At 45.9% G+C, this 54616-nt stretch carries 43 protein-coding genes and 2 tRNA genes; 26 read left to right on the top strand and 19 right to left on the bottom strand.

The window, feature by feature from the left end; translation table 11 throughout:
- Positions 1-99: 99 nt before the first annotated feature.
- A tRNA-Glu gene (locus CLV42_RS33155) sits at positions 100-174 on the bottom strand.
- A 100-nt stretch (positions 175-274) separates the two neighbouring features.
- On the opposite strand from CLV42_RS33155, the gene CLV42_RS33150 reads away from it, so the two are divergent.
- Together CLV42_RS33150 and CLV42_RS33145 are read left to right on the top strand one after the other, a co-directional pair.
- Entirely contained in the window at positions 275-661 is a 387-nt protein-coding gene (locus CLV42_RS33150; protein WP_106606249.1) for a response regulator, read from the top strand.
- A 514-nt stretch (positions 662-1175) separates the two neighbouring features.
- On the top strand, positions 1176-2474 hold the full coding sequence (locus CLV42_RS33145) for a hypothetical protein (protein WP_106606248.1): 1299 nt from the start codon (positions 1176-1178) through the stop codon (positions 2472-2474).
- A gap of 78 nt (positions 2475-2552) precedes the next feature.
- Here the strand turns inward: CLV42_RS33145 and CLV42_RS33140 are convergent, their stop codons facing one another.
- Entirely contained in the window at positions 2553-3395 is an 843-nt protein-coding gene (locus CLV42_RS33140; protein WP_106606247.1) for a dienelactone hydrolase family protein, read from the bottom strand.
- A gap of 152 nt (positions 3396-3547) precedes the next feature.
- Between CLV42_RS33140 and CLV42_RS33135 the strand changes: the two genes are divergently transcribed.
- Complete coding sequence (locus tag CLV42_RS33135; protein WP_106606246.1) at positions 3548-5155, top strand: PAS domain S-box protein; 1608 nt, start codon at positions 3548-3550, stop codon at positions 5153-5155.
- A 4-nt stretch (positions 5156-5159) separates the two neighbouring features.
- Here the strand turns inward: CLV42_RS33135 and CLV42_RS33130 are convergent, their stop codons facing one another.
- Positions 5160-5564: a response regulator gene (locus CLV42_RS33130; RefSeq protein WP_106606245.1), complete on the bottom strand. Its 405-nt coding sequence runs from the start codon at positions 5562-5564 to the stop codon at positions 5160-5162.
- Between the two features lie 93 nt (positions 5565-5657).
- Between CLV42_RS33130 and CLV42_RS33125 the strand changes: the two genes are divergently transcribed.
- Entirely contained in the window at positions 5658-5912 is a 255-nt protein-coding gene (locus CLV42_RS33125; RefSeq protein ID WP_146154553.1) for a hypothetical protein, read from the top strand.
- A 12-nt stretch (positions 5913-5924) separates the two neighbouring features.
- On the opposite strand, the gene CLV42_RS33120 is transcribed toward CLV42_RS33125, so the two are convergent.
- The 3 genes from CLV42_RS33120 to CLV42_RS33110 all read right to left on the bottom strand — a co-directional run bounded on the left by CLV42_RS33120 (position 5925) and on the right by CLV42_RS33110 (position 8367).
- On the bottom strand, positions 5925-6716 hold the full coding sequence (locus tag CLV42_RS33120; protein WP_106606243.1) for a DUF5995 family protein: 792 nt from the start codon (positions 6714-6716) through the stop codon (positions 5925-5927).
- A gap of 114 nt (positions 6717-6830) precedes the next feature.
- The gene (locus CLV42_RS33115) at positions 6831-7604 is read right to left on the bottom strand and encodes a glycoside hydrolase family 16 protein (RefSeq protein WP_106606242.1); all 774 of its coding nucleotides are present in this window, start codon (positions 7602-7604) and stop codon (positions 6831-6833) included.
- A 199-nt stretch (positions 7605-7803) separates the two neighbouring features.
- Positions 7804-8367 (bottom strand): Crp/Fnr family transcriptional regulator, encoded by a 564-nt coding sequence (locus CLV42_RS33110; RefSeq protein ID WP_106606241.1) that lies wholly within the window; start codon positions 8365-8367, stop codon positions 7804-7806.
- 127 nt (positions 8368-8494) lie between these two features.
- On the opposite strand from CLV42_RS33110, the gene CLV42_RS33105 reads away from it, so the two are divergent.
- Both CLV42_RS33105 and CLV42_RS33100 read left to right on the top strand, forming a co-directional pair.
- Entirely contained in the window at positions 8495-9271 is a 777-nt protein-coding gene (locus CLV42_RS33105) for a type 1 glutamine amidotransferase domain-containing protein (protein WP_106606240.1), read from the top strand.
- Between the two features lie 130 nt (positions 9272-9401).
- Positions 9402-10997 carry an RICIN domain-containing protein gene (locus CLV42_RS33100; protein ID WP_245901800.1) on the top strand — a complete coding sequence of 532 codons (1596 nt, stop codon included), beginning with the start codon at positions 9402-9404 and terminating at the stop codon, positions 10995-10997.
- Here CLV42_RS33100 and CLV42_RS33095 read toward each other — a convergent pair whose 3' ends face one another.
- Together CLV42_RS33095 and CLV42_RS33090 are read right to left on the bottom strand one after the other, a co-directional pair.
- Positions 10998-11498, bottom strand: coding sequence for a hypothetical protein (locus tag CLV42_RS33095; RefSeq protein ID WP_146154552.1), 501 nt, complete (start codon positions 11496-11498; stop codon positions 10998-11000).
- Positions 11499-11567: 69 nt separating this feature from the next.
- Positions 11568-12713, bottom strand: coding sequence for a papain-like cysteine protease family protein (locus CLV42_RS33090; protein WP_106606237.1), 1146 nt, complete (start codon positions 12711-12713; stop codon positions 11568-11570).
- A 252-nt stretch (positions 12714-12965) separates the two neighbouring features.
- Between CLV42_RS33090 and CLV42_RS33085 the strand changes: the two genes are divergently transcribed.
- The 3 genes from CLV42_RS33085 to CLV42_RS33075 all read left to right on the top strand — a co-directional run bounded on the left by CLV42_RS33085 (position 12966) and on the right by CLV42_RS33075 (position 18436).
- Entirely contained in the window at positions 12966-15065 is a 2100-nt protein-coding gene (locus CLV42_RS33085) for an exonuclease/endonuclease/phosphatase family protein (protein ID WP_146154551.1), read from the top strand.
- Positions 15066-15170: 105 nt separating this feature from the next.
- Positions 15171-17474 (top strand): hypothetical protein, encoded by a 2304-nt coding sequence (locus tag CLV42_RS33080; RefSeq protein WP_106606235.1) that lies wholly within the window; start codon positions 15171-15173, stop codon positions 17472-17474.
- Positions 17475-17563: 89 nt separating this feature from the next.
- Positions 17564-18436 carry a hypothetical protein gene (locus CLV42_RS33075; protein ID WP_146154550.1) on the top strand — a complete coding sequence of 291 codons (873 nt, stop codon included), beginning with the start codon at positions 17564-17566 and terminating at the stop codon, positions 18434-18436.
- 98 nt (positions 18437-18534) lie between these two features.
- Here the strand turns inward: CLV42_RS33075 and CLV42_RS33070 are convergent, their stop codons facing one another.
- The 3 genes from CLV42_RS33070 to CLV42_RS33060 all read right to left on the bottom strand — a co-directional run bounded on the left by CLV42_RS33070 (position 18535) and on the right by CLV42_RS33060 (position 19850).
- The gene (locus CLV42_RS33070; protein ID WP_106606233.1) at positions 18535-18906 is read right to left on the bottom strand and encodes a hypothetical protein; all 372 of its coding nucleotides are present in this window, start codon (positions 18904-18906) and stop codon (positions 18535-18537) included.
- A 172-nt stretch (positions 18907-19078) separates the two neighbouring features.
- Entirely contained in the window at positions 19079-19678 is a 600-nt protein-coding gene (locus CLV42_RS33065) for a hypothetical protein (protein ID WP_106606232.1), read from the bottom strand.
- 97 nt (positions 19679-19775) lie between these two features.
- Positions 19776-19850: transfer RNA gene (locus CLV42_RS33060), tRNA-Glu, on the bottom strand.
- Positions 19851-20017: 167 nt separating this feature from the next.
- Between CLV42_RS33060 and gap the strand changes: the two genes are divergently transcribed.
- The 4 genes from gap (at position 20018) to CLV42_RS33040 (ending at position 26857) form a co-directional block, all read left to right on the top strand.
- Positions 20018-21034, top strand: a complete 1017-nt coding sequence (gene gap, locus CLV42_RS33055) for a type I glyceraldehyde-3-phosphate dehydrogenase (RefSeq protein WP_106606231.1) — start codon at positions 20018-20020, stop codon at positions 21032-21034.
- A gap of 116 nt (positions 21035-21150) precedes the next feature.
- Positions 21151-22347, top strand: a complete 1197-nt coding sequence (locus tag CLV42_RS33050) for a phosphoglycerate kinase (RefSeq protein WP_106606230.1) — start codon at positions 21151-21153, stop codon at positions 22345-22347.
- A gap of 81 nt (positions 22348-22428) precedes the next feature.
- A complete protein-coding gene (dctA, locus tag CLV42_RS33045) occupies positions 22429-23691 on the top strand; it encodes a C4-dicarboxylate transporter DctA (RefSeq protein ID WP_106606229.1) in 1263 nt (420 codons plus the stop codon).
- Positions 23692-23704: 13 nt separating this feature from the next.
- On the top strand, positions 23705-26857 hold the full coding sequence (locus CLV42_RS33040; RefSeq protein ID WP_170117742.1) for a sensor histidine kinase: 3153 nt from the start codon (positions 23705-23707) through the stop codon (positions 26855-26857).
- Positions 26858-26917: 60 nt separating this feature from the next.
- On the opposite strand, the gene CLV42_RS33035 is transcribed toward CLV42_RS33040, so the two are convergent.
- The 3 genes from CLV42_RS33035 to CLV42_RS33025 are packed head-to-tail and all read right to left on the bottom strand — an operon-like array spanning position 26918 to position 28805.
- Complete coding sequence (locus CLV42_RS33035) at positions 26918-27706, bottom strand: TPM domain-containing protein (protein ID WP_245901799.1); 789 nt, start codon at positions 27704-27706, stop codon at positions 26918-26920.
- Between the two features lie 40 nt (positions 27707-27746).
- Complete coding sequence (locus tag CLV42_RS33030) at positions 27747-28202, bottom strand: TPM domain-containing protein (RefSeq protein ID WP_106606226.1); 456 nt, start codon at positions 28200-28202, stop codon at positions 27747-27749.
- Positions 28203-28214: 12 nt separating this feature from the next.
- Positions 28215-28805 (bottom strand): LemA family protein, encoded by a 591-nt coding sequence (locus CLV42_RS33025; protein WP_106606225.1) that lies wholly within the window; start codon positions 28803-28805, stop codon positions 28215-28217.
- A gap of 430 nt (positions 28806-29235) precedes the next feature.
- On the opposite strand from CLV42_RS33025, the gene CLV42_RS33020 reads away from it, so the two are divergent.
- Positions 29236-29700, top strand: a complete 465-nt coding sequence (locus CLV42_RS33020) for a response regulator (protein ID WP_106606224.1) — start codon at positions 29236-29238, stop codon at positions 29698-29700.
- An 11-nt stretch (positions 29701-29711) separates the two neighbouring features.
- Here the strand turns inward: CLV42_RS33020 and CLV42_RS33015 are convergent, their stop codons facing one another.
- Positions 29712-30947: a FecR family protein gene (locus tag CLV42_RS33015; protein ID WP_106606223.1), complete on the bottom strand. Its 1236-nt coding sequence runs from the start codon at positions 30945-30947 to the stop codon at positions 29712-29714.
- Positions 30948-31003: 56 nt separating this feature from the next.
- Positions 31004-31354: a sigma-70 family RNA polymerase sigma factor gene (locus CLV42_RS33010; RefSeq protein WP_106606222.1), complete on the bottom strand. Its 351-nt coding sequence runs from the start codon at positions 31352-31354 to the stop codon at positions 31004-31006.
- A gap of 176 nt (positions 31355-31530) precedes the next feature.
- Between CLV42_RS33010 and CLV42_RS33005 the strand changes: the two genes are divergently transcribed.
- The 4 genes from CLV42_RS33005 to CLV42_RS32990 all read left to right on the top strand — a co-directional run bounded on the left by CLV42_RS33005 (position 31531) and on the right by CLV42_RS32990 (position 37251).
- Positions 31531-32901: a dipeptidase gene (locus tag CLV42_RS33005; RefSeq protein WP_106606221.1), complete on the top strand. Its 1371-nt coding sequence runs from the start codon at positions 31531-31533 to the stop codon at positions 32899-32901.
- Between the two features lie 75 nt (positions 32902-32976).
- Positions 32977-33375: an RNA-binding S4 domain-containing protein gene (locus tag CLV42_RS33000; RefSeq protein WP_106606220.1), complete on the top strand. Its 399-nt coding sequence runs from the start codon at positions 32977-32979 to the stop codon at positions 33373-33375.
- Between the two features lie 99 nt (positions 33376-33474).
- Positions 33475-34695, top strand: a complete 1221-nt coding sequence (gene lysA / locus CLV42_RS32995; RefSeq protein WP_106606219.1) for a diaminopimelate decarboxylase — start codon at positions 33475-33477, stop codon at positions 34693-34695.
- 219 nt (positions 34696-34914) lie between these two features.
- Positions 34915-37251, top strand: coding sequence for a GAF domain-containing protein (locus CLV42_RS32990; protein ID WP_106606218.1), 2337 nt, complete (start codon positions 34915-34917; stop codon positions 37249-37251).
- Positions 37252-37325: 74 nt separating this feature from the next.
- Here the strand turns inward: CLV42_RS32990 and CLV42_RS32985 are convergent, their stop codons facing one another.
- Together CLV42_RS32985 and CLV42_RS32980 are read right to left on the bottom strand one after the other, a co-directional pair.
- On the bottom strand, positions 37326-40997 hold the full coding sequence (locus CLV42_RS32985; protein WP_106606217.1) for a BamA/TamA family outer membrane protein: 3672 nt from the start codon (positions 40995-40997) through the stop codon (positions 37326-37328).
- A gap of 10 nt (positions 40998-41007) precedes the next feature.
- The gene (locus CLV42_RS32980) at positions 41008-41847 is read right to left on the bottom strand and encodes an SdiA-regulated domain-containing protein (protein ID WP_106606216.1); all 840 of its coding nucleotides are present in this window, start codon (positions 41845-41847) and stop codon (positions 41008-41010) included.
- Positions 41848-41986: 139 nt separating this feature from the next.
- On the opposite strand from CLV42_RS32980, the gene CLV42_RS32975 reads away from it, so the two are divergent.
- From CLV42_RS32975 to CLV42_RS32955, 5 genes are read left to right on the top strand one after another with little or no spacing between them, the layout of a single operon-like run.
- A complete protein-coding gene (locus tag CLV42_RS32975; RefSeq protein ID WP_106606215.1) occupies positions 41987-43267 on the top strand; it encodes a Pycsar system effector family protein in 1281 nt (426 codons plus the stop codon).
- Positions 43268-43269: 2 nt separating this feature from the next.
- Positions 43270-45354: a polyphosphate kinase 1 gene (gene ppk1 / locus CLV42_RS32970; RefSeq protein ID WP_106606214.1), complete on the top strand. Its 2085-nt coding sequence runs from the start codon at positions 43270-43272 to the stop codon at positions 45352-45354.
- Between the two features lie 16 nt (positions 45355-45370).
- Entirely contained in the window at positions 45371-45883 is a 513-nt protein-coding gene (locus CLV42_RS32965) for a thioredoxin family protein (protein WP_106606213.1), read from the top strand.
- 10 nt (positions 45884-45893) lie between these two features.
- On the top strand, positions 45894-46397 hold the full coding sequence (locus CLV42_RS32960) for a DUF4442 domain-containing protein (RefSeq protein ID WP_106606212.1): 504 nt from the start codon (positions 45894-45896) through the stop codon (positions 46395-46397).
- Between the two features lie 42 nt (positions 46398-46439).
- Positions 46440-47843 carry an MBL fold metallo-hydrolase gene (locus CLV42_RS32955; RefSeq protein ID WP_106606211.1) on the top strand — a complete coding sequence of 468 codons (1404 nt, stop codon included), beginning with the start codon at positions 46440-46442 and terminating at the stop codon, positions 47841-47843.
- A gap of 298 nt (positions 47844-48141) precedes the next feature.
- Here the strand turns inward: CLV42_RS32955 and CLV42_RS32950 are convergent, their stop codons facing one another.
- The gene (locus CLV42_RS32950; RefSeq protein ID WP_106606210.1) at positions 48142-50679 is read right to left on the bottom strand and encodes a M1 family metallopeptidase; all 2538 of its coding nucleotides are present in this window, start codon (positions 50677-50679) and stop codon (positions 48142-48144) included.
- 178 nt (positions 50680-50857) lie between these two features.
- Between CLV42_RS32950 and CLV42_RS32945 the strand changes: the two genes are divergently transcribed.
- From CLV42_RS32945 to truA, 3 genes are all read left to right on the top strand, one after another.
- Positions 50858-51358: a biotin/lipoyl-containing protein gene (locus tag CLV42_RS32945; protein ID WP_106606209.1), complete on the top strand. Its 501-nt coding sequence runs from the start codon at positions 50858-50860 to the stop codon at positions 51356-51358.
- Positions 51359-51439: 81 nt separating this feature from the next.
- Positions 51440-53257, top strand: coding sequence for a DUF4476 domain-containing protein (locus CLV42_RS32940; RefSeq protein WP_170117741.1), 1818 nt, complete (start codon positions 51440-51442; stop codon positions 53255-53257).
- 104 nt (positions 53258-53361) lie between these two features.
- Positions 53362-54114: a tRNA pseudouridine(38-40) synthase TruA gene (gene truA, locus CLV42_RS32935; RefSeq protein ID WP_106606207.1), complete on the top strand. Its 753-nt coding sequence runs from the start codon at positions 53362-53364 to the stop codon at positions 54112-54114.
- Positions 54115-54616: the final 502 nt, after the last annotated feature.

Here is a 54616-nt window from a genome sequence, read left to right as displayed (position 1 = left end):
CTAATGAATATGAATATTACTAAAAATATATAGCCCACCGTGGCGAGCTATATATTTTTAATTTTTGTTGAAATCTGACCTTTTTAGTCAGCCCCACTTTGGTACCGCGTACGGGAGTCGAACCCGTCATTCCTCCGTGAAAGGGAGGCGTCTTAGCCGATTGACCAACGCGGCCTTTCCCGTTTGGGATTGCAAAGGTAGCGAAATACTTTATTCCGCAAAATTTTTTTTAAATATTTTCAAAAAGGAGAGAATACCCCACCTTTGTACTACTATGGGAAAACTAAACATACTTATAGCAGAAAATGACGCAAATGGTAAGGTCCTGATACAGGAATCATTTGTTGATACGGGACTATTTAACGTAGTCGCGGTAGCAGAAGATGGAAAGATCCTGAAAGATATCATGGAGGAATCCGATATCCTGTTCCCGGATGTGATCCTGTCAGCCGCAGGACATGGTTATGATGTACTCTATTACATTAAAAGAAGTGATGCTTTCCGGGAAATTCCGGTGGTAACCTATTCCGCCTCTGATAGTGGCAGTGAGGAACAGAAGTGCCAGCAAATGGGCGCTTTAAAACACTTCATCAAGCCTGACAATGCTCCCGGCTACCAGAAAATGGCCAAAGAACTGTATGACCTCTTGCTCGGGGAATAAATTATCCCGCCTGCCACGCCACTAACCAACCCTCCAGGTTGGTCAGTAATACTTTATATACTAACTGTATTTAGCCATGACGATCAGTCATGGCTTTTTTATGTCCGCATCAAAACGGGGTGTCAACCCAGTGAATTATCTACCATAACTCATATACAAACCATCCTCCAGCCATATATAACCCATATATAACCCATACTTTTTAAATATGGGTTATATATGGGTTGTATATGGCTTATATATGGGTTATATATGGGTTATCTCAGGGAATGCACTGGAATAGCGGCCTTACAAAGCTATAAGAGAAAGTATATTATATTATGTATTAATTAAGAGATGTTTGCAGAGTAATTAATAATGATATATGAATAAGTTGCCTGAAGATAAATCCTTATATGAGCCATTTGAAAAACAATGCTTCTCGGGATAATGCAATGGCACTTCATGTAAATCCGGGTCGAACAATTGAGAAAGTTATGTAATTTGGCCCGCCGCAGTCAACAAACGACTACTTATGAATAGGAAGAACCTATTTCTGCTTCTTTTAGCTCTTTTTATATTCCGGGTGATTTATGGATTGTGCTCGGAGTTCTGGTTCCCCGATGAATTACAAATCTACCTGATAGGATTAAAGTCCTTTACCACCGGTACCTGGCCAACCTACGGCCCGGATGTCGTGTATACCAATACACAGATCCCCGGTGCTTTACAGGGATTGCTGGTCAGTGCTGGTTTTTATATTGCGAAGCTGCCAGAGATGCCTACCCTCATCCTCAACATTTTATCTTTTGCCAGCCTGTCATTACTGGCATACTATATCACCCGCCGGATAAAGGGCATTCCCGCCTGGATGATCTGGGTGTTGTGTATGACCACGCCATGGGCCATGTACTATCCCACCAGGGTCGTGAAACCTTCCTATACAATGGCGCTGGCTATTCCTTTCTTTATCTGCCTGCTGGAGGTATTGCCTATGAGCAAGGACAAGTTTATCCCTCCCGGACTGGCTTTCTTTGTAATGGGGCTCGCCACCACCATGATCATGCAGTTACATCTGTCCTGGGTTCTATTGCTGCCATATGCCGGAGTAGCATTCCTGTTCTCTTACCGGCTGGCAGGAATAAAAAGTACTTCCGTACGTGTGATGGTCTACCTTGCGGGATTGATCCTCGGAGCGCAGACGCTGATCCCGACCTGGCTGCACCCCGATCCGGAAGCAGGTAAGGTGGGGGCTAATGTTGTATTCAACTGGGAGAATATTAAAAATATCGTAACCATCCTGACAAGGTACTGGTCGTTCGCTTCTTTTGAGGTCCCTTACGTAATAGGCAATTCTGAGGAAAAGTGGCAGCTGATGAAAGAACAGATGTGGGTGACTCCATTCCTGTTTTTCCTGCTGATAGTCGGGTTCGCACAGGTGGGATTGTTCATTCTTTCTTATTTCATCAAAACAGACAATGAGGAGTGGAAGAAAATGAGATGGCTGAACCTGTTCACGTTCCTGCTGGTGTTTGCCAGCTTCTTTTTCTCGATCAAGGGACCGTCTTCACATACCTTCTGTATGTTGTTGCCTTTGCCCATGATCTATTCTTTCTATTGTTATGAATGGCTGGTGTCAAAGAAGGCGTTCGTTCTGAAATTGCTGCGCATTATTATCATCAGTGGTATCTTCTTCCATATCGGCCTGGGGATCTTTAATTTCCAGCACAGATCACTGTACAAAGACAGGGCTAAGGTGGTGGAAGCACTGGACAAAATGGACTATAAGATATTGGGAGAAAGACGTTCTGACGACTTAGGTTACGGTTATTAAGCCGCCTGATCAGACAGGCATATAAAATAAAAGGAGCGTCCCGGTTCAGAGACGCTCCTTTTATTTTATGCTTACATATTACTTGAATATTACACCGAAGAAAGCGCGCATATCGTTCCAGGAAGCAGTATCCGCTGCCGGGTTGTATGCAATAGGCAGGTTGAACTTTTTGCCGTTTGCAGTAGAGGCTGGATTTGTGAAGGCATGGGTTGCGCCTGCATATTCCTTGAAGGTATAAGGAATGTTCAGGGAGTCCAGCTGTTTTCTGAAAGTAGCCACGTCCTGTGCGGGCACAAACGGATCGGCCCCACCCTGGCAAACCAGGATCTGTGCTTTTGTCAGGCCTTTTACAGGAGGTACACCCTGTAGTCCACCGTGGAAACTTACCACGCCATTTACAGGAAGCCCTAGTTTAGCGCCGTTCAGCACCATGGAGCCACCAAAGCAGTAACCGATCGCTGCAATGCGGGTAGTATCGGCCTGCGGATAGGTTTTGGCTTTTGCCAGCGCTGCCTGCAGTCTGCTGAATCCAAGCTGTGGATTAGTGTAGAATGGTGTGGCATATGCTTTTGCCTGGTCAGGATTATCAGCATGTTTGCTTCCACCGTACATGTCTATACCAATAGCCAGGTAACCCAGTTCTGCAAACTGTTTGGCCCTGCCTTTTATGTAGTCGTCCAGTCCCCACCATTCAGGAACGATCAGTACGATTGGCTTTTTAGCAGTGGTGTCATCGCTGAAAGCCACGATACTGTTCATTGTTACGCTATCCGCCTGAATAGCAACAGTTTCTTCTGTAATGGTCGGTTGTGTGGCCGTGCTGTCGGCAGCGTGCTCAGATGTTGAATGCTGGTTGTTGCAGGCTGTCATGCAGAGTGCTACGACCGCCGGCGCGATAATTGTTGCAATGTTGAATTTCATGTGATAGTTATTGAGTTAGTTATAATTGGATAGATATTAAAAAAAGGAAATAAAGGTAGACATTATACAGATTAAGCCGCTAGCCGTTTATCAAAAAATACACTCGCTATAAATCACATTAAATTTAACTTACTATTATCTAATTTCAAGGAATGGATCGTGGATTTAATACAACCATATCAAACGCTTTTCTTACTGATGCAGGAATATCACAACTGGATCTCCTGCAATTATTACCCATGGCAGCCTGTATATATAATGCCAGTGGAAAGATGATATTTTATAATGAAGCTGCTGCCAGGTTATGGGGAAGGAATCCCACATTAAGGCAGGCAAATGATATTTATGATGCTGCTTTACCGTGTTACACGGCGGAAGATCTCTATTTATCACACGATGCCGCTATGCTTAGTGCATTGATAAAAGAAGGGGCGCCCTGCGATGACTGGCAGGTTGTGATGGAACGCCCGGACAAATCGAAGGTGCTACTGAAAGGCACGCTGCTTCCTTTGAAAGATAAAAATGGGGTGACGACAGCTGTGCTGCATTGCTTTCAGGAAATTACAGTGACCACTGCTGCGCTGCAGGAAATTGATGAGCATATTGCCCGTTATACGCACCTGAACGAGGAATTGAAGAGGAGCGAAGAGCGCTATCATAAAATGATCGAAGAGGTAGAAGATTATGCCATCCTGATGCTTGACAAATCAGGTATTATCCAGAACTGGAATAAGGGTGCAGAAAAGATCAAAGGATATCTTGAGTCCGAGATCGTCGGAAAACATTTCAGCATCTTTTATCTGCAGGAAGACAGGGCAAGACATCTTCCTGAAAGGTTGATCACAGAAGCAAGAGAAACGGGGAAAGCCGTACAGGAAGGCTGGCGCGTACGTAAAAATGGTAGCCGCTTCTGGGGAAGTATTGTTATAACGGCCCTGCATGACGCAGAACAGCATGTTATTGGCTTCTCCAAAGTAACACGTGATCTGACAGAGAAGAAACTGGCGGAAGACAAGATCAGGCAGTATGCCAATGAGCTGGAGTTTCAGAATAAAGAACTGGAACAATTTGCCTACGCCGCTGCACACGATATGAAAGAGCCATTGCGGAAGATCCAGTTTTATAATAATTACATTTTCGACAATTCCGGTCTGCTGCTGCCGGAAAAAGCCAGGGAATATTTAATGCGGTCCATCAGCGCAGCATCCAGGATGCGTGGACTCATTGACGATCTGCTGACTTATTCCCAGGCATCTTCCTTCTCACAGGAAATGGTGGAGACTGACCTGAATGAGGTGATCAGGGAAGTCATCTCCTCTCATCATGACATCATTGAGAAAAATAATGTGATCATTGAAGCAGATCAATTTCCCGTTATGCGTGTGATCCCCTTCCAGTTTGCCCAGCTGTTTGATAACCTACTGGGAAATGCGCTGAAATACCGGCATCCTGAACGTCAGCCACATATTACTATCCGTGCTGAGAAAACAGCAGAGCCTCCTGATGTCAGGAATACAGACTTTGCTGATCTCTGTTATTACAGGTTCTCAATAGCTGATAATGGTATTGGTTTTGAGCCTGATTATGCAGATAAATTGTTTGAACTTTTCCAGCGATTACACAGTCAACCCGGTATTACAGGTTCAGGAATTGGGCTTGCTATCTGCAAGAAGATCGTACTGAATCACCATGGCGTCATTAAGGCATACGGTAATCCTGGACAGGGCGCCAGGTTTGATATCTATATTCCCTGTGAATAAGGGCTCAGCCCTTACCCGCTTCCAGCATTTGCCTGGCGATATTGTCTAATTCATCTATTTTGGTAGGCTTCACAAAATACTGAAGAGCGCCTTTTTCCATACAGCTCCTGACGTGCTCGGGCTGATTGGACGTGCTCCATACTACCTTGGGAATGGCTTTCAGACGGGGAATTTCCCGGATTTTCTCCAATACCTCTATTGCGTTGTAGATGGGCATTTTATAGTCAAAAATGAGCAGTTCCGGCAAACTGGCCTCGGGACAATTCAGAAGGTATTCAACGGCTTGCAGCCCATTCACCACAGAATAAATGTCTGCTGTTGGCTCTAGTCTTAAAATTGCGTCTTTCAGAATTTCCTGGTCTTCAGGATCATCATCTGCTAAAAAGATAATTTTAGCCTTGCTCTCCATATGTTTTATCTCAGTTTTCGATGCTTAAATTATGTATTCTTTTTAAAAAAAAAGCTTTTCCCCCGCAGATTGTTTTGCCGGTATGCCCTGACAATGAATGCGCTACGCCTGTGCTGGATGGCTGCAGTACTTTACAGCAGACCTTTATTGCCTGTAATAAAGGATGATGATGGTAATCGGCCGGAAGGTACAGAAAAGAGAACAATCACAACGAGAAATGTGTTCAATTCCATCGTGTTGGCAGAGCCTGTCACCTGTTGGATAGCAGCCTTCATTCCCATGATCGTAAAGACCAGCGTGCAATACATCTCTGGGGTAGCCTTCCGGTATTGTGAAGGGCATAAGTAATAGTCCGAAGATTTATGCCGGTTGAACGGAGACGCGTATATATGTCTTCTTTGATTTATAAAGTGTCTCTATGATCCTCCGTGGATTTTTCCATTCAAACAGATGAATGATCCATACGGTGAATTGGATCAGTTTTCCGGCAGGGCGTAATAAGCCTTCTGCCAACTTACGGATGCTGGTATCTCTTGCCGTAATACAGGCGGTATAGTCCGCGCCCTTCTTGCCATATAATTCTTCTGCGAAGCTCCAGGCGCCATCGCGGGCGTTAGTGATACTGAACTGGATCAGGATAGACTGGTCGTTGTTAGCGTTCAACCCTAAGAGTGACATAAAGGGAGAGATGCGGTTGATCTCTGTAATGACTTCCCCGGTCAGGGAACCAAGGATGTTGTTAATAGCATTGAAATCTTTACGGGTAAGCTGAATGTCCTGGTTGCCGGCAACTTCAACCGCGGCAATACCCAGGTCCAGGTTGATATGGGCATTCATGCCCAGGAGGAGTTGCTGCAGTACCAGTACAGATGATCGCTTTGTGCCTTCAAAAGCGATGGCCCAGGAGCCGGTAGGGCGCTGACCGTTTTTATATTGTGTTACGGCTTCCAGGTAGCGGTTGGCGAAGATGACGTCCAGCTTTTCCATACGGGAGCCGTTTTCAAATTCATTATTGCTGATGCCTTCTTTTACCCTGACGGTAACTTTATGGTAGAGGGCTGCGAAGTAGCCAATCCGGTCGCCGGTATCTGAAGCGGAGTTAATAATTTCTTCCAGTTGCTGAATGACTTCGTTGATTGTGTGGGCGGCCATATAAGTATTTTGGGATAATTGGCCCTAAATGTAAAATATTTAAATAAGAAAAGGGTTAACCGGAAGGTAGAAACCTTCCTGGCGTAACCCTCTCCATTACAAGACTTACAACACTTACGCAGCGGTAAATGTGAATGAGTGTATAATGATTTCAACTTCCTGCTGGTTAGACGGTGCGTTACCGTTAAACAGCCAGAGGTTCATATGTACCGGTAAAGATAATGTGCTTACATTGAAACCTGCCGGCGTTGTCCATGGGAAGAAGGAGTTAGCTTCGTCCAGGCCGTGGCCATGGTAGCCCTTGTAAGACACAGCAGTGCTGCTCCGGGTGAATTTGTAAGAACTATAAGTGCCGTTCAGTCCCAGCTCATAGGTTTGTGATACACTACCGGAACCGGAAGCAGGATATACGGTATAGTTGAAGTTAGGCCATGCATTGTTTCCCCAGCGGGCAAACTCGATGTCTACTTCATGGTGTCCGTCATCACCTGCCTTGTAATTGAACAGCCCCAATACGATGTTTTTGTCCAATTTATCTACCGCACCTTCTACTTTCCAAATATAAGAACCGTATCCGAATGTTTGCTGGGAAGTTACTTCAGCGCATAGCCATCTGCCGGTAGCGGGATCTTTCCTGATCTTCAGATGTAGGTGCCCCTCACTGTCTACCCATACACTGCCGGCGCTCCAGTAGTTAGGGCCAGGACCAGATGAGCCTTGCTCTCTTACTTCCCATGTATAACCGCTGAAACTAATGGTGGTAGCAGCTTTACGTGCTCCGCCATCCGCGGTGATGTTTGTCGAAGGGGTATCTTGGGTTGTTGCCGCTTCTTTGCTGCAGCTGGTAAAAATGGCTAGTGCCGCAATGATGATTGTGAGTTTTTGCATAAATAATGGTTTACTTGAAGGATCAAAAATTTTGGCTAGCCAGTATAATGACAACCGGGGAGAGGGGATACTTTGATGGAAAGGAGAAGTTTTTTTCAGAAAAGTATAACAGGACTCATTTACAATGGGTTAGAATGGGAGGACAAGGCACTGGTATCATCCATTGAGATACATGATAACTTCAACTCCTTTGCCACTATTAAACATGCAATCTGCTCAGCGTCTCCCTTGAGACACCTAAATAGGCCGCTATCATGGCTTTCGGGACGCGCTGAAAGAGGGAGGGGTATTGCTCCAGTAATTGCTGGTACCTGGATTGGGCATCATTCTTCATCAACGCCATCACTCTTTTCTGCATGCTGACAAACCCAGAGGTGATCTTTAGTCTGCAGAAACGTTCGAACTGATGTAGTTCATCGCACAATCGCTGTCTGTCGTCAAATGATATGTATAGCAATTCTACATCTTCCAGGCATTGGATGATAAAGGACGACTTTCCATTGGTATGCAGTGCCATGTAATCGGACACCCACCAGTTCTCCATAGAAAACTGCAGGATGTGTTCTTTCCCGCTGTCGTCAATCGTGAATGTTTTCAGTAACCCTTTCAACACAAAATATTCATGGTTGACAACATCGCCGGGTTGAAGGAGGATGGAGTGTTTCTTAAATTTCTTGAGATGGTAACAGGGGGCTATATGCTCATATTCTGCATCGGTCAGTTTGACTAATTCCTCAAAGTGTTTTCTAAGCGCTGGATGCATACAGATCTCTTAAATGGCTCAAACTTAACAAAAAATATAGTGTGATCTACATCACATCAAATGTGTGAGCCAGGTCCTTGGGCTGAGAGGCTGTATGGACCTAGCTTTGTAGAACAAAAACAAATATATGAAAACGAAGATCAAATATGTGGCAGCATTTATGGTCCTGATGGCATTGGCTTTTTCCGGCATGACAGCAAGCGCTCAGACAAAAAAAGCGAAGAAAGTACTGATCGTGGTAACGTCTTTCGAGACTGTGAGCGATGATGTTAAGACAGGTCTTTGGATGGAAGAATTTGCCGCCCCTTATTACTATCTGGTAGAGAATGGCGTAACTGTTACGGTGGCTTCTCCCAAAGGAGGGAAGGCACCTATCGATGCTGCAAGCATCAGTGATCAGCTGATCGCACCTGTTTCAAAAAGGGCATTGAATGATCCGCAAGTACAGCGTTGGCTTAATAATACAGTTCAACTGAGTACGGTAAAGGCGAAAGATTATGATGCGGTATTCTATTCCGGTGGCCACGGACCAACCTGGGATATGCCTGATAATGCAGCGTCTATTGCATTGATCCAATCGTTCGTTGAACAAAAGAAACCAACTGCTTTTGTATGTCATTCCGCTGCAGCATTGAAAAATGTGAAGACTAAAAACGGTGAATACTTGTTGAAAGGTAAAACTGTGACAGGCTATTCCAACGATGAAGAAGTGGCAGGACAAACAGGTGCAAAAGGTGCTTTCCTGCTGGAAGATATGCTGAGAGGCCGTGGTGCAAACTATCAAAAGGCAACGGAGAAATGGACTCCTTTTGCGGTGCAGGATGGTTTACTGATCACAGGTGAGAATCCGGCTTCCTCTCAGATCACAGTTGAGAAGTTGCTGGCTACACTTAACGCTAGATAACTAGTTATTACCTGCTGAATAGATGCTTGTTTAGGATTGCGTGTATACAAAAGCTATCAGAAATGGTAGCTTTTGTTTTTATATCTTGTATATCGATGTTATAATAACCCTACTCAAAATGCCACGTATCATGAAAACACTTATTGTATTACTATCCATTTTGTTTTGTAACCTGCATCCCGCAATAGCAAATCCGCAGGTGCTCCCTGACTATGTTACCGTTACGCTCAGGAATGTAAAGAGTAGCAAGTACATGGAGGTAAGCGGGAATCCTATCTTAAACGAAAAGTACAAAGACAGTGCTGCCTTGCAGCAATGGGAAGCCTCGATCTCGCGCGGTGAAACGGACCGCTGGCAGAAGTGGCATCTGATATATCGGGTTACAGCCAACGGTATCAGGTATTACCATATCCGAAACCTGCATAGTGGTAAACTGATGGATGCAAATGGGACCATTGTACAGCAGCTTGCAGCACTTCCGCAAGCCGCTGACAGACAACTATGGCGGTTGGAAGATAAAGGCAACGGACAATACTGGATCTTCAATAAAGGTAGCGGACTGGCGTTATCGCTTGCAGGAGGCACAACAGGTAACGGCGTGAAAGTGATCCTCGATAGAACGGCAAATGATGGCAGACAGTCCTGGATGCTCAACATTATCGCTAATGATACTTATCGTGATGATGCCTTAGTACGTTTCTTTTACCGGAATAATACCACACAAGGTTCTGCCGCTTTTGATCAGGGGAATAGTATTCCTCTCACCTGGGAAGCTAACAACGGAAAGGTGTTATGGGTAACGCAGGATGCATGGGATGGCGTTCAGCTGCAACCCAACAAAATGTTCAACTGTGGTGATTTTCACCGGTATAGTAATTCCGTGTTGATCCAGCCGGCTGGAGCTGACTGGGATCCTGAGCACAGTCCCAATATGACCATCAACAACAGCACTTCTGGTAAGCCGCGGCAGGTTTTCAATATACAACCCGGTACTTCATGGAGCTGGGCTGGTCCGGGTATTGAGATTGGTGATAAGGTGTATGTGCATTGTGGGGAAGGGCAGGGGCTGGATATTACGGGGCAGTCGCTTTATCGCCTGACACAAAGCTCCGGTACAGAATGGAAGGCCGAGCGTACAGTACCTAACGGCCTGGATAGTCAACAGGTCATCACCTATTCCTGTGGTATGGTGAAGCCAGGCGATGGGTATGTGTATGTTTTTGGTAAAGAGGGAATTAGCTTCAATTATGCCAGTTATGTGCATGTGGCCCGGTTTCGGGAAAGCAATCCACTGCAGTGGGAATACTATAATGGCAGCGTGTGGACTGGCAGTCCCAGTCCCGGTAGTGCTGCTAAAATTGCAGAGGGCAGGGGAACTGTGAGCATCGCTTATCTAAATGGTAAATACATCCTGATGACTATGGATCAGGGCTTTGACTGTGATACAGCCAGGAATATATACATCGCCACTGCCAGTTCCCCGACAGGGCCGTTTTCCGGACAAACGCTGGTGTATACGATACAGGAATATTTTAAGGGAAAATATGCGCGGTACTATACGCCTGTGGTTCATCCTGAGTTTGATAATGGCAGGAATGAGCTGCTGTTGACGTATTGTTTGAACTTTTCGGCGTGTAAACTGGAGTCTTGTGAAGACGGCTATATGGATCCTTACTACTACCGGGTAAAGGGTATACGCATACCGTATGCAAAAATCGGTCTTTGATTACCTTCTGCTACTCCTGGATACCGGTTTTGCAGCAATGAAATAGCAAATGGCTAAATAAACTGCTGCATAAACAAAGATGTATAGGTCAGCAGTGCTGTAATAATGAGCCCAGCCGGAAGGCAGGTAATCCCTGGAAAAGCCGGTAAAGAAGATGTAGATGGCTTCTCTAAAGATACAAATGGCGTAAATCGCGATCAGTATCAATGTAAAGAGCACAGACCGTCGTAGTTTCCGTGAAAGTGTCAACAGGCAGGCTGCCGACAGGAAAAGGATGAAAGGGAGGGAACCGGCACTATGGTTCAGTTGCCAGGTATTGCGAAGATCCGTGACCAGGAAAACAATCATCAGAAATGCAGCAAGAGCAGCAATAATATTGGCAGTGGATAAATACCGGGGCCTCATTTTTCTTAAATGGGAGTTGAAGACAGCCATTACAAGAAAGCACGGGGTAGAGATGCCATAGGCTAGCAGCAGGTACAGGGGGATAGTTGTGTTCATACTTAAAAATAAGCAAAGGGCTTGATAAAAGATAATCGCCAGCCTGTTTCGGGCTGGCGATTATCCATATTAGGCGCCCATAAGGTCGTCTTGTTTTTCTGTGACGGCTTTCTGTCTGAATACCAACTCTTTGAAACTGCCTTCATTGAGTACATTATCTTCCTGGCCGAAGTGGCGGAGCAGATAATAGCGGTCATTTTCCTTATTTTCGGTACGCAACCAAAGTGCTTCCAGGTTCAGCGCAGGGAACTTCAGCACTCTCATTTCTCCCTCTATCTCCTTTTCCCGCAGGCTGGATTTTATTTTTTCCATGCCATTCTCAATACGATTGAGGTAATCGTCGTCAGTACTTACCTGTAATACCTGTGGATCATCCTCTGTAGTAGCGAGGTCGTAGAGCGCTACAGGCTTCTTCTGATCCAGTTCTATCACACGAAGGGAACTAGGTCTTTCAGGAATCTTGATATCCTTATCGATGTCTTTTAGGCCTACGACATATGCGTGATGTGCGAAGCTCAATTCCAGCTCGGCAGCGGTCTTGTCGGCCTTCAGATCAGGGCGCTGTAAACGGATCAGCGGACGAACTTCAGGTATTGGCTTGAGTAATTCCGGTTTGAATACGAGGTCTTTGATCCACATAAAGTAAAAATGTTTTTTCGTGATATAGCTATGTGTCCAGGAACCGCTGCCCTGATAATTGGTAGAAAACTGGTTAACGGTGAGTACGCTTTTGCCATAGATGGGGTCATCAATATGGAAATATTTGGTGTTCAATATTTTTGAAACACCATAAATGGCCATAAAGTGGCCGCCACCGCCAGACCAGCCTATGCGGGTACCTACCACCAGACCGGCATCAATTTGCGCTTTAACAGCTTCCCAGGTCATCGTGCCGCTTATCAGTTGAACAAAGTTCTTCGTGCGTGTCAGTGCCTTGTCGAGGTACCAGGGTACGTTACAGGGGCCGGGTACGGGTGAAGTACAACAGGTCTGTCCGAGTTCGGCAGATGCGATTTTACATTGTGTCCATGGATTTAACAGTGCTGAATAAAAGAAGGACACACTTTTAGAAGTCGCTGCCCAGCACCAGTTGGACTGTGTCTGCGCTTCCATATTAAAATTAAGCACTGTACTCGAATAAAAGATGTTCCAGATGATTAGTTCGTCTACGAAAGGTTTGTGAATAACCTGTTCCTGAAGATTTGTGAAATTCATGATGTATGATGTTTTGGGATTAAAAATTAGAAGCTCGCTGTGGAATCGTAAGAACAAAACTACCTGCTTCTGTAATATCTGCAAAGCGTAGAAATACCTGATTTAGGCGAGTTGGAACTCTTTGGTCCTCAATATGTTTACAGGAAACAGCAGAAAAGGAATAATGAGAAAAACGGTCCGGTTTGCCCGGCTTTTAACTATCTTCGAATACCCGTTGTGCCAACTGACAAACAAACGCTAATACACTACCCTATGCGACAGGAAAAAAGAAGTGTTAACACATCCGGCAGTTCTTCCCGGGCTGCGGCAAATAACAGTAATTCACAGAGTATATCGAAGCCTGCCGTTGTTCCGTTTCAGAAGAAAGACTCCCAATCGTTTCACGGAAAAGAGAATAATTCATTCAATGGCTCTTCTAATACCCAACAAATGTCCCTCAACGGCTCAGGACTTGTTGTACAACGAACAGTTGCTGAAGCGTTAGCATATTATTCTGAAATAAAGGAGACGCATGTGGAGAGTGAAGATGAGGTAGACTTTGATAATATGACAGATAGGGAATATAGAACGTACCAGCGATTAAAAAAAAAAGAGGGTTATAAAGAATCTATAGAGCCTCGCAGGAAAGAAGAGCAGAAGAAGAAGAAGGAACAGCCGAGGGGAAAGAAAAGAGTAGCATCAGAAACTAATAAGCCCGTAAAAAAAAGGAAAACGGAGAAATCAAATAAGAAGAAGGAATCAGGTAATTCCCAACGGGTGGGCATTGTGACCTGGAATATAGCTCACTTTGGCGGTGGAAAAGAAGGGAGAGCGTTTAATGAAAAGAAAATCACCGAAATCGTTAATATGTTTAAGAAAAACAATTGGCTGGATATTATGGTAGTGCAGGAAGTGAATGATATTGACTTGTTTGAAACGCTGATAGGCCGTACTGATTTACAGGTACTAACCGGGGGCCTTCCTATGGGGGCGCTTAAAAAGACCGGTACAGTGGGACAAAGTGAGGATTATGCCGTTGTTACGAGGAAAAGTAGTGATTGGAGTATAATCAGCACTGATTCTTACTATCCGGGAAGTGGAATGGATGTTTGGGAAGAGTCCGATAATATGGAGATAGGCAGCCCCGTACGATTTAACAAGAAAGCATTTGAAAAATCATTAGCTCCTTCCTTAACGGAGAAGGAAAAAGATGATTATGTTAACATGACAGATGAGCAGAGAGAAAATGGTCTTGCTCCTGAATTAAGAGAATACCTGAAAGAACTGGAGAACGACTTTGGCAATGAAGAAATCAATTTTCGTAAAGATGAGGACGTTGACATGGAAGGGGAATATATCAAATGGAATGAAAGTCATGGAAGTAGGGATGTTTGGCGTGACCGGGGAGGAAATTTGGAGCTGAAACGGAATATCGAGAACGGGAATAACGATATACTTTTATTTATAGAAGATCTTAACAAGCGATTGAAAACCCAGGGGTTTAAGCAGTTTAAAGATGTTATACCTGAGGATAGAACCGGAAAAGGGCTTACCAATAAAGCTTATTACAGTCAGTTGAAAACATGGGTAAATGCTGTCATAGTATTCCTGGGGCGCCTGGATGAACAGGGTTTCGCAAATGATATTAAACAACTGAATGCGCATCTTCATAATGTGGAAACGATGATTAGGATAGAAGCAGAGGAAAAGGGCACTTACAGGCCAATACGACGGTATTCGATCAATAGTGAAGAAAGAAATATAAACCTTGCGTTGAATGTTGTGCATACATCGCCCAGTGATGAAGGAAAGACAGCAGATGGTAAGAAGAGAATGAAGGTTTTTAGCCAGATATCATCTGCCCTTGAAGATATGTCGAAGCGTAAGAACTCCAATGAGGTGATGATTGGTGATCTGTACATTAATCCGAAGGATCTCGTTGAAAAAAATAAAAAGGCCGAGACTGTTTTTGATGAGAAGGGAGTGAAAATTGCCGGTGATACCACTGCTGCAACAAATAGATGGTCGAATAAAAAAAATAAGGTCAAATACAACCAGGCAGATATTATCCTTGTAAATAAGGATACCAAAGTCACGCGTGGTGGTATTGTTAAACGGGAAAAGGGGGGGCTGGAAACTGTTGATGAGCATCATAGGGAAACAGATAAGTGGACAACAGAGCAAGGGGAACAAAAAGCGTTTAGTGATCATGCTCCTGTGGGTGCAATAATCGATCTTAAAAAAAGGATCGGGGTGAAGCTTCAAAAAACGGCGACCGAGGAAATGCTGGAGGGCACAAACAGAGAAAAGGTAGAAATGCCTGGTAATCCGTTTTTTTCACTATTGTGGAGTCCACCAAAGGATGAAAAGTAGAATAAACAGGGTAGGCGCTGTCACCGTTGACCGGAATTTGTGACATAGTTAATTTTATATATATTTACCATTATTCCTTCAAGCCCTGACCTGAGTGTTTAACCTATGAAACTTTATTTGCTCGTATTTTTTTCGTTTTTCCTGCAATCAGTAAGGGGGCAGGTGCTGCTTACCAGTTCTTTACAGCCCTTTTCGCAAGAGAGCCTGCAGTTTGCTGATAAATCGCTGACCGCGGTGGACAAACCTTATAAAGTTGTATATATCCCGGTATGGAACTATGTCATGCCACCTGAAAATCTGATCGATGAAAAGACCACCCTGACACAATTGCGGAATGGAGAGTGGGGGGGCGATCCGGATTATCTGCAGCAGGCACTTGCTGAGCAACAGGCGGCGGATCTCATAACAGCAAGGAATTATTTTGACAAACTGGGAGACAAAACAAATACCATTCTGGTGTTGGATAACATTGTGCAAACAATTGAGGTAATTGATGGAAATGCGCGTAAGAAATACCTGGAAGGGCGCCAGTTTGTTTTCGGGGATGGAATACCAGCTTCCATCAGACAAGTAATTACAAACTACTCGCCAGTGGCGCAACTGGATTTTAATGATCAGACACTCGCTGTTAATGATAAATACCTGGAGGAGTATACTTCCATTCTGGTAACAACTGTAAATAAAAATGGTGCAGGTAGTATTGCCGAGGATGAGTATCCTAAAATGATTCCGTTATTGATCATGATTGTTGATGGAATTGGATATATACATGCTGATCCGGCAGCGGGTTTGGCGAACCTTACAGACGAGGAGCAGGAGAAGTTAAAGACAATCATCAAAGAACGTGTAAATGTAGTAGATATTAAATTTACCCCCATTGATTATAGACTTAAGGATAAGGATTTTCCTATTTATGGAATGGAAATGGTATATGCCTATAAAGAAAAGAAAACAGATGACTTTATTCTCCGTCCGAATAAAGCAGCCAACAGAACCTGGAAACTGAATGATAAGGTAATGGAGACCATCGCCGCAACTGACAGGACCTTTTCTTTTACTGCTTTTATTCCGGAGAAAGATGTAGCCAGCAAATATGTGTTAAAGGATGGCGAAAATATATTTACAATCAGTACAGATGTGGGGACAGACTACGACAAAAAGAATCCGACAACGACTTTGGAAATTAAGTTTTTGTATAACAGCAACAAGTTCTTCCTCAAAGCAGGCATCAAAGGAAAAAAGCCGGAACGTGTCAATTTTGGTGAAATCATCGGAGATAATGACGGTCATCCGACATTAAAAGTTGGAGATAAGGTAGACCTGTATTTATATAAACAGGAGGGAGAGACGGAAAAAGTTGTCAGTACTGCTATGTGGACGACGGACAATGAGAAATTTGTGACTGCAGATCATTATGCGGTGACCATTGTGGACCGCAAGAACACCATCATGGTGAAGGCAGATCAAGATGGGTATTTAAATATCATGGACTTTGCTTATCAGAAACCAGTAGTAAAAGATATTGAATATTCGTTTGTAAATATAAATGTAGATGCATTGCCACAGGACAGCAAAGAGAATGCGAAAACGCTGTTTAAGAATGCACTTAAGAGTATTAAGGAAAAGAACAAAGCACTTTCTGCTTATTTTGTCAGCAATAATGCAAAGATCCAATCTTATGTACTGCCAGGAAGCGATCCTTTGCTGGTAAGACCCAAAACTCCAGAGAACGAAGGAACCGTTTTAATGGGATTTGCCAACAAACAATTGGCAGCAACATATCGATATGGGCATCTTGATGTGATTAATATAAGTAAGACAAAAAAGGGAATAATACAAGATGCAACACTTGTTGTCAGGATCTATGGTGCTGATCAACAGACACTGTTAGATGCATCACTTGCTCCAACCGCCGAAGGTAAAGCCAAAGCAGAATTTATTTTAACTAGATTGGCGAAAACAGATCAAAATATGTCAGACAAGGTCCGCGCGCTTATTGCGTCACGTCGGCTGACTGCAGAGGCATTGAGTGACTGTTATGAGCTTGTTCCGGATGACAAAACGGTATTGTCTTCCTATTTCGGAGGCATGACGACCAAAAAGCTTATATATCTTAACTATGACGGAATACTCGCGTCAAACATGACGCCTCCTGCGACCACAGATGATAAATTTACCAGTGTCACTGCTCATGAAATGATGCACGTATACTTTACATCGATGAACTACTATTCTGTATTGAAGTGGTCAGTAATCCGGGATAAGCAGATGCAGTACGGATATGGTCTGGGAAAGAGTGATTGTAGTATGGCTGATGGACATGAGGAGTATAATCCGGAAGATCAAAAAACCTGTGACGAAGAGAAAAATTATATACCAGCACCCAATCCAGGAAGCGTACAATTATGAGGAAATTAATGACAACATTGTTATGTTTTGTTTTAAACTGTGTTTTTTTATACGGACAAAGCGGACCTCATCAAAGAGTGCCAGATAGTGTGTCCAGGTATATTATATCGCAGATAAATGCGGCCATTCTTCAACACCGGGTTGATTATAATCCCGAATTGACGGAAGCGGACAAGATCTTTAAAAAGATTGGCAACCAGACACTATATAAGGACGCGGCCTGGATCTTATTTGAAGACCCGGAAGTTTACGACGCACCAAAGCTATTGATGCAGGTTGACAGATGGCCGGAGGTGAATCCATTGGCGCATTATTACATCGTAACCAAACAGGAGAATCGTTTCGCAATGGATTACTCCTTCCGCCCATACAAGGGTAAGCTGGCAGATACTTTATATTCAAAAAAGTACGATAGCAATAACAAGTATTTCCCTGCTGATGGACGTTTTCTCGTTTACTACGATGAGCAAAAGGGTATTTTCCGGTATCTGAGCGGCAACTTTTTTCAGGACAGGATAAATGGTGACTGGTATATATATGGAACAGCTATGATCCCTCAGATCCGTTTGGCGCAGTATGCAGTCAGACCTCCTGAAAGCTTCCTTGTTAAAGGAGATACAACCATTTATAAAATGCCCGGCTCCCGTGCTATTACCCATGGCACTCCCGGCAGATTTTTGGTGAAGACCATTGAGCAATTTCCTTATGATTATGTGGAAGTGGTCTACTATAGTAATGTGGTGTCTGAAACGGGAGATAAGGACGTCCATCATTTTTATGAAATAAAACAGCTCCGTGATTATACCAGAGGATATCCTGTTACACGAGAAGTAAGCAAGCCAGTTGTTCGGCTGCTGGATGGGAAGGAAATGGCGGCATTGGAGGGTTATTATCGTGAACCGGTGTATAATTTTGGGAATATTGATCCAGCTGGGATTCCGGGGGGATCTACCACCAAATAAAACGGGATAATACTTTTGTACTATCCCGTCCGTGTTGGTACCGCATGCCGGGGAATGATTTAACCAGGTTATATTGGTACCTTATACTACTTCGCTTTTCATATTTTTTGCGGAGCCCTGTTGTAGTAAAACTTCTCACTTTCTATCAATCCATCATGCCAGTGTTGCACAGATATCTGTATGCGTTTGCTGGATTTCTTTGTTTCTTTATTGGTGATGGTCATTTCCCATTCACTAAAAACTACATTTCTGTCTTCATCAATTGCCTGATCCATCAGAATACTGTCAATATCAAAAATGTCAAGTATCATTTTTTCATATTCCATACAGGTATCCTTTCCTTTTCTCGGACTGTCCTCATTTTCCTGCATCTGTACATCATGTGCATAGAATAAATCCATCGCCTTTAAAGTTTCCTTGCTGGTGATAAGGTTATTAAGTGCATGAATGTTCTCTTTTAATGTAGTCATGAGCTAAAGTTACGACGAATAAGTTGAAGGATATTTAATTGCGGTAAAGGAGACAAGCTAAGCCCTTTTATACAAAGATTGTTTCAGCCGAAAATTCCCTGTATGAAAGGTGTCGGACTATTGGGTGGAGGATAGTTTCATACAATTATGGGTCACTTGAATTTTTTTCGACTTATCCTGCATTGGAAATAGATACCAGTTTCATCTGACCATCTATCATTTTGAATTCAAGACTTTCAGATCCACCTAGTGGTGTTTCGAGTAGTTCGCCATCCTTGTCATATTTTGGTTCCTCTCCATTAGCTATATTATTTGATTCATAGCTGATCCACATTCGCTGTTCTGCCCTGCGGAAGGAGATGGTACATTTGTAGTACCATTTATTGCTGCCCTGGTATTCTGGTGATTCAACGAATTTTTTCTCGAATACTTCCTTTGTTTTGATCTTTAAGAATACAGTGACGAATTTCTTGTGGAAGATCTGGTCAAAGTAAAGCATGAATAATTTTTCGGTCAAAGGTGTTGCATTACTGGCCAGTTGGTTAATGGCTTTCTGCGTCAGGGAATCATTCGCGTCATTATTTTCCTGTGCCAGGTACCAGACATTGCTGACACTAAACGGGAAATCAAAAAACTGTTTGACGGTTTCTTTATCACGTTGATAGATGGCATCGCGCAAGGTGCGGAGCTGTTTCAGCCAGATGCTGTCTGGTGTTTGTGCATAGGTACGCAGCGTGGTGAATAAAAGGAATAGGATAAGGATGTGTTTCATTATTTAAATTTATAGGGTAGATATGTTCTCATAATGTACCGCGAATTGCCTCAAAAGAAAAACGGAGATAATACTTTCGTACTATCTCCATCATCTTTGGTACCGCGTACGGGAGTCGAACCCGTCATTCCTCCGTGAAAGGGAGGCGTCTTAGCCGATTGACCAACGCGGCTAATCCCCTCTTTTACATGATCTCCATGTTTAGAGGACTGCAAAGGTAATCTCAATTTTGATATTTTCAAAAAAAACTTGCTTAACTTAAATTTATATTGCTTTATCCCGCTATAGCTTGTAAATTCGCTACTCAATTTTTTTCAATCTCAACAAACTCAGTGTAAAATGGGAACTACTCTTAAAATCGGTATTAATGGTTTCGGTCGTATCGGCCGCTTAGTATACCGTCAGATCTACAAGATGCCAGGTATAGACGTGGTAGCTATTAATGACCTTACAAGTCCCGCTGTATTAGCTCATCTGCTGAAGTACGATTCTGCACAGGGTCGTTTCGATTCAGAAGTTAAACATTCTGATAATGCCATCATCGTTGATGGTAATGAAGTAAAAATATACGCACAGAGAGATCCTTCACAAATTCCCTGGAAAGAACATGGTATTGATGTGGTGATTGAATCTACAGGTTTCTTTACAGACAAAGATAAAGCAGCCGCTCACCTGACTGCAGGTGCTAAAAGAGTAGTTATCTCTGCTCCTGCTACCGGCGACCTGAAAACAGTAGTTTTCAATGTAAACCATGACATCCTGGATGGTAGCGAAACTATCATTTCCTGCGCTTCATGTACTACTAACTGTCTGGCGCCAATGGCAAAAGTACTGGACGATACCTTCGGTATCGAACTGGGTACTATGACCACTATCCACGCTTATACTAACGACCAGAATACACTCGACGCTCCTCACCCTAAAGGTGACCTGCGCCGTGCACGTGCTGCTGCCGCTAACATCGTTCCTAACAGCACTGGTGCTGCTAAAGCCATCGGTCTGGTACTGCCTGGCCTGAAAGGTAAACTGGACGGTAGCGCACAGCGTGTTCCAACTATCACCGGCTCCCTGACTGAACTGGTAACCGTTCTGAAGAAGAAAGTGTCTGTTGACGAAATCAACGCTGCAATGAAAGCCGCTTCCAGCGAGTCTTTTGGTTATACAGAAGACGAGATCGTGAGCAGCGACATCATCGGTATCACTTACGGTTCCCTGTTTGACTCTACACAGACTAAGATCGTTTCTGTAGGCGACAAACAACTGGTGAAGACCGTATCCTGGTACGATAATGAAATGAGCTATGTATCTCAGCTGGTACGTACTGTGAAGTACTTCGCCGGTCTGATCAGCAAATAAGCTTATTGCTATACTGTAAGTGGTGAATGGTAAATGGTGTTTATACACACCATTCACTGTTCACCATTTATATTTTATTCTCAGATTACATCTCCATCTCTTTAAAATAATTGCAAATGAGTCAATTCTCCGACTTCAATTTCAACGGCCATAAGGCTGTGGTACGTGTTGATTTTAACGTGCCACTTAATGATAAATACGAGATCACTGACGATACCCGTATGACTGCTGCCGTACCTACTATCAGGAAAATCCTGAAAGATGGCGGTAGCGTGATCCTGATGTCTCACCTGGGTCGTCCGAAAGATGGTCCTACCGAGAAGTATTCCCTGAAACACCTGGTTTACCACCTGGTAAAACTGCTGGATGGTGTGACAGTGAAGTTTGCTGAAGACTGCATCGGTCCTGTAGCTGAATCCGCAGCTGCAAGCCTGCAGGCCGGAGAAGTGCTGCTGCTGGAAAACCTGCGCTTCTATAAAGAAGAAGAAAAAGGTGATAAAGGCTTTGCAGAAAAACTGTCCAAACTAGGTGATGTTTACGTGAACGACGCCTTCGGTACCGCTCACCGTGCACACGCTTCTACAGCTGTTATCGCTGAATTCTATCCTGCTAACAGACGTATGTTTGGTTTGCTGATGGAAGCTGAAGTAGGTAACGCTGAGAAAGTGCTGAATGGTGCAGGTAAGCCTTTCACCGCTATCCTGGGGGGCGCTAAAGTAAGCGACAAGATCCTGATCATTGAGAACCTGATGGAAAAAGCCAACAATATCATCATCGGTGGTGGTATGGCGTATACCTTCCTGAAGGCGCAGGGTAAAGAGATCGGTAACTCCCTCTGCGAAAATGAGAAACTGGACCTGGCGCTGGAACTGCTGGCTAAAGCAAAAGCCAAAGGCGTACAGCTGATCCTGCCTGTGGATTCAGTAGCTGCTGATAAATTTGCTGCCGATGCAAACACGCAGATAGTAAGCAATGATAACATCCCTGCCGGATGGATGGGACTGGACATCGGAGAGAAATCTGTAGCGCTGTTCAGCGAAACGATCCAACAGTCAAAAACGATCCTGTGGAATGGTCCGATGGGTGTTTTTGAAATGCCAGCTTTCCAGAAAGGTACCAAAGCCGTAGCTGATGCTATCGTGAACGCTACCGCACAGGGTGCATTTTCCCTGGTAGGCGGTGGTGACTCCGTAGCGGCAGTAAACCAGTTTGGCCTCGCTGAAAAAGTTAGTTACGTGTCTACCGGTGGTGGTGCAATGCTGGAATTCTTTGAAGGTAAAACCCTTCCTGGTATTGCCGCTATCAAAGGTTAATCGTTACATACTATATTAAGAACGCTTAGCGCTGTATGCAAATCGCACGCAGCGTTAAGCGTTTTTTTGTATCTTGACTATATGAGTAAATTATACAGGCATCTATACTTTCAGGTAGTCGTTGCAATTGTCCTTGGCATACTCGCCGGCGCCCTATTCCCCTCCATCGCTGCTACCGGTAAGTTAATGAGTGAGATGTTTATTAACCTGATCAAAATGCTGATCGCTCCTATCATCTTTCTGACTATCGTGCTGGGTATCGCCCGTATGGGCGATATGAAGAAGGTGGGCCGTGTAGGAGGGAAAGCGATCCTGTACTTTGAGATCATCACCACCCTGGCCATTGCCATCGGATTATTGGTGGCCAATCAGCTGAAACCAGGCGTGGGGGAGGCCTTTCAGAAGATGAACACTGCTGCCGTGGCGAAATACCAGCAACAGGCGGAAGAGTTCAAATGGTCTGAGTTTCTCATGCATATTGTTCCCTCCAACGTAATAGACTCCTTTGCGAAAGGAGACATCCTGCAGGTTCTGATCTTTGCGGTGCTGTTTGGTTACGGTGTTACCAGAATGAATGGTGCCGGCAATTCTCTGCTGGCTACTTTCGAGAAACTATCCGAAGTGTTTTTTAACATCCTGAAATTTATCATGCGACTGGCCCCGCTTGGTGCTTTCGGCGGAATGGCCTATACAATAGGCAGCTTCGGACTGGAATCCTTATATCCCATGCTGAAGCTGATGGGATGTGTATACCTGACAATGTTATTATTCATAGGCGTAGTGCTGGCAGGCATTGCGCGTATTTATCGTTTCAGTCTGTGGCATTATCTTAAATTTATCCGCAATGAAATATTGATCGTACTGGGCACCTCTTCCTCCGAATCCGCCTTACCGGGTCTGATGGCGCGGCTGGAAGAACTGGGATGCGCCAGGCAGGTAGTTGGATTGGTAGTACCGGCCGGCTATTCCTTCAACCTGGATGGCACCAGCATTTATCTTTCTATGGCGGTGATATTCCTGGCTCAGGTCTATGGCGTAAATTTGGATATCTGGCAGGAGCTAACCATCATCGGCATTCTGATGATAACCTCAAAAGGAGCTGCCGGTATTACCGGCAGTGGATTTATTGTACTGGCATCTACCCTTACAGCTATTAAGGTAATCCCCATCGAAGGATTGGGTATTCTGATCGGTGTGGACCGTTTTATGTCGGAAGCGCGTGCTATTACTAACCTTATCGGGAATGGCGTAGCCACCATCGTGATGGCCAAAAGTGAGAATGCTTTTGATGAGGGGAAATACCAGGCAGCTGTTGGTATCGGCAGGGTACATAAAACAATTTAACGCTTTCACCATCTTGAAGAAACTGCATTTGTCGAAACGCTTATCTGTTTCAGCCTTGCTGCTATGGCTGATGGCATGGTATTGCCCGGACATGCAGGCGCAGGGTACAGCTTATACTTTCTCACATCTCGACCGTAAAGACGGACTGGCCAGTAACCATGTTTCCGCCATTCTCCAGGATAGCAAAGGCTTTATATGGATTGCCAGCACAGCGTTGCAGCGCTACGACGGCATTAACCTGGTGACGATCGCCAGTTTTGATAAAGTGCCCGGATCTATCTATTATGATGATATCTGCCTGTGTGAGGACAATAAAGGAAGGATCTGGATGGGAGCCCCGGATAATATCCGATATTATGACCCTGCACTATCATCGGTGGCGGTGCTGAAGATTGATATTCCTCCCTCTCCCCAGGGCAACCTGAATTGTAGCCGCATCATACAGGACCATGCCGGTGTTATATGGGCTACCACGCAGGAAGGGCTGTTACAGTATGACGAGGAGCACCGCCGTTTTATCAAGCCAGGGAATATTCCTGAAGCTATACGGGAAAACCTTTACAGCGCCATCATTGAAGATGCTAAAGGTAACCTGTGGATCAGCGGACGTGATGGTATCTATCTATTCGATCCTTCCCGCAGACATCTCTACTATCATGCAAACAATCCCCATCATAACCCCCTGCTCGCTGTCAGGAGCAGCGTCAAAAGATTTTATATAGACCGCCAGCAACGCATATGGATGGCCGCCAGAGCAGGCGATACGCTCTATCAGTATCACCCTGATACCCACCAGTTGAGCACCTTTTCTTTTACCTTGCCCTCAGGTAAAAATATGGTGACGGATATCATCGCCGACAAGGGAATGAATATCTGGGTGTCCACCGAAAACGGAGGTATCTACAGGTTCAATGAAAGCACCCGCAAATTCACCACAAATATCCAGGCCCATAATGAAGACGATCAGAGCCTGCATTATGACTTTGAGGTGAATTGCTTTCTGAATGACCGTAACGGCCGCCTCTGGGTAGGAACAGATCTCGGTGTTAATATCTTAAATATGCCGGACAGCTCCTTCCGGATCATGGACCACCGCACAGTGTTTAAAGGTACTGAAGAGCGATTGCCCAGGGCGGAAGTAACAGGGCTGTTCCAGGACAGTCGGGGAAATATATATGCCGGATACTGGGGAAAAGGGTTTAATTGGTTAAATCCTTCACTGGAGCTGAAAGGCCAGTTCCTACACAATACCAGGAGCCCGGCGTACCAGTTGCCGGAAGAGCGTGGTCTTGTCTGGAGCTTTGCGGAGATGCAGGATGGAAGCGTACTCGTAGGGCAGGAGAATGGCCATCTCTCTGTATTTGATCCGGAGAAAGGTATGTTCGTGAATCACTATCATTCCCCGGCGTTTGGGGAGCAGACCCTGATGACTATGCTGCCGGAAGATGATACTGCTGTCTGGATAGGATTGTATAAGAGAGGACTGGTGCGATGGGATACGCGTACCAATGAATTTGTGCGTTACCCAGGACTGCTGGAATATGTAAGACGACCTATAACGGTAATGGATATAGCCCGTCAACATGATTCTCTGTTGTGGATGGCTACCAGCGATGCGGGCCTGATCAGGTTCAATATAAAGACCGGAAAGGTGAGCAAATCCACGCTTTTCATACAGGATAAACTAACGGTCAGCAATATTACCTGTATTGAATTCCTGGACGATAGCACCCTTATAGCAGGAACTGATCATGGTCTCTGGGTCTATAACACCGTTAATGCAAAGGGAAGGCCTTTAATGATCAATGGGGCCCTCTTCGACGAATGGGTGCTGAACCTGCAGGTGATCGGCAAAACAGGCGTCTGGTTCACTACCCAGTATGGTTTTTACCGCTTCAACAAGCCAGGGGGAACCATTGAAACATTTGTACAGTCGGGAGATATTATAGATAATAACAGGAAGGTGCGCCGTTCCGTAAGCCAGTTGCGGGATGGCCGTTTGATGGTAGGGGCTTCGGATCATTTTGTGATATTCGATCCTGCAGCCCTGGAAGTAGCGCCACCACCACCGAATGTGACGATCCTGGGCTTTCGGGCCATGGACAGCGTGATCAACATAGGAGTGGAGGGCGGCCGGTATACGCCGGTTACGTTGTCGCACCGGCAGAACTTCATCAGTATCGAATTCAAAAGCCTGCAGTACCACCATGAGTCTGTGGGATACCTCTACCAGATGGAAGGGGTTGATGAAGAATGGGTGAAGGCAGAAGGATTGCTGATAGCCAGATATACCAACCTGCCGCCCGGCAGCTACCTGTTCAAGGTACGTAGTGTGAATCCTGCCGGCACGTTTTCAACAGGTATCACCACTCTTACGATCAACATATTACCTGCTTTCTGGCAGACGGCCTGGTTCCGCATATTATGTGCATTCCTGACCATTGTGCTGATCTACATCTATTTTAAACTGCGGGTGAATGCTGTCAAGAAAGAAGCACGCCGGCGTGCAGTGATCCAGCAGCAGATAGCACAGCTGGAAATGAAAGCGCTGCGTGCGCAGATGAACCCTCACTTTATTTTCAATGCCCTGAACTCTATCCAGACCTTCATGATGAAAAGGGAGACAGAGCAGGCGCTGTCTTACCTGAGCCGTTTTGCAAGACTGATCAGGAATGTATTGGACAACTCACAGTTGAATAGTATCCCGATATCGAAGGAGCTGAAGATGCTGGAAAACTACCTGGAGCTGGAGAAGCTGCGGTTTGGCGATCAGTTCAGTTATAATATTACCGTAGATGATGCGCTGGATCCTGACTTTACAGATATCCCCACTATGATCTTACAGCCTTTTGTGGAGAATGCCATCTGGCACGGATTGTTACATAAGAAGGGAGATGGCCGCTTGTCTATCACTTTCGAGCAGCGGGAGGGAAGCTTGTTGTGTGTGATCGAAGACAACGGTATTGGCAGGGAGAAAGCCGCTGCACAGCGACAGCAGGGAAATGAGCATCATTCCCGCGGACTACAGATTACAAGAGACAGGCTGGCATTGTATAACAGGCGTTTCAACCTGGATGCCACATTTGATATAGAAGACCTGTACGACGAAGCGGGGCAACCCAGTGGTACACGGGTGAATGTCTGGTTCCCGCTGACAGAGATATAAAAGAAACAGGCTGTCGCTTTAAGCAGACAGCCTGTTTCTTTTATACGGTAGTTTACGTTATTACCAATTGCCGCTGGCGCCGCCTCCACCTCCGGAGCCGCCACCAAAGCCACCGAAACCTCCGCCACTATCACCACCGCCCCAGCCTCCGCTGGAACTTCCGCCACCGAAACCGCCAAAGCCGCCAAGACCTCCGATAGTAGGGCCTATCCAGCCGCCGGAACCTCTTCTGCTGATGGTAGTGCCGCCACCGCCACCCCGGTTTCTTATGATAAGAAGGATGATGATAATGACAAAAATGGCGATGAACAGGGCATTACTGCCTTTCCCTTTGCCGCTGCGGCTGTTGGGATCTGCTTTGTATTCTCCTGCAGCAGCTGCAATGATCTTGTCGGTTGCCTCGTCAAAACCCTGGTAATAGTGCTGCTCACGGAAATTAGGCTTGAGCGCTTCGTCTATGATACGGTTGGCAATAGCGTCAGGCACTACACCTTCCATACCATAACCCGTTTCGATACGTACTTTCCGGTCCTGTATGACAGCCAGTATCAGAATACCGTTGTCCTTTCCCTTCGTACCGATACCCCAGTCCCGCAGGATCTTCAGGCCCACTTCGCTGCTTTCGTAGTCGCCGATGGTGTTCATCGTGACGATCGCAATCTGTGTGGAGGTACTATCGTAATAGGCGCGGAGCTTGCGCTCCAGCGTTTCTGCCTCGTCACCTAACAATACGCCTGCCAGATCATTTACCAGCCGTGGAGGATTAGGACGGGGAGGAATATCCTGCCCCTGTACTTTCCATCCGGTGAATAACAGTATAACCAGCCATAACCAGCATATTTTCCTCATCATATAAAATTTTACAGTGCGGGGGATGATCAGCCGCCGCTTATCTTCCGATTACTATGTCGTCGGGTAATTCGTTTTCGTCGTCCCCTTCAAATGGAAAATACTTGCAAAGCGATTCTCCTATTTCCCTGATGCAGGCTTCTATACCACCAACGTAGTCATTCTTCCGGAAATAGTCGATCAGCAGTTCTCCTTCTTTTACCCAGAAGTCGCCGCCTACTTTCTCGTGAATACCCCGGTCTCCCAGGATGGCAAACTGGCGGTCTTTCAGAGCAATATACACGATCACACCGTTACTGCGTTTAGTCTTGTCCATACCCAGCTGCAGGAATATTTCCTGTGCACGGTCCATGGGGTTGACATACTTGCAACGGCTTTCCACGTACAGCCTGATCTCTCCGCTGGTAAGCCTTTCGGAATCGCGTATAGCCTGTACCAGTTGTTGTTTTTCAGCCTCTGTCAGGAGCTCCTTTTTTTTGAATGGGAATATGCTCATACAGGATTGCGTTTAGAATTGCACTTTAGGAGCATTCTCTGCACCTGCCTGTGCCTCGAAATAAGGTCTCTGCTGGAAGCCGCCGAAGCCTGCCACGATGTTGTTCGGGAAGGTACGGATGGTACTGTTATATACTCTCGCAGTTTCATTGAAATCTTTACGGGCAACAGCGATACGGTTTTCAGTACCTTCTATCTGTGCCTGGAGATCACGGAAGTTCTGGTTAGCCTGCAGGGTAGGATAAGCCTCGGCAACAGCCAGTAATCTTCCCAGTGCACCGCCCAGTTGCGTTTGCGCCTGCTGGAACTGCTGCATTTTTTCAGGAGTAAGGTCATTTGCATTTACTGTGATGGCTGTAGCTTTTGAGCGTGCTTCTATCACTTTGGTCAGTGTTGACTGCTCAAAGTTGGCAGCACCTTTTACAGTTGCAACAAGATTCGGAATGAGGTCTGACCTGCGCTGATACTGGCTCTGTACGGTACCCCAGGAGGTTTTTACAGATTCATCCAGCCCCACGATACTGTTATATTTAGATACACCACAACCACCGAGTATTACGATTACGGCTATGATAATTAAGATAACAAGCGTGTTTTTTTTCATGTTAATAAGGATTTAAGTTTAATCTATGGTTTGCAGTTTAGCATACAACAGTACTATATCACTTTGGTTTATCGTAACTTAGAATGCAGTTTGGGGGCATCCGGTTAGACCTCCATGAAATAAACTGGATAGCAAGAGCAAACATAGTTGCTTTTTTTTAATCTTCAAGAGGGAGTAGTGGGAAACGATAAAACGGCGTTATTTCACTTTCACAGAAAAGATACCGGCATTGTCAAAAAAAACGGCAGCGTTATGTCTGTTTCTCTATAATTTTACTAATATTTCACGGTAGCCAGGTACGGAACAGCTTGTATCTAAAGAAGTTATCCATGAATGGGTCCAATATAAGCGCTTGTTTTTCAATGTCTATCCTTCTTTCATTCGTTTGTAACGCGTTTTTTTTTAATTATTTGAATCTAAGGCAGCGTCAATGAGTGCACAACACATCCATATCCTGTATGTTGATGATGAGATACACAATTTAAATGCTTTTAAGGCATCATTCCGTAGGCTCTACACAGTGTTTACGGCTACTTCAGCAGAGGAGGCAGAAGAGGTGCTGGCGAAGCAGGAAGTACAGATCATCATTTCTGATCAGCGGATGCCCAAAATGACGGGAATAGAGTTCTTCGAATCCATTCTCGATAAATATCCGGAGCCGATCCGGATGCTGTTAACCGGTTATGCTGATATCAATGCTGTAATAGATGCCATCAATAAAGGGCAGGTATACAAATACTTCTCAAAGCCCTGGAATGATGATGAGCTGAAGCAGAATATAGATAAAGCATACGAAGTTTACTCCCTTCGGAAAGAGAATAAAGAGTTAACAGCCAAGTTGCTGGATGTAAACGAGAAACTCGAATTTCTGTTACGGCAGAAACTGATTTCCTGATTGTTTTCCGCCTATTGTTTCTGTACGGTAAAGTGAATGGTGCCGTCATAGATCTTGTAGTCAAGACCTTTCTCCCGGCAGATATCGTTTAGAAAGTCAGTAACGGGTTTATCCTTATCAAGATCTCCGGAAATAAGCTGGTCGGCCATACCGGGGGTTGCAAATGAAACCTTCAGTCCAAACCAGCGCTTCATGACCGGAATGATATTGTCCAGCGGTTTATTCTGAAAGCGGAAGATCCCGTCCCTCCAGCCCAGGGTAACGTTCTCGTCAAAACGTTTTACCTTAAAACGTTCACCCGGCCTGTAAATGGCCTCATAGCCCGGTTTCAGGGTTACATCCAGACTGTCACCTACATCTGTTACCACACTTCCTGTGACAAGGGAGGTTGTGATGATATTATGATCGTAAGAATTTACGTTAAACTCCGTGCCCAATGCAATCACAGAGGTGGTACCCGTATGCACAATAAACGGGTGCTTCGGGTCATGTGCCACGGTGAAGAATGCCTCTCCTTCCAGGTAAACCTCCCTGGTCCTGCCAGGGAATATGAAGGGGAAGCGTAAGGTAGAGCTGGCGTTCAGGTGTACCTCCGTTCCGTCAGACAGTTCTATTCTGTAATCTGTTCTGGGCGGCACCGTCAGGGTATTCCACTCGATAGTGCTGCTCTGGTAGATGCTGTCGTGCGTGATCCGCTTGCCGGCCAGAGGATTGACCGCTTCCGTAGCGACAGTATCTCCGGCAGGCGTTACTGGCATATTAGCGGCCAGTAGCGCAGGATTGGTAGTAACGTGGACGGTGGTATCGGCAGGTAATACCACGGCTTTGGAAACGGTGGTTTTCACTGCCGGCGGTGCCTGACGGTGTACAATGGGGCTATACACCGGCGTTTCGGCAGGCGTCTGAAAATAATCCTTTGTGTAAACCATCCAGCTGCCCGCACACGTAACGGCTGTAATAAAAACAGCTGCGGCAGTGCTATGCCGTTTGGCTAACAGAAAGATCCTCGTGTGCAAAGGTTTAGGCGCAAGTACAGCTGCTACTTTCAACCAATCATGTTCCACCCGCAGATCGTCTAGAAAAGCATTATCGGTATATAGTTTAGCTTCTTCCTGTTCATAGTAACATTTACGAACCTGTTCATCGGTGTGTATGACGTTTTGCAGCAACGTATCTTCTACTTCACTTAATTCGCCCAGTTGCTTACGCAGGAGTAATGTGTATATATACTCTTGGTCGTATTTCATCTTGTGCTTAGAAGATTAATTGAGGGTAATATATGTTGTGTTTTGAAATGACCGGGTCACGAAATTATCCATCGCGGAGATAAGGCCTGGGGTACAACGGCAGGTCCTGTCTGGCAGGGCGGACAGGTACTCGGTGCTGCCTGTTGTTGTATCCTCTGGCATCGCTCAAATAAAAGCTGATAAAAGAATCCGCCTGGAGAATGGTCTATTTGCCGGTAAATCTTCTTTTTCCATACTTCTATAAATAATTGCTGCACTTCTTCCTTAGCACGTTCCTGGTTCCCCAGCATCTGACAGGCTTTAAAGCAAAGGGGCTTGTAGTATTTCATAAAGAAGTATTGGTAAGCCTCCAGCCTGTTATCTTTCTGGAGGGCGGATAACATTGTGATGTCCTCGCTGATTTGCATACTATTTTGGGATTGGTGTAGTGTATACCGGTTTTTGCAGGGTTAAGTTCGATCAAAAGTTCAACAAAATTGTTAATGCGGTGTTAATGTAGTCAAATTGATCAGCTGAAACAGACAAATCAATATTTCCGACTTTCCCTTAAATTGCACCTTTCTAAAAGTTAATTTACTGGAACATGCAAGTTTGGAAAGATTACCAGGTTACACACAAAGATCGTTTCCTCGAAGAACTGCTGGAATTGCTGCGCATCCCTTCTGTTAGTGCTGACTCCAGCTTCAGCAAGGATGTTAAAGCCTGCGCCGAAGCCGTGAAACTGCGCCTGCAGGAAGCCGGCGCGGAGAAAGTGGAAGTTTGCCCTACTGCAGGTCATCCTATCGTATATGGAGAAAAGATCATAGACCCTGCATTGCCTACTGTATTAGTATACGGACACTATGATGTACAGCCTGCAGATCCGTTGGAGCTCTGGAACAGTGGTCCTTTTGAGCCTGTTATCAAAGATGAGAAGATCTATGCACGCGGCAGCGCTGACGATAAAGGACAGTTTTATATGCATGTAAAGGCATTTGAAACCATGGCTAAAACCAACACCCTGCCCTGCAATATCAAATTCATGATAGAAGGGGAGGAAGAAGTTGGGTCTGCTAACCTGGGTATCTTCATCAAGGAGAATAAGGAAAGACTGAAAGCAGATGTAGTGCTGATCTCTGATACTGCTATGCTCAGCCTGGAAAATCCTTCACTGGATACGGGTCTACGCGGCCTTTCATATATGGAAGTGGAAGTAACCGGTCCTAACCGTGACCTGCACAGCGGCGTGTACGGTGGAGCAGTAGCTAATCCGGCCACCATCCTATGTAAGATGATCGCTTCCATGCACGATGAAAATAATCACATCACCATTCCCGGCTTTTATGACAAAGTGCAGGAACTGAGCAAGGAAGAGCGTGATGCACTGAACGCCGCTCCTTTTGATGAAGCGGCATATAAAGCTGACCTTGGTGTAGACGAACTGTGGGGCGAGAAAGGATATACCACTATCGAGCGTACCGGCATCCGTCCTACCCTGGAGGTGAATGGTATCTGGGGTGGTTATACCGGCGAAGGTTCCAAAACAGTATTGCCATCCAAAGCTTCTGCCAAGATATCCATGCGCCTGGTGCCTAACCAGGACTGGAAAGAGATCTCTGCTTTATTCCAGGCACACTTTGAAAAGATCGCTCCGAAAAGTGTGAAAGTAAAGGTAACGACCCATCATGGTGGCAGTCCTTACGTAACGCCAACAGATCATGTGGCTTTCAAGGCTGCCAGTGAGGCTATCAAGGCCACTTTTGGTAAAGGTCCTATCCCGATGCGCGGCGGTGGAAGTATTCCTATTGTAGCGCTGTTTGAGAAGGAACTGGGTCTGAAAACCATCCTCATGGGCTTTGGTCTGGACAGCGATAACCTGCACTCACCAAACGAAAAGTATGGCCTGGCCAACTTCTATAAAGGAATCGAGACCATCCCTTACTTCCACAAATATTTTGCAGAAATGAGCAAATAGCCTGATAACGCTATTTATTGATAAATTTGAAGGCCGGCTCGTTACTAACGGGCCGGCCTTATACATTATCCAAAGATGAAAGAAGTAGAAAAAGTACGCATAGACAAGTACCTCTGGTCTATCAGGATCTTTAAGACCCGCTCCCTGGCCTCTGCCGGCTGTGAATCCGGCAGGGTGAAACTAAATGGCGTAACCGTAAAAGCAGCCCGCCCCGTTGCCATTAATGACGTTTATGAGATCAGAACGGAAGGCCGCAAGTGGGTAATACAGGTAACCGGCCTGCTGGCCAACCGCGTGCAGTACACAGAAGCTATCAAGTACTACACTGATATTACTCCCGAAGAAGATAAGCAACAAAATCGGGAGGCCTCCGTATTCCAGACCGGTAAACGACCGAGCAAGATCGGTCGCCCGACCAAGAAAGAGCGCCGCGAACTGGACGACTTCATGGGCGGCGGAGAAGAAGATTTATAAAAAATCTCCGGTTTCAGTAGTAAATTCGCAGACTTTTCAGGCGGCCCTTACAGAAAATCAGCTGTCTGCATATGAAAATTTGTAAATCATTATCCATAAATGTCTAAGCAAAGCGATCTTCTCTCAGCTGACTTCCTCGTGAAAGTGGCAGAGGAATTTGGAACACCGGTATATGTATATCATGCTGAAAAAATAAAGATCCAGTACGAAAAGCTGCAAACTGCTTTCCATAAAACGGATGCCCGCTTTTTCTATGCCTGTAAAGCATTGACCAATATCAACGTCCTGAAATATATCAATTCCCTGGGCTGCGGACTGGATACCGTATCCATCCAGGAGGTATTACTGGGCCTGAAAGCGGGTTTTACACCTGATAACATCATCTTCACGCCTAACTGTGTGGACCTGGACGAGATCATCGCTGCGAAAGAACTGGGTGTTCACATCAACATCGACAATATATCTATCCTGGAACAGTTTGGAAACCGTTTCGGCGATACTTATCCGATCTGTATCCGCCTGAACCCACATATCATGGCGGGAGGGAACTACAAGATCTCTACCGGGCACGTAGATAGTAAGTTCGGTATCTCTATTCACCAGCTGCGCCATATCGAGCGTATCGTGAAAAGCACCAAACTGAAAGTGACAGGCCTGCACATGCATACAGGTTCTGAGATCAAGGACGTGGATGTATTCCTGCGTGGAGTGGAGATCATGTTCGAACAGGCAGTACATTTCCCCGACCTGGAATTCATTGACCTCGGTAGCGGCTTTAAGGTAGCTTACCAGGCAGGTGATCCGGAAACAGATATCAACCTGCTGGGCAAAAAGCTGTCAGAAGCCTTTAATAAATTCAGCAAGACCTATAGCCGTCCTTTACAGGTATGGTTTGAGCCAGGTAAATTCCTGGTAAGCCAGTGTGGTTATTTCATCGTGAAAGCCAATGTGATCAAGCAGACTACAGCTACCGTGTTCGTGGGGGTGAATTCCGGGTTTAACCACCTGATCAGGCCTATGTTCTACGATGCCTTCCACCTGATCCGTAATATCTCCAATCCGAAAGGAACCGAGCGTATTTATACCGTAGTAGGAAATATCTGTGAGACAGATACCTTTGGCTGGGACCGAAAACTGAATGAGGTGAAAGAAGGGGATTACCTGGTATTTTATAATGCCGGCGCTTATGGCTTTGAGATGTCCTCCAATTTTAACTCCCGCCTGAAACCGGCGGAAGTCCTGGTGAAAGATGGTAAGGCACAGCTGATCCGTAAGAGGGATGTATTGGAAGACCTCTTGCGTAACCAGATCGAGCTATAATTAATTAATTCGTTAATACTTAAAGCACTAATGCAGATTTGTATAAGCAAATCTGCATTTTTTTTGAAGTGTTGTAACAAGTTTTAACATAAATTTGCAGAATCATTCGTTGTAATCCTGCTTTTACCTGCACACTGTCTATTCTGCTAGCCATAAAATAATTTATTGTCCCAATCGTCTTTTATATATAGGATGAGCATTTTTTACACATTATAGTTTATGAAAGTTTTATCAGCTAACTCCGAAGTGTTCAAGGAAGAGGAAGTAATGATAGACAGCCATATCTCATTCGGTCCTTACGTTAAGTTTCTGAAAGAAAAGGCTGCCAAAACATCGGACGCACGTGCTGCTTACTACCAGAAGATAGTTAAACAGTTTGAAGGTAACCCCGCCCTGCTGGGGCCTATAGCCGGTGCGGACGACCTGTCTGCTTACCAGGAATATCTTGATCTGATCATTGCCACCATTTTCCCTGTCACTGTCGACATGGACAAAGACATATACGGCATAGGTGTTCCACACAAGTTTGCCATCTTTTACTACTCTGACCTGTTCAAGAAGCTCTTTGCCGCCAATGGCGACAAGCTTTTGGCAGTGCCGGAGGGCATCTCTGTCGAGAAAGTAAAAAGAGATAAACTGGAATGGTTATACAAACTCTTACTTGAAAAAGTATATGGGTTTCCGATGGATTATCAGAACGAGATCATCCATCATGTTACATTGCCAGAAAGTAACGGCTTGAAGAAGTACGTGAAATTACATATTGACGCCCGTTTTGTAGATGTAAAAGTAAAAGGAGAGATTCCTAACCTGAAATATGATAACATATGTCAGCAGCATTTCTCTCTGGAAACTTTACAGGAAATACTGCCATTACGCAACTTCGCACTGGAAGGTTTTGTGATCTGGACCATACAGGATGTTACAAAGGATGAGGTGCAGAACACCATGAAGAACCTGATCCTGAACATGCACGATGGTAACGAACAGCAGACCTATCGCCGGATGGAAGAGGAACTGGAATCACTGATCCAGCAGGAAGATGTCAGCGTGCATATTGTACCTATTCCCAAGATCAATGGTAAGTATGTGCTGGAATGTGAGCTCTGCGAAAGCGGCGTTATGCTGGGTGTGATCAACAATGGTAAACAACAGCAGCAATTGTTTCAGCAACTGCTGGAACACCTGATGTTGCAGAAAGATCCCTTGCTGATCCCGGAAGTGACAGATGCCACTTTGTTATCTTATCCCTTCCTGCGCTACCTGCCACTGAAAGGTATCAGAAGCTACCTGATGGCGCCAATATGGTATGAAGGCCAGCTGCTGGGTATTGTTGAAATAGCGTCTTCCCAGGTGAATAAGGTCACTGCCGAAACGATAGGGAGAGCATATCCTGCTCATCCGCAGGTGATGATGCTGCTGACCAGGGGCGCCGACATTGTGAATAACCGCATCGTACAGGTGATCAAAGAGCAATTCACAGCCTTACAGCCATCAGTAGAATGGAAATTTACAGATGCCGCCTGGCATTATCTGCATACACCGAAAGAGGAACGTAAAGACATAGGCAACATTTCTTTTGAAGATGTCTATCCTTTATACGGTGCTGTTGATATAAGGAACTCTTCTACAGAACGCAGCAATGCGATCCACGAAGACCTGCGGGAACAGTTACTGCTGATCGGGGAAACACTTGATTATATCGGTAATGCGATCTACCTGCCATTACTGGAAGAACTGAAGTTCAAGAATGATGAGTTGATCACCGGTATCACCAGTGGCATGCTGTCAGAAGATGAGCTGAGGACCAACAACTACCTCGATGAAGAGATCGGACCATTGTTCCGTCACCTGCATGACAGCCATCCTGAATTGCAATCTGTGCTCGAAAGGTATTTCTCTGTGGTAGATACTTCAGAAGGCCACATCCTGCACCACCGCCAGGAATATGAAGACAGCCTGGCGAAGATCAACGAGAAGATCAACAAATACCTTGATAGGGAGAAAGAGAATATTCAGCATTCTTTCCCCTGCTATTTTGAGAAGTACCGTACTGATGGTGTGGAGTACAATATCTATATAGGACAGGCTATCGCCCAGAACCGTAAGTTCGATATGCTGTATCTGCGTAACCTCCGCCTGTGGCAGCTTTCTTCCATGGCAGAGATCGCGAAGATGACGAATAAGCTGAAAGACACCCTGAAGGTGCCTTTACAGACCACACAGCTGATCCTGGTGCATAGCAATCCGATAGATATCAGCTTCCGTCAGGATGAACGTCGCTTTGACGTGGAAGGGGCTTATAACATCCGTTACGAGATCATGAAGAAACGGATAGATAAAGTACACATCCGTCAGACAGGTAAACGCCTGACACAACCCGGTACTATCTCTATCGTATATGCATACGCGAAGGAGATGGAAGAATATCTGAAATATGTCACCTTCCTGCAGAATAAAGGAGTATTGTCATCAGAAGTGGAAATGCTGGACCTCGAAGACCTGCAAGGGGTAAGTGGTCTGAGGGCATTACGTGTGAAGGTGAATATGGACTAGGACTGTAGGATTTAATATAAAAGAAAAGGCCCGCTCTTGTCATGAGAGCGGGCCTTTATTATTTTATCCGGATATCAGAACCTGAATCCGAAGGTAATATATGGTAATACGCCTTCATCAGAACGGCCTACTATGGCAGAAAGCATTACGAGATTAGCAGGCGTGAAGTAAACACCTCCACCATAACCGTCATGCCATATAGATGACTTTTGACTGGAGTACCATACCCTGCCCACATCATTGAAGGCAAGCAGGCCTACACTGGCAGGGAAGAGGTAAGAACGGAAATCAAACAGTTTGATGCGCAGCTCTACGTTGTTGTACACCGCCGCATTACCGCTGAAACGATAGTTACGATAACCCCTGAGATTCTGTACACCACCGATCATCGCTGCCTGGAAGTATTCATAATCACCCCAGATCTTGTTGGCGCCGAAACGGGTTACCAGCACGACACTGGTAGGTACATGGAAGTTGGTGTAAATGCTCAGGTCTGTTTGTGCCTGCAGATAATTGTGTTTCTGTTCATTCAGTCCCTGGCTGCCATACACAGAAGTATTCCAGCTGATACCTCTTGTTGGTATCAGGGCATTATCACGGGTATCTATCTTCAATCCCAGACGCAGACCAGCATATGACTTCGACTGGTAAACAGACAGGGAATCCAGTCCGTTGTGTGGAAAATCTGAAATGATACGTCCGCCTGTTTCATCTTTGTCAAGGCTGTAGTAGGTCAGTGAAGGACCATAATACAGCTCCACATTCCTTGACAGTTTGGTATTCAGTAAAGGCTCGATGTTGAACAGTGCGAAACGGGTACGATAGTAGCGGATGGTTCGTGACTTATCGAACACTGTTTCATTACCAAAGCCAAAGAAGTTGATGGTATTGTTAGGTGCTTTCGCACTGGCCGTGATTGTCAGATCAGTATTGCCGATCACGTCTGTAAACTCGCCCAGGTAGCGGAACTGCCAGGCATCGGTACCCAGTGAATGACCTGCCAGTACGGTTTGTCTTGTTGCAAACGGGCGTTTACGGAAGCCCTGTGTGGTATACTGGAAGCCGAGGCCGAGCGACAGACCATCATCCGCGTTAAAGCCAGCAGATGCCAGTGGCATCAGTTTATTATAGTTTAGACGGAAGAAGGTACGTTCATACCTGATGATCTCAGGGTTGGAAGACAATATACGCCTGTCATTGCCGTGCATATCAAAACTGTCTTTCCTGTTGGCCAGTTCATAGATGCGGATACGTTTGCCTGCATGACTGCCGGTACTGTCGATATAAGTATCTATGTCCTTACCACCGATAATGCGCACCTTGATGGGTGAACCGTTATCTCCTTTCGTTACATATCTGTCTTCACCACCGAGGCCAAACAGTCTTATTTCACGGGTGTCTTTCGGATCGAAAGTACGGTGATAGATAACCTGTTCCAGTTCTCCTTTTTTATTGATCTTGGTAACTGTTACATCCATCAATCCTCCCGGCAGACGTTCAATGGTGAACAGCTCATCTTTTTTACTACCTGTCACTTCCACATGTTTAGACAGGAAGCGGTATAATACGAGGGCTTCTTTCTCCAGTATATCGCGGCGGGCTTTCAGTGTATTGTAAGTACGCTCGCCTACTTCCGCCCTGATTGTGTCAGGGAAGTTGTTCACCGCAGCCTTGATGGCAGAATCGGTGATATGCTGTACGAAGTTGTGGGTAATGTCTTTCCACTGCTGTTCACTTAACTCGTTCATAAAGGAACGGTCAAAAGGTTGTGCGGTGGGGTTCTGTCCCTCTATGTACCTGATCTTTGGACGGAAGCCCTGGATATTAGGCATTGCCCAGCGTCTGGAGGCAATACGTGGTAGCAGGCCTTCGTTGACAAAGAATGCCTGGTCACGGTCGCGGGGGATAGGGAAGTATTTTTGCGTCTTCGCTTTTTTGCTGTTCTCTGCCGCCCATCTCCATTGGTCATCGTGGCGGTCCCAGTCTGCCATCAACAGGTCCAGCAGGCGTGCATTCAGTACGGCCGGCTGATCGATGGTATTGTCATTGTCGCCCTGCAGCTGTTCGAGTACTTTGAGCGTACTCAGTGTTTTTCCCTTTATATCTGCTTCTCTTTCTTCAAACAGGTATACATCATCCCCGAAAGTGCTTTGATAAATGCCGAGAACTGTGTCTTTAGGCAGGTATACAAAGGAAGGGTTGGTATGATGTACACCAGCAGCATCCGCCAGTGGTACTACTGCCAGTGGTGCATAAGGATTGGCAGCAGAGATCTGGTCCTGTACTACTTCCCTTGCGACTGTTTCACGTAATGCCTCTGGTATGGCTTTCTCCGGATATTTTTTCAGGGAACGGAGCACCCATTCCTTGCCATCTCTATCTTCCAGGCGCAGGGACAGGGTCTGCATACCACCACCGCGTTTCAGGATCTTCAGGCCGCCTTTCTCTTTATTCAGGTCTAACACGCGGTAGTTCAGTGGCGTAGCCCATACATCACGGTAGTTCCGACCCATCAGCCAGTAATGGAAGCCTGTTTTATCTGTATACTGCGAATCTGCAGGCATGCGAACCGTAGCGGGTAGCTGACTGGCAGAAAGGTTGGCGTTGGCAATAGCGTTGGAACGGATATCCTGCAGGCTGAATAACTGTTGTGCATATACCGGGGCATCCGTTTTCTCTATGGTGTAGTATTTCACTTCCACGCGGCCGCTTTTGGATATTTCCAGTACGGTATACCCGTTCTCATTGCTGGCGAAGAGCGATTTACTACCTTTCTTTACCCTGTTCTCTTTAGAGCCGGAACCACTTACAATATAGAAGTTCTGGTCATCTTTGATGAGCTGAAGGGTATGATCATGACCTGACACGAAGATGGCCGGGCCATGAGGTTTAATGGCAGCTTCGACTCCACGGATCATTGACTGGTAGATCGGATTCGGAATATCTTCCGGGGTACCGAATACACCACGAGTGATAGGGTAGATAGACCCGACCAGCGGTAATGGAATGTACAGTCCTTTTTTCAGATCAGTGAAAGGGAATATATGCTGTTTGATGGTATAGTATCCGCCATGTATGCCATAACTCCTGAAAGGGTGATGCGCTGCAAAGATGATCAGTTTATTCCTGTTACGGCTAACGATATCGTTCAGTTCAGCGAGCACTTCTTCTCTTGTTTTAGTATCGCAGGAAGATTCGGATCCGGGTTTCTGGTAAGGGAACAACCACCATTCTGTATCCATGATGATCAAGGTCGTGTTGTTATCCAGGTGTACCTCTTCAGGACCAGGGCAGCCATCTTTAGGCAGGAAGTTAACGTTCGGCAGTTGTAAGGAATCCACATACAGCTGCTGGTTGATCACTGTCTGCCATCCATCCGGTTTGGAGCGTTTCCAGTCATGATTGCCGGGAATGAAGATGGCCTGTGTGTTGGTATTTTTCACCAGACCTACCTGGTAGTCCAGTATTTGTCTGGCCTCTTCGTACCTGGAGGAACCCGCGTCCGGCAGGCCGAGGGGGTATATATTGTCGCCCAGGAATAATACGGTGTTCCTTGCATCCTGGAGATTAATACGTTGTTTCACTGCATCTATAACAGGATTGTGCCCGTCTTTATGTAGCTCTCCGGCATCTCCGATGAGGATCACCCGGCGAGCCAGGCTATCGTCTGTCATCTGGGCCTGCGTGAGCAGTGGCAGGAAGAGTAGGGGTAAGATGTGTCTTGCTTTTGGTAAAATGCTAATCATCGTGATGAGTTCAATGGTACTTAAATTTCAGAATGCTGGCCTGCGATTCGTCTACTGCTTCGTTAGAGATGTACATATCGCCGTTTGCGGTGAAGGAGATGCCTTCCGGTTGCGGAAAGCGGCGACGCCGTAGATTATAAGCTTCCTGTACTTTACCGTCAAGGTCGGTAATAACGAGCAGGCGGTTGATAGCTGATACGATATATAGCCGGTGTTCTATCGGGTGAATGGCTGCACCGGATGGTCTGAAGCGACCTACATCCCCACCTGTTAATCTGGCAATATCGGCTACATTGATACGGTAGACTGGTGTGGTGTCATACTCCATGGTATTCAGCCGGAAACGGTAAGCGCTGGTAAAGCCTTCTCTTTTGTCTTCTTCGCAATTCTTACAAATGACAATCAGGCTGCTGTCTCTTGCGTCGAAATACAGGCTTTCAAATTCCCTTTTACCTGGAAGGGCGAGTTTATAATGAGTGGCATCTACCGTGTCGGTGAACATGCCATTCACATGATACAGGTGTCCATTACTTTTGAGTACAAACCAATCCGTACCGGTGGTGGCCAGATCTTCGTAGTCGCCGCTTCTGTCAAACTTGGAAGTAGGGTAGGGTCTGTCTGTACTCACATCGATGGAATAGATCTTGCCCTCTTCGTCATTGATAGACAGGATGTGATGTTCGTCAGGGGCCAGCACAATGCCTGATATCTCCTGCATGGACTGTCTGACACGGTAACGGGTAGGCTCTGCAAGATTATAACCTTTGGGAGAGCCATATTGTTTATCCTCGCGATTGAAAGCATTGCAGGACAGAAACAGGAAAAAGAACGCAATATATCTTACTTGCATAGATGAGTGGTTAATATTCAATGCAAAAACACAGCGAGCGACAGGCCCGCTGTATCCGGCATTGCGTATTCATGGAATAAAATTAACTTAAAAATGCAGTAACTTGCTGATCTCAGTTTTGCTTTTTTAACTAAGGCTTATGCAAACAGGATTAATCATAGAAGCAGCAGGATCATATGTTGCGAAGCAATACCAGGAACGTCCTCACCCTAACCTGGTGTATCATAATTTAGAACACACAAAGCTGGTAGTGGCGGCGGCACAGCAGATTGCAGCCCATTACCGGCTGGCGGACAATGATTTGCTCGTAGTATGTGTTGCGTGTTGGTTCCATGATCTGGGCTACCTGATGGGAGAAACGAAAATGCATGAAGAGAAAGGAGCAGAGATGGCCAGGGAGTTCCTGAATGTACAACAGATTCCAGAAAATGTACAACAGCAGGTGGTTGGCTGTATTATGGCTACAAAAATGCCGCAGAACCCACAGAACCTGTTGGAAGAGATCGTATGTGATGCAGACCTGTTTCACCTCGGTACCAAGGAGTTTAAAGAACGATCCCGCTTACTAAGACAGGAAATGGAACTGACACTGCAAAAAGAAATTCCAGGCGCCGTCTGGAATGCAGGCTCTCTGCGACTACAGGAATCCCACCATTATTTCACAGCATACTGTAAAGCATTGCTGCAACAACAAAAAGAAGAAAACATCGCCAAGTTGAAAAGTAAACTGGACAAACAGGAAGAAAAGGCCCAAAAGAAAGAAAAGGCCGCCGCTAAAAAAGAAGGGCATATCGCCTCCCCTGCTGATAATGGCAACCTTGCTACCATCAAGGAAGAGAAAAAAGGAAAAGAAGAGAAAAAGAAGGAGAAGGAAAAGGAACCCAAACCGGGAAGAGGCGTGGAAACGATGTTCCGTACCACTTCTACCAACCATATCCGCCTTAGTTCTATGGCCGACAGCAAGGCGCATATCATGATCTCGGTAAACTCTATCATCATATCCGTTATACTGGGGGTGTTGTTCAGAAGACTGGAAGATTATCCTAACCTGATCATCCCTGCCTTCATATTCCTGCTCACAGGAGTGCTAACTATCATCTTCTCCGTGTTGGCCACCCGCCCTAATATCAACATCGGAAAGTTCACCAAGGCAGATATCGACAGCAAAAAGACGAACCTGCTCTTCTTCGGTAACTTCCATCAGATGTCGCTGGAAGAATATACCTGGGGTATGACTGAAATGATGAAAGACAGCGAGTATGTCTACGGCAGCATGATTCAGGACATTTACCACCTTGGCGTGGTATTGGGCAAGAAGTATAAACAACTACGCATCGCCTACAACATCTTTATGTTCGGATTGATCATTTCCGTGTTGGCGTTCCTGATAGCAGCCCTATTTTTTCCGGTGAAGAATTAAGCATGAGTAACAAGACTATATCTACGAATGTTCCGCTGTATGACCGTGACCTTAGCTGGTTATCGTTCAACTATAGAGTGCTCTGCATGGCTAAAAGTGAGGACGTACCTTTGTATGAAAGGATTAAGTTCCTTTCTATCTTCTCTTCCAACCTGGATGAATTTTTCCGTGTACGCATGCCTGCTGTCCTGACGGTGAACAAGCTCTTACATCGTAATCCCGATGTAGCAGGAGAGGACATTCTTTCGCCAGATACATTGCCTGCCATACAACAGGAGATCAACAGGCAGCTGGGTGAATTCGGACGCACATTGACGGGAAAGTTACTGCCTGCATTAAAGAGTTACAACATACACCTGTATTACAACGAGCCCTTACATACCTTACATCTTGAGCCCCTGCGGGAGTATTTCCTGACAAAGGTACTCAGCTTCCTGCAGCCATTGTGGCTGCGGAAGAAGAAGCCGGAGGAGGTGTTCCTGGAGAATAACCAGCTTTACCTGGTTGTATCCCTCACAGAAGATACTACTCCTGATATGCAGCAATATGCACTGGTCAATATTCCCAGCGCTTCGCTGCCCCGCTTTATAGAATTGCCAGCACTGGATAATGTGTATTACATCGCCATGCTGGATGATGTGATCAGGGAGAATGTAGGCTTCCTGTTCCCGGGATATACGGTGACAGGTTGTTACAGTATCAAGATCACCCGTGATGCAGAAACAGACATGAACGAGCTGGCCAGCGATATTCTTGAACAGGTAGAGACCATGATCCAGAAGAGGGAACTGGGTATCCCTACCCGCTTCCTGTTTGATGCCACCATGCCACTGGCATTACAGAAACTGCTGGCTGTTTATTTCCACATCCTGCCGGAGGAAATGGTGGAAGGTGGCCGTTATCATAACCTGAAGGACCTGAACGACCTGCCTATGCCGGTAAAGTCGCCCGCCTTCAGTTATCCGAAACAGCCTTCCATACAGGTGCCGGCTCTGGAGAATGTATCCCGTCTGCTGGATGAAGTGGCCAAGCGGGATATCTTGCTGCACGCGCCTTACCAACGGTACGACTACATCCTGCGTTTCTTTAATGAAGCAGCGGTGGATCCTAATGTGCAGGAGATCTATATCACCCTGTACCGCATTGCTTCCAGCTCACAGATTGCGAATGCGCTGATCAGTGCTGCCCATAATGGTAAGCAGGTAACGGTATTTGTGGAGCTGAAAGCCCGTTTTGACGAAGCTAACAATATCCGCTGGGCCAAAAAGATGAAGGCCGCAGGGGTAAAGATCATATACAGCATACCCGGTTTGAAAGTACATGCCAAGATCGCATTGGTGAAACGCCGTAGGGGATACCAATGGGATTATGCTGGACTGATGGCCACCGGTAACTTCAATGAAACGACCGCGCGGTTCTACACAGATCATGTGATGATGACGGCCCACCCGGGTATTACACAAGAGCTCGAACTGCTCTTCCTGTACCTGCAGGCCAGGGAGCAACCAGTTAAGTATAAGTTCCTTACCTTCCAGCATCTGTTGGTAGCGCAGTTCAACATGATGGACCGCTTTAAGGAACTGATCAATCGGGAGATTGAAAATGCCCGCACAGGCAAACCGGCCAGGATCATCATCAAGCTGAATAACCTGCAGGAGAAAGAGATGATAGCCAGTCTGTATGCCGCCAGTCAGGAAGGTGTAACGGTTGACCTGATAGCCCGTAGTATCTGCTGCCTGGTGCCGGATCAGCCGGAAAGCAGTAATATCAGGGTTAGGAGAATTGTAGACCGATACCTGGAACATGCCAGGGTCTTTATCTTCCATAATAATGGTAATGAAGAGGTTTATATGGGATCGGCAGACTGGATGAACCGTAACCTGCACCGGCGTATAGAAGTGGTTTTCCCGGTATATGATCCGCAGTTGCAGGCGCAACTGAAAGAAATCATCCGCTTACAGCTGGCAGACAATACCAATGCGGTAAAACTGGATGCGGAGATTCGTAATATTGACATTGCTCCGGAAGAAGGTGTGCCGCGTGTCAATGCCCAGCAAGCTATATATCAGTATATACAGTCTTTGTAGACAGATAAATTAACGTATGCAGAAATATTTATTACTACCCATTGTGGTAATGATGTGTGCTATCAGCATGGCACATGCACAGGAGAAACCCTACCTGGATCTTCAGCACATCTATGATCCCGGTGCAGATGCAGCAGCAGATCTGCTGAAGGCAGAAAAACAGGCAGCAGCAAGCAATAAACATGTGCTGGTCCAGATAGGCGGAAACTGGTGCATCTGGTGTAAACGCTTCTATAAGTTTGTTCGGGAAGATTCGACCCTGAACGCTCTGGAAGAGAAAAACTATGTGGTGTACCACCTGAACTACAGCAAGGAAAATAAGAACTTACCCTTGCTGAAACAACTGGGGTATCCGCAGCGATTTGGATTCCCGGTGCTGGTGATCCTGGATGCAAAAGGCAACAGACTGCATACACAGAATTCCGGCTTGTTGGAATCGGCAGATACCTATGACAAAGAAAAAGTAGCTGATATGCTGAAACAGTGGTCGCCGGATGCCTTGAATCCCGCTTATTACACAAACCAATAAAGCTACCGCTATGGAGCATTCCACGTCTCATCCGGCTGTCCGCTCATTTATTCGTTTTGCAGGACACCCGTTTAAGTTCTCCCTTTACCTTTTATGGAAGCTACCCAGCGCATGGCTGGCAGGCGTGAGGTTGAAACAGTTGAATGAGCAGCAGTGCACCACGGTAGTTCCTTTTAAATGGTTATCCCAGAATCCTTTCCATTCTACCTATTTTGCCTGCCTGGCAATGGCAGCGGAAATGAGCACAGGACTAATGGCGATAATGTATATACGCACGGCCACTCCCAAACGTGTATCCATGCTGGTAACAGGTATGGAAGCTTCGTTTGTGAAAAAGGCCACCGGTAAGACCTGGTTCACCTGTAATGACGGCGGAGCAATACAGGCTGCAATAGCGCGTACTGCTGCTACCGGCGAGCCTGAAGTGCTTACGGTGAACAGCATCGGCAGAAGCCATGATGGCACAGTAATTGCCTCTTTCGCCATCACCTGGTCATTCAAAGGAAAAGCATAGACAGGAGATATACCATTACAGATCATTTTTCAAACACACCACATGAAAATTGCATTTCACGGCGCTGCACGCACGGTTACCGGTTCCAAACATCTTATTTCATTAAAGAATGGCAAGAAGATACTGCTGGACTGCGGTATGTTCCAGGGAATGGGCAGGGAGACCGATGCGATGAACGAAGACTTTGGGTTTGATGCAACGGCAGTAACACACATGATCCTTTCACATGCGCATATCGATCATACAGGACTCATACCATTGCTGATTAAAAGAGGATTCAAGGGACAGATCTATTGCACACCCGCCACATTTGATCTGACAGAGATCCTGCTACTGGACTCCGCCAAAATACAGGAAGACGATACTAAGTTCAAAAATAAGAAGCTGAAAAAAGAGGGCAAACCAGAAGTGGCGCCCCTGTATAGCGTTGACGATGCTAAGCGCAGTATTACACAGCTGAAGAAAGTAAACTACAGGACCTGGTTCCGGATTGATGATGATGTGGAAGTGTATTTCACCGATGCCGGTCATATCATAGGAAGTGCGTCTGTACACGTACGTATCACTGAAGATGGAAAGACCACTCAGGTCTCCTTCAGTGGAGATGTAGGTCGCTACAATGACGCTATATTACGATCTCCTGAAGTTTTTCCACAGGCAGATTACATCCTGCTGGAATCTACATACGGCAGCACTTTACATGCCGAAGCTGCTCCTTCAGATGATCTGCTGATCAAATACATTCACGATACCTGTAAAGTAAAGAAAGGGAAACTGATCATCCCTGCTTTCAGTGTGGGCCGTACCCAGGAACTGCTGTATGCACTGAACAGGGCAGGGTTGGAAGGCAAGTTGCCGAAGGTGGACATCTTTGTGGATAGTCCGTTGTCGATTGAAGCTACCGACGTCGTAAGGCATCATCCGGAGGTTTTCAATAAGACAGTGGCTAAACTGTTGGAAATTGACGATGATCCGTTTGACTTCCCCGGTTTGCACTATATAGAGACGGTAGATGAATCGAAAGCATTGAACTTCCGCCAGGAACCTTGTGTGATCATTTCTGCTTCAGGCATGGCGGAGGCCGGCAGGGTGAAGCATCATATTGCCAATAACATCGGCGATACCCGGAATACGATCCTAATAGTGGGATACTGTGAGCCGCAGTCGTTGGGTGGCCGCCTGATGAGAGGAGCGAAAGAAGTTTCTATTTATGGTACCCACTATGAAGTGAGGGCCGAAGTAGGGGTGATCCGTTCTATGAGCGCTCATGGCGATTATGAGGATCTTAGTCAGTGGTTGTCCTGTCAGGACCCAAGAGAGGTAAAGAAGTTATTCCTCGTGCATGGGGAGTATGAGGTACAACAGATATTCCGTAACTTCCTGATAAAGAAAGGGTTTCAGGATGTTGAGATCCCAGAGAGGCATTCTGAGATAGGATTGGGGTAACCTCGTCTTTGATTCATGTTCTATTTGAACAGGTACAAGCTTCGATTTAGCTTCGTTTTAACAATGTATCTCCTATGTTCATCCTACGTTAATCCTACGTTCATAAACGTAGGATGAACGTAGGATGAACATAGGAGATACATTGTTTGTACCTTATTATAACGGCGTTAAAGCGAAGAAGAGTAATACTCAGACCGGCGCCATAAGGTCATTGCTTCTTCTTCGATGACCGGAACATAAATTCATAAAAAAAGGGGCTCGTCTGACGAACCCCTTTTCCTTTATTGCTTTGACTGATTTAGTTCTTCAGCTCACTCGCCACTTTCTTCATAAAATCACTTTGCTTCAGTAGCGCCATTTTCTTGTCTGGGCTGGCTACCGCCGCTTTTTCTTCTTTATTTCTGGCTATTGGCTGCAGCAGGCTTACCAGGTAGTTGTTGACCATTTTGTTGTTGAACAGCAGTGCCATCTGTTTGATATCTTCCACACCTTTCAGCACTTCGTCGGTATTATCTACAAGGCTCAGGATAGACAGGTATTGAATAGCGGCATCCAGTTTATCCTGGCCACTGGCTTCATTGAAGGTTTTGGCAAAGAAACCGAGGTCTGCTTCATTGCCTTTCTGGGCGTATACACCTGCGATGGCATTGCTCAAAGCACCTTTGGAATCTTTTTCCATTTGTTTGGCCAGTGTATAGCTCTTTTCCAGGTCCAGGGCGCTCAGGCTTTCCAGGGCCGCACCTGCAGCGGCATAAGAGCGGTCTTTTGCAGCCGCTTCGAAGATCGACGTTAATTTAACGTCTTTCAGCGTACCCAGTTGTGCCAGTGCGGCAGCACGTACAGTTGCATTTTCGTCTTTCTTCGCCAGCTCCTGGAGGGTAGTAAAGGTGGCTGCCTTCACCGCAGGATCTGTCAGTTTCAGACCGTTGATAGCCAGCGCACGCAGGCCATAGAATTTATCTTTTAAGGCAGAGGCCACCACTTTCAGTGCCGCCGGATTGCTGCTCTGTTCTTTCAGGCAGGCTTCGATAGCTTCCCTGCGGTCCAGGTATTCCGGTGCGTGGGCATATTGGAAGATGTAAGCGTTGATATCCTTGTTCTCCGTTTTGGTAGCCAGCAGTACTTTGTCGCCGTCGAAGTTGACGAGATCTGGTTTGATCTCGGACGGGAAGGTGAAAGTGCTTACTTTATCGGTAACGGTCACCTGGTGACGAACCTTTTTACCACCGGCATAGACGTCTATCGCTACTGGCAGTTGGAATACCTTATTGCCGGGCTGTTGCTGTTGTACTGTAACGGTAACGGTTTTGCTTCCTTCATTGTAGCCGTAGTTGATATCCAGTACAGGATAACCCTGGCCGAAGTACCATTGGTTAAAGAACCAGTTCAGGTCCTGGCCACTCACTTCTTCAAAAGCAAGACGCAGCTGGTGAGCTTCAGCAGCCTTGAACGCGTTTGTTTTGAGGTAGAGGTTCAGTGATTTGAAGAAGGCGCTGTCGCCTACTACGTTGCGTAGCATGTTCAGGATGCGGCCACCTTTCTGATAGCTGATGGCGTCGAACATATCTTCTTTATCGTGGTAGTGAAAGCGCACCAGGTCTTTGTCGCCGGAGTACTGGGCAAACTTTTCATAGCTCTGCGCCGCTTTATAGGAATGATCGTCCGCAGCGTCTTTACCATATTTATAAGCCATCCAGAGGTATTCACTGTAGTCTGCAAAAGACTCATTCAGTGTCAGGTTGCTCCAGGATTCTGCCGTTACCAGGTCGCCAAACCAGTGGTGAAACAGTTCGTGGGCAATCACAGCCTCGTTATAGTTGTTGTTGTCCAGGAGTTCCCTGTCTGTTTTCTGCAGGAAGTCGCCATGAATAGTCGCGGTGGTATTCTCCATAGCACCTGACACATAATCTCTTACCACTACCTGGGAATATTTTACCCAGGGATATTCATATCCGAGTATGTTGGAGTAGAAGGTCATCATTTCGGGGGTATTACCGAAAATAGCCTTTGCATACGGAGCATATGCTTTTTCCACATAGTAATTCACTTCTTTGCCTTTCCATTGGTCTTTAATGATCGCGAAGTCGCCTACTGCCATCATAAACAGGTAAGGAGAGTGGGGAAGGTCCATCTTCCAGTAGTCAGTACGGGTGCCATCTGCATTGTTCTTCTGGCTAACCAGTTTACCGTTGGAGAGGGTTACATATTTTTTATCTACAGTGATGCTGATCTCTTCGGTTGATTTCTGGGCGGTACGGTCGATGGTAGGGAACCAGGCGGAGGCGGATTCTGTTTCACCCTGTGTCCAGATCTGTACCGGTTTGTTCTTTACACTGCTGTCAGGATTGATGAAATACAAGCCTTTGGCATCTGTAATAGCAGCACTGCCTTCGGATTTTACGTCGTCAGGGCGGGCTACATAGTCTATGTATACAGTAAAGGATTCAGTTCTCTGGTAATCCTTATCCAGGTCAATATGCAGTTGCAGACTGTCATACTTGTACTTGAGCGGCACATTCTTTCCACCTTTCACAATAGCTACCTGTTTGATGTCCATTGCTTTAGCGTCCAGTGTGAGGGAGTCTGTCTTGTAAAAATGCGGTTTCAGGGTCAGCCAGGCTTTTCCTATCAGATATCTTTTAGCATAATCAAAACGAACATCCAATTTGGTGTGAACCAGGTCATGCACTTTAGTTGAGGTGGCGCGATAGATTTTAAGGGAGGGATCTTCCTGCTGTGAGGGGGCCTGTTGCGCAGCGATCGGGGTAATGTATATTATCCCTGAGAGGCTTGCCAACAGTACACATTTGAGCGTTTGCTGCAAAGGTTTGAACATGATTGTTAACTGTTTTTGGCACGAATTAACAGGTTTTATCACAAATAATTATGATCTGAGCTGTTAATATTAACTAAATCATGATAATTGGCCATAAATAGGGATCATTCGCAAAACCCGCGGCCGGTAAGTGTTTAAAAATGTTATTTTTGTCGCTGTCCAGTTAAATTACCATGTTATGATAAAAACAATTGTGAATGGAGATCAGCCGTTTGTGGTCAATACGGAGATATTCCCTTTTACCTGTAATGGCCAGCCTGTCACATGGTCGGGAGTGGCGCTTCCTAATGGTAATCATAGTATTATACTGGATGGAAGGAGTTTTGTAGCCCAGGTGATCAAGGTGGACCGGGACACAAAAACGGTTACTATTATGATCGATCAGCAGGAATATGATGTGGTCATAGAAGAACCGATCGACCAGCTACTGGCAGCGATGGGGATGAAAGATGCCCTGACCCGTAAGGTAAATGACCTGAAGGCGCCTATGCCGGGTCTGGTATTGAAAGTGCTGGTAGAGCCGGGACAGGTCATTAAAAAAGGCGATCCGGTATTGATACTGGAAGCCATGAAAATGGAAAATGTGTTCAAGGCTGCGGCGGATGCCGTGGTAAAAGAGGTAAGGGTAAAGGAACGTACGGCAGTGGAGAAGGGGGAAGTGCTGGTTATCTTGGAATAGATTTTGTAACTAATTTAATCAATCATAAGCGATCTGGAATGACGGATTTGTCCGTCATTCGTAGTTATTCAAGAAATGTGTATGCCGCAATTTTTCAAGAGATCTATATTCACATTGTTTTTCCTGGGAATGACCTTCCGCATGATGGCCCAGGAACAGCTGTATTTTGTATACATACAAAGTGAAAGATCCCAGCCTTTTTATGTTAGATATGATGGTAAGCTGATCCCGTCGTCAGACAGGGGGTATCTGATCCTTTCAAAAATGCCGGCAGGTACGGCTTCTCTCCGGATAGGTTTTGCCAAAAGTGATGTGCCGGAACGTCAATACCTGGTGCGCGTTACAGGACCAGCGGATCAGGGATACCTGTTGAAACAGGACGCTGGCCGTGGATATGCGTTGTTTAATCTGCAGACTTTTGCGGTGATCAGACCTGGGGAGGAGAGGAAGAAAGAAGCCGTAGCAGTAGCGGAAACTCCGGCAGTGACAACACCGCCAGCGGAAGAGGCGCCAGCTCAGGATACAGCGACGGCTCCGGTGGTAGCAGCGAATTCACCAGAAACGACACCTGCACCTGCTCCTGTTCCTGCATCCGCAGATAGTGCATTGGTACCAGCGCCGCCAGTAGCTGTTTCAGAAGAGCAACAGAAACAGGCGATGATGGCATCTCTAAAGAAAGATCTTGATTCTACATTTCCTGCGAAAAGCGGCGTGACGGTAGGACCGGGCACCCGACCTGTAAAGCAGTCCAATAAATTCTCCCAGGCGCTGGATAAGGTAGTCAGCGACGACCGTCCGGATGACATACAACCGGAAGAGCCCAAGGCGCCGGTAGCTGCAGCGGTAGAGGCAGTAGCTCCGACAGTAGCGCCGGCTACTGATGCAACCGAAGCTCCGAAGAAACGGAGGAGAAGGAGAGAGCGGGAGCCTTTGACAGATGAGGAAAAACAACTGGCCAGTGCCGTACTGGCTGAAGAGAATAAATCAGCAGAAGCAGCTCCGGCAAAGGAGCAGCCTATCACAGAGGCAACTCCGGCGGTGGTACCTCCGGCAACGGAACCGGCACCACCGGCAACAAAACCTGCCACAGAAACGGCTAGTGCTTCTTCGGAAGCGGCCCCTGTAGTAGTAGCAGAACCAGTGAAGGAAGAGGCGCCTGCTTTGACAAAGAAGGAAAAGAGACAGCGGAAGAAAAAATCAGACGATCCGGCATTCATTGACTTCCTGGATACTGGCGGGCATCAGGCGCCACCGGCAGGTAGTGTAGCTGCACCAGCGACACCAGCAACAGCGCCGGCAACAGGGGATACATCTGTGGAAACAAGCACTCCTGCAGAAGAAGTGCCGGCAAGCCCTAAAAAGAAAAAACGCAGCAAGCTTGCTGAAAAGATCGATACAATAGATACTTCAGAACATCCCAACAATGTAGTGAATGACCCTACCGGCTATGAGGTGAGCGATTTGTCTATAGATCATCCGAAGGAAAGCAAAAAAGACAAAAAGAAAAAGAAAGAGGCAGAAGGGGAGAACGTTGATGTAGCCGCCCCGGTGGCAACAGAAGCGACACCCGCACCCAAATCATCTTCGCTGAAAATGATCAATTCTGATTGTGGAAAGGTGATGGATGATGATACTTTTCGCAAGATGCTGAGAAAATTCGTAGCTGGAAAAGACGATGACGGTATGCTGGATGCATTCCGGAAACAGACGAAAGGTTATTGCCTGGAGTCTGCACAGATAAAGACATTGGTGCAGTTAATGAGCACTGATGATTCCAGGTACCGCTTACTGGATTTGGCTTATCCGAAGGCGTATCATTCAGACGAATATGCCGGTTTGGAGAGCTTATTATCTGACAGTTATTACAAAGGACGTTTCAGAGCGATGCTGCACCGATAGCAGTTTGCATAAATTATCCGGAAGGTCACAGGGTTGTATGAAAGCAACTTTGTGACCTTTTTTGTTTTTTGGCCACGTACCTTCGCGTTTCGCAATCGGGAATTATGAGATATTTTATTGAGGTAGCATATAAGGGAACCAGTTTTAATGGTTTCCAGATACAGGAAAATGCAAACACTGTGCAGTCTGCGATAGATCATGCTATCAGTCTGTTGATGCGAACTAAAGTAGAGACGACGGGTTCCAGCCGCACGGATGCGGGCGTGCATGCGTTGCAGAATTTCCTGCATTTTGATATGGAGCAGCCATTACATCCTCAGTTCCTGTATAAGGTGAATGCGATACTGCCGCCGGATGTGGTGGTGAGACATGTGTATCAGGTGGGGGATGACGCGCATTCCCGCTTTGCGGCCCTGAGCAGGTCTTATGAATATACTTTGTATCTGCATAAGGATCCTTTCCTGCATGACAGGGGGTATTTTTTCCCTTACCGGCTGGATGTGGGGTTGTTGCAGGAAGCGGCGGGCGTGTTGATGGAGTACGAGAACTTTATGACATTTTCCAAGCGGAATACGCAGGTGAAGACGTACAACTGTAATATCATGTCTTCAGCCTGGACGGCGGGAGAGCACCGCATTGTGTACAATGTAACGGCTAACCGGTTTTTGAGGGGAATGGTGCGGGGAATGGTGGGTACGATGTTGCGGGTAGGGCGGGGCAAGCTGAGTATGCAGGGATTCCGGGAGGCGATAGAGAGCCGGAATTGTGTGAATGCCGATTTTGCGGTACCGCCGCAGGGCTTGTTTTTGATGAAGGTGAGCTATCCGGAGGGGTTGTTGAGTGAGCCGGTGCAGTAAACATTCTTTCTTAATATATTGATAAATAGTGTGTTAATATAATCATGCCAGTTATCTTTTAAAATTTATTTGGTGGTAACGAAAAAACTCCTACTTTTGCGTCCCGCTTTGATAGAAAGCAACGCACACAAAAGCTCTTTCCCAGGTACAGAATTTCTCTTTTTTTGATGAGGTATAATCAGCTGAAAAGCTTTATACGATTGAATTTAGAATGATCATTGCTAAATGATCGCTAAAATAAAAATCTTCAAAAAAATTTGGTGGTAATGAAAATTTAATACACCTTTGCAACCCCAACGCAAACGACGCGAACGGGGCACACACGAAGAAGTTCTTAAAGTATAGAAAAGATGTCAGGCAGTAAGTGCCACACAGATCGGATCTGAGACATTAACGAAGGTTAAGCGAATGGCTTAGCTAAAGTTCTTTGAAAGAATGGAAACAACAGCAAACATTATACACAGGTAATGTCAAGCGAAAACATTAGATAAATGACGTCTAA

The sequence above is a fragment of the Chitinophaga ginsengisoli genome (genome assembly GCF_003014595.1).
GTDB lineage: Bacteria > Bacteroidota > Bacteroidia > Chitinophagales > Chitinophagaceae > Chitinophaga > Chitinophaga ginsengisoli.
This window is presented reverse-complemented; position numbering and strand designations above follow the sequence as displayed.

Excerpts from the sequence above, each read along its gene's own strand:
- CLV42_RS33105 (WP_106606240.1), top strand. The coding sequence starts at position 8,495 with ATGAAAACGAAGATCAAATATGTGGCAGCATTTATGGTCCTGATGGCA.
- CLV42_RS33010 (WP_106606222.1), bottom strand. The coding sequence starts at position 31,354 with ATGCAAATCAGCGAGGACATCACAATGTTATCCGCCCTCCAGAAAGAT.
- dctA (WP_106606229.1), top strand. The coding sequence starts at position 22,429 with ATGAGTAAATTATACAGGCATCTATACTTTCAGGTAGTCGTTGCAATT.
- CLV42_RS33145 (WP_106606248.1), top strand. The coding sequence starts at position 1,176 with ATGAATAGGAAGAACCTATTTCTGCTTCTTTTAGCTCTTTTTATATTC.
- CLV42_RS33005 (WP_106606221.1), top strand. The coding sequence starts at position 31,531 with ATGCAAGTTTGGAAAGATTACCAGGTTACACACAAAGATCGTTTCCTC.
- gap (WP_106606231.1), top strand. The coding sequence starts at position 20,018 with ATGGGAACTACTCTTAAAATCGGTATTAATGGTTTCGGTCGTATCGGC.
- CLV42_RS33070 (WP_106606233.1), bottom strand. The coding sequence starts at position 18,906 with ATGACTACATTAAAAGAGAACATTCATGCACTTAATAACCTTATCACC.
- CLV42_RS32945 (WP_106606209.1), top strand. The coding sequence starts at position 50,858 with ATGATAAAAACAATTGTGAATGGAGATCAGCCGTTTGTGGTCAATACG.
- CLV42_RS33100 (WP_245901800.1), top strand. The coding sequence starts at position 9,402 with ATGAAAACACTTATTGTATTACTATCCATTTTGTTTTGTAACCTGCAT.
- ppk1 (WP_106606214.1), top strand. The coding sequence starts at position 43,270 with ATGAGTAACAAGACTATATCTACGAATGTTCCGCTGTATGACCGTGAC.
- CLV42_RS33020 (WP_106606224.1), top strand. The coding sequence starts at position 29,236 with ATGAGTGCACAACACATCCATATCCTGTATGTTGATGATGAGATACAC.
- CLV42_RS33090 (WP_106606237.1), bottom strand. The coding sequence starts at position 12,713 with ATGAATTTCACAAATCTTCAGGAACAGGTTATTCACAAACCTTTCGTA.
- CLV42_RS33130 (WP_106606245.1), bottom strand. The coding sequence starts at position 5,564 with ATGGAGAGCAAGGCTAAAATTATCTTTTTAGCAGATGATGATCCTGAA.
- CLV42_RS32975 (WP_106606215.1), top strand. The coding sequence starts at position 41,987 with ATGCAAACAGGATTAATCATAGAAGCAGCAGGATCATATGTTGCGAAG.
- CLV42_RS33125 (WP_146154553.1), top strand. The coding sequence starts at position 5,658 with ATGAATGCGCTACGCCTGTGCTGGATGGCTGCAGTACTTTACAGCAGA.
- truA (WP_106606207.1), top strand. The coding sequence starts at position 53,362 with ATGAGATATTTTATTGAGGTAGCATATAAGGGAACCAGTTTTAATGGT.
- CLV42_RS33120 (WP_106606243.1), bottom strand. The coding sequence starts at position 6,716 with ATGGCCGCCCACACAATCAACGAAGTCATTCAGCAACTGGAAGAAATT.
- CLV42_RS33085 (WP_146154551.1), top strand. The coding sequence starts at position 12,966 with ATGCGACAGGAAAAAAGAAGTGTTAACACATCCGGCAGTTCTTCCCGG.
- CLV42_RS32940 (WP_170117741.1), top strand. The coding sequence starts at position 51,440 with ATGCCGCAATTTTTCAAGAGATCTATATTCACATTGTTTTTCCTGGGA.
- CLV42_RS33110 (WP_106606241.1), bottom strand. The coding sequence starts at position 8,367 with ATGCATCCAGCGCTTAGAAAACACTTTGAGGAATTAGTCAAACTGACC.
- CLV42_RS32985 (WP_106606217.1), bottom strand. The coding sequence starts at position 40,997 with ATGATTAGCATTTTACCAAAAGCAAGACACATCTTACCCCTACTCTTC.
- CLV42_RS32990 (WP_106606218.1), top strand. The coding sequence starts at position 34,915 with ATGAAAGTTTTATCAGCTAACTCCGAAGTGTTCAAGGAAGAGGAAGTA.
- CLV42_RS33035 (WP_245901799.1), bottom strand. The coding sequence starts at position 27,706 with ATGAGGAAAATATGCTGGTTATGGCTGGTTATACTGTTATTCACCGGA.
- CLV42_RS32965 (WP_106606213.1), top strand. The coding sequence starts at position 45,371 with ATGCAGAAATATTTATTACTACCCATTGTGGTAATGATGTGTGCTATC.
- CLV42_RS33080 (WP_106606235.1), top strand. The coding sequence starts at position 15,171 with ATGAAACTTTATTTGCTCGTATTTTTTTCGTTTTTCCTGCAATCAGTA.
- CLV42_RS32960 (WP_106606212.1), top strand. The coding sequence starts at position 45,894 with ATGGAGCATTCCACGTCTCATCCGGCTGTCCGCTCATTTATTCGTTTT.
- CLV42_RS33150 (WP_106606249.1), top strand. The coding sequence starts at position 275 with ATGGGAAAACTAAACATACTTATAGCAGAAAATGACGCAAATGGTAAG.
- CLV42_RS32955 (WP_106606211.1), top strand. The coding sequence starts at position 46,440 with ATGAAAATTGCATTTCACGGCGCTGCACGCACGGTTACCGGTTCCAAA.
- CLV42_RS33065 (WP_106606232.1), bottom strand. The coding sequence starts at position 19,678 with ATGAAACACATCCTTATCCTATTCCTTTTATTCACCACGCTGCGTACC.
- CLV42_RS33115 (WP_106606242.1), bottom strand. The coding sequence starts at position 7,604 with ATGCAAAAACTCACAATCATCATTGCGGCACTAGCCATTTTTACCAGC.
- CLV42_RS32980 (WP_106606216.1), bottom strand. The coding sequence starts at position 41,847 with ATGCAAGTAAGATATATTGCGTTCTTTTTCCTGTTTCTGTCCTGCAAT.
- CLV42_RS33095 (WP_146154552.1), bottom strand. The coding sequence starts at position 11,498 with ATGAACACAACTATCCCCCTGTACCTGCTGCTAGCCTATGGCATCTCT.
- CLV42_RS33135 (WP_106606246.1), top strand. The coding sequence starts at position 3,548 with ATGGATCGTGGATTTAATACAACCATATCAAACGCTTTTCTTACTGAT.
- CLV42_RS33000 (WP_106606220.1), top strand. The coding sequence starts at position 32,977 with ATGAAAGAAGTAGAAAAAGTACGCATAGACAAGTACCTCTGGTCTATC.
- CLV42_RS32950 (WP_106606210.1), bottom strand. The coding sequence starts at position 50,679 with ATGTTCAAACCTTTGCAGCAAACGCTCAAATGTGTACTGTTGGCAAGC.
- lysA (WP_106606219.1), top strand. The coding sequence starts at position 33,475 with ATGTCTAAGCAAAGCGATCTTCTCTCAGCTGACTTCCTCGTGAAAGTG.
- CLV42_RS33030 (WP_106606226.1), bottom strand. The coding sequence starts at position 28,202 with ATGAGCATATTCCCATTCAAAAAAAAGGAGCTCCTGACAGAGGCTGAA.
- CLV42_RS33140 (WP_106606247.1), bottom strand. The coding sequence starts at position 3,395 with ATGAAATTCAACATTGCAACAATTATCGCGCCGGCGGTCGTAGCACTC.
- CLV42_RS33015 (WP_106606223.1), bottom strand. The coding sequence starts at position 30,947 with ATGAAATACGACCAAGAGTATATATACACATTACTCCTGCGTAAGCAA.
- CLV42_RS33025 (WP_106606225.1), bottom strand. The coding sequence starts at position 28,805 with ATGAAAAAAAACACGCTTGTTATCTTAATTATCATAGCCGTAATCGTA.
- CLV42_RS33050 (WP_106606230.1), top strand. The coding sequence starts at position 21,151 with ATGAGTCAATTCTCCGACTTCAATTTCAACGGCCATAAGGCTGTGGTA.